At 65.0% G+C, this 51,223-nt stretch carries 48 protein-coding genes and 1 tRNA gene; 21 read left to right on the top strand and 28 right to left on the bottom strand.

Annotated features, from left to right (window positions below; translation table 11 throughout):
- Together IVB41_RS24605 and IVB41_RS24600 are read left to right on the top strand one after the other, a co-directional pair.
- Nucleotides 1-439: DUF2147 domain-containing protein (locus IVB41_RS24605; RefSeq protein WP_247435721.1), on the top strand; the 439-nt coding region annotated here is incomplete at its 5' end.
- Between the two features lie 180 nt (nucleotides 440-619).
- Nucleotides 620-970: a hypothetical protein gene (locus IVB41_RS24600; RefSeq protein ID WP_007590916.1), complete on the top strand. Its 351-nt coding sequence runs from the start codon at nucleotides 620-622 to the stop codon at nucleotides 968-970.
- Nucleotides 971-1,032: 62 nt separating this feature from the next.
- Here IVB41_RS24600 and IVB41_RS24595 read toward each other — a convergent pair whose 3' ends face one another.
- Both IVB41_RS24595 and IVB41_RS24590 read right to left on the bottom strand, forming a co-directional pair.
- A complete protein-coding gene (locus IVB41_RS24595; RefSeq protein ID WP_247289948.1) occupies nucleotides 1,033-1,437 on the bottom strand; it encodes a cupin domain-containing protein in 405 nt (134 codons plus the stop codon).
- A gap of 25 nt (nucleotides 1,438-1,462) precedes the next feature.
- Entirely contained in the window at nucleotides 1,463-2,161 is a 699-nt protein-coding gene (locus IVB41_RS24590; protein ID WP_007590912.1) for a ribonuclease activity regulator RraA, read from the bottom strand.
- A 247-nt stretch (nucleotides 2,162-2,408) separates the two neighbouring features.
- On the opposite strand from IVB41_RS24590, the gene pxpB reads away from it, so the two are divergent.
- Genes pxpB through IVB41_RS24575 form a run of 3 tightly spaced genes read left to right on the top strand, consistent with a single transcriptional unit; the run spans nucleotide 2,409 to nucleotide 4,977 of the window.
- A complete protein-coding gene (gene pxpB, locus IVB41_RS24585; RefSeq protein ID WP_247408769.1) occupies nucleotides 2,409-3,140 on the top strand; it encodes a 5-oxoprolinase subunit PxpB in 732 nt (243 codons plus the stop codon).
- The gene (locus tag IVB41_RS24580; RefSeq protein ID WP_247435718.1) at nucleotides 3,137-4,174 is read left to right on the top strand and encodes a biotin-dependent carboxyltransferase family protein; all 1,038 of its coding nucleotides are present in this window, start codon (nucleotides 3,137-3,139) and stop codon (nucleotides 4,172-4,174) included. The genes pxpB and IVB41_RS24580 overlap by 4 nt, the downstream gene beginning before the upstream one ends.
- A gap of 32 nt (nucleotides 4,175-4,206) precedes the next feature.
- Nucleotides 4,207-4,977 carry a LamB/YcsF family protein gene (locus IVB41_RS24575; RefSeq protein ID WP_018457913.1) on the top strand — a complete coding sequence of 257 codons (771 nt, stop codon included), beginning with the start codon at nucleotides 4,207-4,209 and terminating at the stop codon, nucleotides 4,975-4,977.
- A gap of 126 nt (nucleotides 4,978-5,103) precedes the next feature.
- Here IVB41_RS24575 and IVB41_RS24570 read toward each other — a convergent pair whose 3' ends face one another.
- The 5 genes from IVB41_RS24570 to IVB41_RS24550 all read right to left on the bottom strand — a co-directional run bounded on the left by IVB41_RS24570 (nucleotide 5,104) and on the right by IVB41_RS24550 (nucleotide 10,915).
- Nucleotides 5,104-5,256 carry a hypothetical protein gene (locus IVB41_RS24570; RefSeq protein WP_247435714.1) on the bottom strand — a complete coding sequence of 51 codons (153 nt, stop codon included), beginning with the start codon at nucleotides 5,254-5,256 and terminating at the stop codon, nucleotides 5,104-5,106.
- A 200-nt stretch (nucleotides 5,257-5,456) separates the two neighbouring features.
- The gene (locus IVB41_RS24565; protein WP_247435711.1) at nucleotides 5,457-7,064 is read right to left on the bottom strand and encodes a sulfite reductase subunit alpha; all 1,608 of its coding nucleotides are present in this window, start codon (nucleotides 7,062-7,064) and stop codon (nucleotides 5,457-5,459) included.
- The gene (locus tag IVB41_RS24560; RefSeq protein ID WP_247435708.1) at nucleotides 7,061-8,833 is read right to left on the bottom strand and encodes a NirA family protein; all 1,773 of its coding nucleotides are present in this window, start codon (nucleotides 8,831-8,833) and stop codon (nucleotides 7,061-7,063) included. The genes IVB41_RS24565 and IVB41_RS24560 overlap by 4 nt, the downstream gene beginning before the upstream one ends.
- Before the next feature lie 331 nt (nucleotides 8,834-9,164).
- On the bottom strand, nucleotides 9,165-10,328 hold the full coding sequence (locus IVB41_RS24555; RefSeq protein ID WP_247435705.1) for a CmpA/NrtA family ABC transporter substrate-binding protein: 1,164 nt from the start codon (nucleotides 10,326-10,328) through the stop codon (nucleotides 9,165-9,167).
- The gene (locus tag IVB41_RS24550) at nucleotides 10,325-10,915 is read right to left on the bottom strand and encodes an ANTAR domain-containing response regulator (protein WP_007590901.1); all 591 of its coding nucleotides are present in this window, start codon (nucleotides 10,913-10,915) and stop codon (nucleotides 10,325-10,327) included. Before IVB41_RS24550 ends, IVB41_RS24555 begins: the two co-directional genes overlap by 4 nt.
- A 111-nt stretch (nucleotides 10,916-11,026) precedes the next feature.
- Here IVB41_RS24550 and rimO point away from each other — a divergent pair, with 111 nt between their 5' ends.
- A complete protein-coding gene (gene rimO, locus IVB41_RS24545; RefSeq protein WP_027566990.1) occupies nucleotides 11,027-12,352 on the top strand; it encodes a 30S ribosomal protein S12 methylthiotransferase RimO in 1,326 nt (441 codons plus the stop codon).
- Nucleotides 12,353-12,429: 77 nt separating this feature from the next.
- Here the strand turns inward: rimO and IVB41_RS24540 are convergent, their stop codons facing one another.
- The 3 genes from IVB41_RS24540 to IVB41_RS24530 all read right to left on the bottom strand — a co-directional run bounded on the left by IVB41_RS24540 (nucleotide 12,430) and on the right by IVB41_RS24530 (nucleotide 14,310).
- The gene (locus tag IVB41_RS24540; RefSeq protein WP_027566991.1) at nucleotides 12,430-12,873 is read right to left on the bottom strand and encodes a carboxymuconolactone decarboxylase family protein; all 444 of its coding nucleotides are present in this window, start codon (nucleotides 12,871-12,873) and stop codon (nucleotides 12,430-12,432) included.
- Entirely contained in the window at nucleotides 12,806-13,237 is a 432-nt protein-coding gene (locus IVB41_RS24535; RefSeq protein ID WP_027566992.1) for a MerR family transcriptional regulator, read from the bottom strand. Before IVB41_RS24535 ends, IVB41_RS24540 begins: the two co-directional genes overlap by 68 nt.
- Nucleotides 13,238-13,362: 125 nt before the next feature.
- On the bottom strand, nucleotides 13,363-14,310 hold the full coding sequence (locus IVB41_RS24530; RefSeq protein WP_247435703.1) for a hypothetical protein: 948 nt from the start codon (nucleotides 14,308-14,310) through the stop codon (nucleotides 13,363-13,365).
- Nucleotides 14,311-14,713: 403 nt separating this feature from the next.
- Here IVB41_RS24530 and IVB41_RS24525 point away from each other — a divergent pair, with 403 nt between their 5' ends.
- Complete coding sequence (locus IVB41_RS24525; RefSeq protein ID WP_247435700.1) at nucleotides 14,714-15,910, top strand: acetylornithine transaminase; 1,197 nt, start codon at nucleotides 14,714-14,716, stop codon at nucleotides 15,908-15,910.
- Between the two features lie 93 nt (nucleotides 15,911-16,003).
- Here the strand turns inward: IVB41_RS24525 and IVB41_RS24520 are convergent, their stop codons facing one another.
- The 3 genes from IVB41_RS24520 to pcsA form a co-directional block, all read right to left on the bottom strand.
- Nucleotides 16,004-16,978, bottom strand: a complete 975-nt coding sequence (locus IVB41_RS24520; protein WP_027566995.1) for a quinone oxidoreductase — start codon at nucleotides 16,976-16,978, stop codon at nucleotides 16,004-16,006.
- Nucleotides 16,979-17,054: 76 nt separating this feature from the next.
- Nucleotides 17,055-17,792 (bottom strand): TerC family protein, encoded by a 738-nt coding sequence (locus IVB41_RS24515; RefSeq protein WP_247289929.1) that lies wholly within the window; start codon nucleotides 17,790-17,792, stop codon nucleotides 17,055-17,057.
- Nucleotides 17,789-18,556, bottom strand: coding sequence for a phosphatidylcholine synthase (gene pcsA, locus IVB41_RS24510; protein WP_247435696.1), 768 nt, complete (start codon nucleotides 18,554-18,556; stop codon nucleotides 17,789-17,791). Before pcsA ends, IVB41_RS24515 begins: the two co-directional genes overlap by 4 nt.
- 87 nt (nucleotides 18,557-18,643) lie before the next feature.
- On the opposite strand from pcsA, the gene IVB41_RS24505 reads away from it, so the two are divergent.
- Complete coding sequence (locus tag IVB41_RS24505) at nucleotides 18,644-19,828, top strand: UbiH/UbiF family hydroxylase (RefSeq protein ID WP_247435693.1); 1,185 nt, start codon at nucleotides 18,644-18,646, stop codon at nucleotides 19,826-19,828.
- Between the two features lie 7 nt (nucleotides 19,829-19,835).
- Here the strand turns inward: IVB41_RS24505 and IVB41_RS24500 are convergent, their stop codons facing one another.
- Nucleotides 19,836-20,789, bottom strand: coding sequence for an AEC family transporter (locus IVB41_RS24500; protein WP_247435690.1), 954 nt, complete (start codon nucleotides 20,787-20,789; stop codon nucleotides 19,836-19,838).
- A 106-nt stretch (nucleotides 20,790-20,895) separates the two neighbouring features.
- Between IVB41_RS24500 and hspQ the strand changes: the two genes are divergently transcribed.
- The gene (gene hspQ, locus IVB41_RS24495) at nucleotides 20,896-21,228 is read left to right on the top strand and encodes a heat shock protein HspQ (protein ID WP_027518019.1); all 333 of its coding nucleotides are present in this window, start codon (nucleotides 20,896-20,898) and stop codon (nucleotides 21,226-21,228) included.
- A gap of 76 nt (nucleotides 21,229-21,304) precedes the next feature.
- Here the strand turns inward: hspQ and IVB41_RS24490 are convergent, their stop codons facing one another.
- Entirely contained in the window at nucleotides 21,305-22,117 is an 813-nt protein-coding gene (locus IVB41_RS24490) for an invasion associated locus B family protein (protein ID WP_027567000.1), read from the bottom strand.
- Between the two features lie 259 nt (nucleotides 22,118-22,376).
- Here IVB41_RS24490 and IVB41_RS24485 point away from each other — a divergent pair, with 259 nt between their 5' ends.
- The 3 genes from IVB41_RS24485 (at nucleotide 22,377) to IVB41_RS24475 (ending at nucleotide 27,046) form a co-directional block, all read left to right on the top strand.
- A complete protein-coding gene (locus IVB41_RS24485; RefSeq protein ID WP_247435752.1) occupies nucleotides 22,377-24,227 on the top strand; it encodes an extracellular solute-binding protein in 1,851 nt (616 codons plus the stop codon).
- A 4-nt stretch (nucleotides 24,228-24,231) separates the two neighbouring features.
- Nucleotides 24,232-25,734, top strand: coding sequence for a class I adenylate-forming enzyme family protein (locus tag IVB41_RS24480; RefSeq protein WP_247435687.1), 1,503 nt, complete (start codon nucleotides 24,232-24,234; stop codon nucleotides 25,732-25,734).
- An 85-nt stretch (nucleotides 25,735-25,819) separates the two neighbouring features.
- Nucleotides 25,820-27,046, top strand: coding sequence for a GGDEF domain-containing protein (locus IVB41_RS24475; protein WP_247408754.1), 1,227 nt, complete (start codon nucleotides 25,820-25,822; stop codon nucleotides 27,044-27,046).
- 199 nt (nucleotides 27,047-27,245) lie between these two features.
- Here IVB41_RS24475 and IVB41_RS24470 read toward each other — a convergent pair whose 3' ends face one another.
- From IVB41_RS24470 to IVB41_RS24460, 3 genes are all read right to left on the bottom strand, one after another.
- Nucleotides 27,246-27,455 (bottom strand): cold-shock protein, encoded by a 210-nt coding sequence (locus IVB41_RS24470; RefSeq protein ID WP_007610535.1) that lies wholly within the window; start codon nucleotides 27,453-27,455, stop codon nucleotides 27,246-27,248.
- 242 nt (nucleotides 27,456-27,697) lie between these two features.
- Nucleotides 27,698-31,216 carry a transcription-repair coupling factor gene (gene mfd / locus IVB41_RS24465; protein WP_247435684.1) on the bottom strand — a complete coding sequence of 1,173 codons (3,519 nt, stop codon included), beginning with the start codon at nucleotides 31,214-31,216 and terminating at the stop codon, nucleotides 27,698-27,700.
- Nucleotides 31,213-31,503: a succinate dehydrogenase assembly factor 2 gene (locus IVB41_RS24460; protein WP_247289919.1), complete on the bottom strand. Its 291-nt coding sequence runs from the start codon at nucleotides 31,501-31,503 to the stop codon at nucleotides 31,213-31,215. The genes mfd and IVB41_RS24460 overlap by 4 nt, the downstream gene beginning before the upstream one ends.
- Nucleotides 31,504-31,687: 184 nt before the next feature.
- Between IVB41_RS24460 and recG the strand changes: the two genes are divergently transcribed.
- The gene (gene recG, locus IVB41_RS24455) at nucleotides 31,688-33,796 is read left to right on the top strand and encodes an ATP-dependent DNA helicase RecG (RefSeq protein ID WP_247435681.1); all 2,109 of its coding nucleotides are present in this window, start codon (nucleotides 31,688-31,690) and stop codon (nucleotides 33,794-33,796) included.
- On the opposite strand, the gene panE is transcribed toward recG, so the two are convergent.
- From panE to IVB41_RS24440, 3 genes are all read right to left on the bottom strand, one after another.
- The gene (gene panE, locus IVB41_RS24450) at nucleotides 33,793-34,722 is read right to left on the bottom strand and encodes a 2-dehydropantoate 2-reductase (RefSeq protein WP_247435678.1); all 930 of its coding nucleotides are present in this window, start codon (nucleotides 34,720-34,722) and stop codon (nucleotides 33,793-33,795) included. The genes recG and panE overlap by 4 nt on opposite strands.
- A 194-nt stretch (nucleotides 34,723-34,916) precedes the next feature.
- Complete coding sequence (locus tag IVB41_RS24445) at nucleotides 34,917-35,747, bottom strand: helix-turn-helix domain-containing protein (RefSeq protein WP_247435675.1); 831 nt, start codon at nucleotides 35,745-35,747, stop codon at nucleotides 34,917-34,919.
- 106 nt (nucleotides 35,748-35,853) lie between these two features.
- Entirely contained in the window at nucleotides 35,854-36,243 is a 390-nt protein-coding gene (locus IVB41_RS24440) for a nuclear transport factor 2 family protein (RefSeq protein WP_247289912.1), read from the bottom strand.
- Between the two features lie 178 nt (nucleotides 36,244-36,421).
- Here IVB41_RS24440 and IVB41_RS24435 point away from each other — a divergent pair, with 178 nt between their 5' ends.
- Nucleotides 36,422-36,937 (top strand): AAA family ATPase, encoded by a 516-nt coding sequence (locus tag IVB41_RS24435; protein WP_247435672.1) that lies wholly within the window; start codon nucleotides 36,422-36,424, stop codon nucleotides 36,935-36,937.
- Nucleotides 36,938-36,965: 28 nt separating this feature from the next.
- Here the strand turns inward: IVB41_RS24435 and IVB41_RS24430 are convergent, their stop codons facing one another.
- From IVB41_RS24430 to glmS, 3 genes are all read right to left on the bottom strand, one after another.
- A complete protein-coding gene (locus IVB41_RS24430; RefSeq protein ID WP_247435669.1) occupies nucleotides 36,966-37,823 on the bottom strand; it encodes an NAD(P)-dependent oxidoreductase in 858 nt (285 codons plus the stop codon).
- Nucleotides 37,824-37,927: 104 nt separating this feature from the next.
- Nucleotides 37,928-38,698, bottom strand: coding sequence for a DUF502 domain-containing protein (locus IVB41_RS24425; RefSeq protein WP_247435666.1), 771 nt, complete (start codon nucleotides 38,696-38,698; stop codon nucleotides 37,928-37,930).
- 88 nt (nucleotides 38,699-38,786) lie between these two features.
- Nucleotides 38,787-40,613 (bottom strand): glutamine--fructose-6-phosphate transaminase (isomerizing), encoded by a 1,827-nt coding sequence (gene glmS, locus IVB41_RS24420; RefSeq protein ID WP_027567013.1) that lies wholly within the window; start codon nucleotides 40,611-40,613, stop codon nucleotides 38,787-38,789.
- A 219-nt stretch (nucleotides 40,614-40,832) separates the two neighbouring features.
- Here glmS and IVB41_RS24415 point away from each other — a divergent pair, with 219 nt between their 5' ends.
- On the top strand, nucleotides 40,833-41,051 hold the full coding sequence (locus IVB41_RS24415; RefSeq protein ID WP_247435662.1) for a hypothetical protein: 219 nt from the start codon (nucleotides 40,833-40,835) through the stop codon (nucleotides 41,049-41,051).
- Between the two features lie 6 nt (nucleotides 41,052-41,057).
- Here the strand turns inward: IVB41_RS24415 and glmU are convergent, their stop codons facing one another.
- Complete coding sequence (gene glmU / locus IVB41_RS24410; protein WP_247435659.1) at nucleotides 41,058-42,425, bottom strand: bifunctional UDP-N-acetylglucosamine diphosphorylase/glucosamine-1-phosphate N-acetyltransferase GlmU; 1,368 nt, start codon at nucleotides 42,423-42,425, stop codon at nucleotides 41,058-41,060.
- 173 nt (nucleotides 42,426-42,598) lie between these two features.
- Between glmU and IVB41_RS24405 the strand changes: the two genes are divergently transcribed.
- The gene (locus IVB41_RS24405; protein ID WP_247435656.1) at nucleotides 42,599-43,948 is read left to right on the top strand and encodes a hypothetical protein; all 1,350 of its coding nucleotides are present in this window, start codon (nucleotides 42,599-42,601) and stop codon (nucleotides 43,946-43,948) included.
- Nucleotides 43,949-44,052: 104 nt separating this feature from the next.
- Nucleotides 44,053-44,208: a hypothetical protein gene (locus IVB41_RS24400; RefSeq protein ID WP_247359387.1), complete on the top strand. Its 156-nt coding sequence runs from the start codon at nucleotides 44,053-44,055 to the stop codon at nucleotides 44,206-44,208.
- A 24-nt stretch (nucleotides 44,209-44,232) separates the two neighbouring features.
- Here IVB41_RS24400 and IVB41_RS24395 read toward each other — a convergent pair whose 3' ends face one another.
- Nucleotides 44,233-44,379: a hypothetical protein gene (locus IVB41_RS24395; RefSeq protein ID WP_155809610.1), complete on the bottom strand. Its 147-nt coding sequence runs from the start codon at nucleotides 44,377-44,379 to the stop codon at nucleotides 44,233-44,235.
- Between the two features lie 184 nt (nucleotides 44,380-44,563).
- On the opposite strand from IVB41_RS24395, the gene IVB41_RS24390 reads away from it, so the two are divergent.
- Nucleotides 44,564-44,944: a hypothetical protein gene (locus IVB41_RS24390; protein WP_027567016.1), complete on the top strand. Its 381-nt coding sequence runs from the start codon at nucleotides 44,564-44,566 to the stop codon at nucleotides 44,942-44,944.
- Here IVB41_RS24390 and IVB41_RS24385 read toward each other — a convergent pair.
- The gene (locus IVB41_RS24385) at nucleotides 44,904-46,463 is read right to left on the bottom strand and encodes a beta-(1-6) glucans synthase (protein WP_247435653.1); all 1,560 of its coding nucleotides are present in this window, start codon (nucleotides 46,461-46,463) and stop codon (nucleotides 44,904-44,906) included. The two genes, IVB41_RS24390 and IVB41_RS24385, sit on opposite strands and share 41 nt — an antisense overlap.
- Nucleotides 46,464-46,793: 330 nt before the next feature.
- Between IVB41_RS24385 and IVB41_RS24380 the strand changes: the two genes are divergently transcribed.
- Nucleotides 46,794-47,384 (top strand): hypothetical protein, encoded by a 591-nt coding sequence (locus tag IVB41_RS24380; RefSeq protein WP_027567018.1) that lies wholly within the window; start codon nucleotides 46,794-46,796, stop codon nucleotides 47,382-47,384.
- Nucleotides 47,385-47,598: 214 nt separating this feature from the next.
- Nucleotides 47,599-50,274, top strand: a complete 2,676-nt coding sequence (locus IVB41_RS24375; RefSeq protein ID WP_247435650.1) for a glycosyltransferase — start codon at nucleotides 47,599-47,601, stop codon at nucleotides 50,272-50,274.
- Nucleotides 50,275-50,452: 178 nt separating this feature from the next.
- Here the strand turns inward: IVB41_RS24375 and IVB41_RS35665 are convergent, their stop codons facing one another.
- Nucleotides 50,453-50,587 carry a hypothetical protein gene (locus tag IVB41_RS35665; RefSeq protein ID WP_256464252.1) on the bottom strand — a complete coding sequence of 45 codons (135 nt, stop codon included), beginning with the start codon at nucleotides 50,585-50,587 and terminating at the stop codon, nucleotides 50,453-50,455.
- A 2-nt stretch (nucleotides 50,588-50,589) separates the two neighbouring features.
- Here IVB41_RS35665 and IVB41_RS24370 point away from each other — a divergent pair.
- Nucleotides 50,590-50,665, top strand: a tRNA-Lys gene (locus IVB41_RS24370).
- Nucleotides 50,666-51,223: the final 558 nt, after the last annotated feature.

Below are 51,223 nucleotides of genomic sequence, written 5' to 3'. Positions count from 1 at the left end.
CGCCCCGACCGTCGCAGCCGCGCCTCCGGCGCCATCTCCGCCTCCCGTCCCGGCGCCTGCGCCCGCCCCCGTTCAATCGGCTGCCGTCGCGCCGCCGGCTCCCGCAGCCGCACCCACGCGCGACCTCAATTCACCGCTCGGCGTCTGGCTCACCGAGGAGAAGGAAGGCAAGGTCCGGATCGAGCAATGCGGCAGCAATCTCTGCGGCTACTCGGTCGATTCGAAATCGAACCAGAATGGCGAGCAGGTTCTGATCAACATGAAGCCCGGCAAGGATCAGAACAAGGACCAGAAATGGTCCGGTCGCATCCTCGATCCGAACTCCGGCTCGACCTACGATTCAACCATCGCGCTGAAGGGCACCGATCGCCTGCGCGTGCAGGGCTGCGCCTTCGGCGGCATGTTCTGCGGCGGCCAGACCTGGACGCGTGTGAACTGACTTCGGGGCGACACTCTGACCGACACAAGGGGACCCGCAGCGCGGGTCCCTTTGCTTTTGCCGCCAAATCGATTGCGACGTGCGCGACATCACAGAGCCCGTCGCGCGCGTGACAGCCCTCACATCGCCGGTTCCGAGGCCGTGACACGATGCCCGCATGATCAACCCCAGGGGCGTGTCATGAACGGATTTCGCAAGGCTCTCTTCGCCACAATCATTGTCATCGCATTGCCGGCCGCGCAGGCCAGCGCCAGCACTTTCGACGGCGCATGGAATGTCCGCATCTCGTCGTCGAGCGAGACCTGCGGTAACGGCTCGACCGTCGCAATCGGCATCAACAACGGTCAGATCGCCTCGAGCAGCGCCATGGTGACGGCGTCAGGCCGCGTTGCGGATGCCGGCAGCATCAATGTCACCTTGAGCACCGGCATCAAGCGCGCCGTCGGCTTCGGCCGGCTCAGCGGCACCTCTGGCTCAGGTACCTGGCGCGGCAGCATGTGCACGGGCACCTGGACGGCGGAGCGGATGTAGGGTGCCGTGTCCCGGACGAACAGCGACGCAAAGCGTCGCTGCGCAAAGCCGGGTCACGCAAACTAGCCGACCGCCGCGCCGTATTCCGCGTCGGTCACCGGATCCAACCAGGTCGAGAACACACCGTCGAGCGCTTCCTGCATGGCGATGTGGGTCATGCCGTTGGTCGGCGAACCGCCGTGCCAGTGCAGCTCGCCCGGTGGAATCCAGACGGTGTCGCCGGGACGGATTTCGATGACAGGGCCGCCCTTGGTCTGGACCCGGCCGACCCCCGAAATCACATAGAGCGTCTGCCCGAGCGGATGGTGATGCCAGTTGGTGCGCGCGCCCGGCTCGAACGAGACGCGCGAGCAGTTCAGCCGCGCCGGCGCGGGCGCCATGATCACGGGGTCCTGCCACACGGTGCCGGTGAAGTGTTCCCCGGGCGCACGGCGTGTCGGCCGCGTGCCTGCTACAGTGATCTCCATTGGATTTACCTCGTTTCCTTCCCGATTACTTCTTGCTTGCGGCGTAGCGCGCCTTGGTCTCGGCGTTCATGGGATAGAGGCCCGGAAGCACCGCGCCGTTGTTCACCTCGTTGACGATCCAGGCTTCCATCCGCTCCTGCTCGACACCCTCGTTGAGCACGTGCTCGAGCATCGCCTGCGGGATCAGCACGCAGCCGTCCTGGTCGGCGACAACGATGTCGTTCGGGAACACCGCAACGCCGCCGCAGCCGATCGGCTCGCCCCAGCCGACGAAGGTCAGGCCGGCAACCGACGGCGGCGCGGCATAGCCGTCGCACCAGACCGGCAAGTTGGTGCCGAGCACGCCCTCGACGTCACGCACGACACCGTCGGTGACGAGTGCGGTGACGCCGCGCTTCATCATGCGCGCGCACAGGATGTCGCCGAAGATGCCGGCGTCGGTGATGCCCATGGCATCGACCACGGCGATGCAGCCCTCCGGCATCGCCTCGATCGCGGTGCGGGTCGAGATCGGCGACGACCAGGATTCCGGCGTCGCCAGATCCTCCCGCGCGGGCACGAAGCGCAGCGTGAAGGCCGGTCCCACCAGGCGCGGCAGACCCGGGCGCAGCGGACGCGCGCCGCGCATCCAGATGTTGCGCAGGCCCTTCTTCAGCAGGACCGTGGTGATGGTGGCAGTGGTGATGCCGGCGAGGGTCTTGCGGGCTTCGGGGGACAGCGACATGGAAACAGACGAGCTCCGGATGGGCGGGAAAGAACGCGCGCATCTTGCGGGGTGCGGGCCTTGCGTCAAGGGCCAAGAGGATACCAACCATGCAGGGCCGCAGCGCAGTTATGCGTCGCGATAACAAGGCTTTATCCTCTCCCCCTGCATTAATTTATTGGACTTGCGGGCGCATTTACGCGAAGCAGGAACGAGCGGAGCTCAAGGCCGAGCCCGCGTATCTCCAGAAGCCCGATTTCGACAGCCCATGTCCGCGACGCTTCCCCCGCCCCGCCTTCTGCCCAGTGGCGACAGCGCCGTCACGGTCGAGTTCAGCCGTACCATCGACGACGACGCCAACCAGCGCGTGCTGGCGCTCGACAAGGCGCTCGCAGCAAGCTCGATCGATGCCATCACCGAGTCCGTGCCGACCTATCGCTCGCTGCTGGTGCATTACGATCCCGGCAAGATCGACTTCGACGCACTTGGCGAAAAGCTGCTCGCGCTCGCCAGCCAGCCGCTGCCGCCAGCCACTAAGGCGCGCCGCTGGCGTATTCCCGTCGCCTATGGCGGCGAGCACGGCATCGACCTCGAGGACGTCGCGAAGGCGCTGAACACCACACCCGACGACATCGTCGCGCGCCACGTCGCCGGCGACTACAAGGTTGCCATGATCGGCTTTACACCGGGCTGGTCCTATCTCAGCGGCCTCGACAAATCCCTGCAGATGTCGCGGCGGCAGAATCCGCGGCTGCTGACGCCTGCCGGCACGATCTCGATCGGCGGCATCCAGGCCGGAATCCAGTGCCTGGCAGCGCCGAGCGGCTGGCACCTGCTCGGCCGCACACCGGTACGGACCTATCAGCTCCACCGCAATCCGACCTTCCTCACCGAACCCGGCGATCGCGTGACGTTTTTCGCCATCGACCACAAGACGTTCGAGGAACAGGACCGCGCCGCCGAGGCCGGTGAGATCATCGCCGAGCAGGTGGTCGCATGAGCCGGCTCGTGATCGCCAGCATCGGGCCCGCAAGCTCGGTCCAGGACGGCGGACGCCATGGCGCGCAACGCTATGGCCTGACGGTCAGCGGAGCGATGGACCGCCTGTCGCTCGCGGCGGCGAACAAGCTCGTCGGCAACGAACCGTTCGCAGCCGTTGTCGAGATCGGCCCGTTCGGCGCCTCGTTCACCGCGCGAGACGGTGCCGTGCGCGTCGCGGTTTCAGGCGCGCCGCGCAATGCGGACGTCGCGGGAAATCCCGTCGCCATGGACACGTCGGTGACGCTGAAGGACGGCGAGACGCTGACGCTGGGTTTTGCTCGCGGCGGCGCGTTTACTTATCTGGCGATCGAAGGCGGGATCAAGGGCGAGCCGGTGTTCGGCAGTCTCGCGGTCAACGCCCGTGCCGGTCTCGGGAGCCCCTACCCGCGCCCGTTGCAGGCCGGCGACGAGTTCACCGTCGATGCCGCAAGCGGTGCACCGGAATTGCGCATCGAATTGCCGAAGCCATCGAACGGTCCGATCCGCGTCCTGCTCGGACCACAGGACGACGAGTTCGACGACGCCAACAAGGCGCTATTCCTCGACAGCGAGTGGAAAGTTTCGGCGACTTCCGACCGCATGGGCTATCGGCTCGAAGGCCCCGCGATCAAGCATTTGCATGGCCACAACATCGTCTCCGATGGCACGGTCAACGGCAGCATCCAGGTGCCCGGCAACGGCGCGCCGATCGCGCTGATGATGGATCGCGGCACCTCCGGCGGCTATCCGAAGATCGCGACCGTGATCACGGCCGATGTCGGCCGTCTCGCGCAGACCTCGGCAGGAACGGCGTTCCGCTTCAAGGCGGTCAGCATGGCCGAGGCGCAGGATGCGGCAAGGAAATTTGCGCAACTGATCCGTAACCTGCCCGATCGCCTGCGCTCCGCCGACACCGTCGCGCTCAACATCGAAGCGCTCAGCGATGCCAATGTCGCGGGCTATGCTGTCAGTGCCGTCGACGCCGGGACCTGGCAGGTTGCGGACGAGCCGTAAACGACAAGACGACCAGAGACGGAGAGCACCCCATGAAGACGATCGATCTCAATTGCGATCTCGGCGAAGGTTTTGGCGCGTGGGAGATGGGCAACGATGCCGCCATGATCGAGCTGGCGAGCTCGGTCAACGTCGCCTGCGGCTTCCACGCCGGCGACCCCGATATCATGCGCCGGACGGTGGAGCTGGCGAAAGCGCGCGGCGTCTCCGTCGGCGCGCATCCCGGCTATCGCGACCTGCACGGCTTCGGCCGCCATCCGATCGCGGGCCTGAAGGCCTCCGAGATCGAGAATCTCGTCGCCTACCAGATCGGCGCGTTGCAGGCGATCGCGACGGCGGCCGGCCACAAGGTCACGCATGTGAAGGCGCATGGCGCGCTCTCCAACGTCGCCTGCGAGGATGACATGACCGCGAAGGCGATCGCCGCCGGCATCAAGGCGGTCGATCCGAGCCTAATATTCGTCGTGCTCGCCAATTCGAAGCTGGTGAAGGCTGGCGAAGCCGCCAATCTGCCGATGGTGCACGAGGTGTTCGCCGACCGCGCCTATGAGGACGACGGCAATCTCGTCTCGCGCAAGAAGCCCGGTGCAGTGCTGCATGACGCCAAGGCGATCGCCGACCGCGTGGTGCGCATGGTGCAGGACGGCGCGGTGGTCTCGGTCACGGGCAAGGTCATCAAGATGCGCACCGACACGGTCTGCATCCACGGCGATACGCCCGGCGCCGTCGACATCGCGCGCGGCCTGCGGCAGGCGTTGAAAGATGCAGGGATCGAGGTCGCGCCGTTCAAGCGCGGGGCGTGAGGCTTGCTCGGTAACGTAGGGTGGGCAAAGCGAAGCGTGCCCACCAAAATCCATCCTGCTTGCTGAGAGATGATGGGCACGGCGCAAGCGCGCCTTTGCCCACCCTACGAGAGCTGCGAAGACTCGTTAAAACGGGTGCACCGAGAGCGTGCCGAACACGATGGCGGCGATGACCGCGAAGGCGCTGTACATCGCAGCATGATGCACGCTCGCACCGGTCCGCCGCGAGAGCGAGCGCGCGCAGAAGTGCAGCCTGGCTTCCGCCGATAGTTCGCGCATGGTCGATCTCCAATGCCCCATTTGCGGGATTATGAGGGATCAACGGGGGTGGCGGGCAAGAGACCCGCGGAAATAGCGATGCCGGTTCTCTAAAAACCCTGCATTGCAGGAGCAAATTCTCCCCACCCCCAAGTTCCGAGAATCTTATTCGTTCAAATCCGAGCCAGTTGGAACCGGCCCGGATGACGGCAGGATGACAGCTAGTAGACGTCAGCCTGGAAGCGGCCGGTCTTCTTGAGTTCGGCGACAAAACTGACGGCTTCGTCAGTCGAACGCGCCCCGAACTGGGCGACGATATCGACCAGTGCACGTTCGACGTCCTTGGCCATGCGCTTGGCATCGCCGCAGATGTAGAGATGCGCCCCCTCGGCGAGCCACGTCCACAATTCGCGGCCGACCTCGCGCATGCGGTCCTGCACGTAGAACTTCTTCTCGCCGTCGCGCGACCAGGCCAGCGACATGCGCGTGAGCAGGCCCGAGGTCTTCATCGCGTTGAGCTCCTCCTGGTAGAAGAAGTCGCAATCGCTGCGCTGATGGCCGAAGAACAGCCAATTCTTGCCGGGCGCGCCGGTCGCCTTGCGGTCGAACAGGAAGGCGCGGAACGGCGCAATGCCGGTGCCGGGGCCGATCATGATGATCGGCGTCTTCGGATCCTGCGGCAGGCCGAAATTGTGCGCCTTCTGGACATAGACCTTGAGCTTGTCGCCCTCGGCGATGCGCTCGCCGAGGAAGGTCGAGGCGACGCCGATGCGCTTTCGCTTGCCGATCATGTAGCGCACGGAATCGACCGTCAGCGACAGCCTTCCAGGCGTCGCATTGTGCGACGACGAGATCGAATAGAGCCGCGGCTGCAGCGGCTCCAGCGCCTCGACGAAGGCTTCCGGATGCGGCCGCGTGCCCGAGAACTTCTGCAGCGCCGCCATGACGTCGAGCGTGGCGGCATCGCCATCGGGATCCTCGCCCTGCGCCAGTGCCCGCGCCCTCTCGCGCTGCGCGCCGCCAGTGATGAAGGAGAGCAGTTCGAACAGCGTGTCGGGCGCCGGCGACAGCGAGACGTCGTCGATCAGCACCTCGCGCAGCGTCTTGCCATTGACCTTGGTGGTGTGGGACGCGCCAAGCAAGGCGATGACCTGGTCGACGAGACCGAGCTCGTTGCGCGCGAACACGCCAAAACTGTCACCGACGACATAGTCGAGCTTACTCTCGGAAAGGTCGAACTCGACGTGATAGGTTTCCTTCTCCGACTTTCCCTTGTTGAGAAGACGGCGCGACAGGAAGGCCGCCGCAACGGGGTTGTCGCGCGAGCGGCCGGGCTCGGCGATCGTCACGGTCACGGCGGGGGCCGCCACCGCGTCGACCTTGTCGGACGCCTTGGCCCCCGGCGCCTTGTCCAGTTCTTCGTGGAGCGACTTCAGCATCCGCGCGGTTTCCTTGCCGCCGGGGACGCAGAGGTTGAGCCGCGCTTCACTGCGGCTCGCGATGGCCTCCGAATAGTCGTGGCAATTGTAGCCGCATTGCCCGCAATCCTGCTGCGCCATGGCCGCCATCATCTTGCGCCGTACGGGACGGCCTTCGGCGAGCTTCATCCGATCGGCGATCGGCATGGTCTGGTCGTGCCACGGCGCTTCACCGTCGTCACCGTCACCGGCCTGCATGACAGCGGCGCCCTGCTCGGCCGACAGCGGCGTGGCCGCCTCAGGCGACAGCAACCCGGCAAAGAAGCCGTTCAGCCAGGAGCGTTGCGCGTCGGAGAACGGAGCGCTCGTGGGAATGATGTCGAGTTTGGGCGGAGGGCTGATCTGGTTCATGAGGACACCTCGGCATCGGCAAGCTTGCGCAGCGTCTCGCCGTCGTGGCGACGCGCAAAGGACAGGAAGGTTTCGTCGGGAGACGAGCGATGGGCGATATAGGCCTTGAGCAGTCCTTCGACCGTCTTCGGCGCGTCCTCTGCCTTGAGGTCGTGGTAGACCTCCTGCCCGACGTCGGCGTCGGGACCGAACCCGCCGCCGGTGAAGAGATGATAACCCTCCACCGTGTCCTCCTCGTTGACAGGCACGCGCGCCCCGATCAGGCCGATGTCGCTGATGTAATGCTGGGCACAGGAATGGTGGCAGCCGGTAACGTGGATGTTGACCGGCTTGTCCATCTCGACGCGCGGCTCGCACCAGTCGCCGATCTCGGCAGCGTGGCGCTTGGTGTTGGAGGCGGCAAAGCGGCAACCGGCATTGCCAGTGCAGGCGATCAGGCCGGCGCGGATATGCGACGCCTCGACCGCGAGCCCGATCTGCTTGATCGCCGCGATGGCAAGCTCGACATTCTCGTCACGCACCCCTGATATCAGCAGGTTCTGCCAGACGGTCAGACGGATCTCGCCGTCGCCGAGGTCCCGCGCCACCTTGGCGAGGCCCCTCATCTGATCGCAGCTGATCTTGCCGAGCGTCAGCGACACGCCGATCCAGTTCAGGCCGTCCTGCTTCTGCCTGTGCACGCCGATATGCGCCATGCGGTCCGCGGCCGGCCGCGGCGCAAACGCCTCTTCCGGCACGCGCGCGAACGGCGTCTTCAGCCGTTCCTCGACCAGCTTGATAAAGCCGTCATGACCCATGGCGTCGAGCACGTATTTCAGCCGTGCCTTGTTGCGGTTGGTGCGGTCGCCGTGCTCGATGAAGACGCGCACGATGGCGTCGGCAACAGCGGTCGCCTGCTCCGGCTTGACGATGATGCCGGAGTACCTTGCGAACTCCTTGTGACCGGTGATGCCGCCGAGGCCGAGGCGGAACCAGATCCCGGGCTCGACGCCGAAGCCGTCCGTCACCTCATACGCCGTGAAAGCGATGTCGTTGGTCTCTTCGAGCACGGCGATCCTGCCGGCACCGTCGAAGGCGACGTTGAACTTGCGCGGCAGGCCATACAGCGAGCGATCATTCAGGATGTGGTAGTGCCACTCGCGCGCATAAGGGCGCGTGTCGATCAGCTCCTGCGGATCGATGCCCGCCGTCGGCGTTCCCGTCACGTTGCGGATGTTGTCGGCGCCGGAGCCGCGCGAGCACAGGCCGAGGTCCTGAATGCCCTCGATCAGCTTCACGGCGTTCTTCGGCGGGATCTCGCGAAGCTGCAGGTTGGCGCGCGTCGTGACGTGGCTATAAGGCCCGCACGTTTCATCGGCGAGATCGGCAAGGCCGGACAGCTGCCAGTGCTTCATGATGCCGTTCGGAATGCGCAGACGGCACATGTAGGAGTCCTGCGTCGGCGCGACGTAGAAGATGCCGTAATAGCGCCAGCGAAAATTATCCGCCGGGCTCGGCGGCGTATTGTCGAGGGCCTGCTGGCGGAGACGCGGATACGCATCGAAGGGATGCTCGTCGCGCTTGACCTTCTCCTGGTCGGCGAGCTTCTTGCCTGCGGCGATGACCTTGTCCTGCGCCTTGATGTGCACGGCATCGGGACCGGTCGGCTCCGCGTTCGCCTTGCCGGCGCCGCCGAGACCGACGCGACTGATCTGCAGACCGGTCGTGAAGCCTTCGAGGTAGCGTTTCTGGTCGTCGGTAAAGTCGACTGAGACGGTGTCGATTTTCATGGTCAGTAACGAAGCTCCTGCGGCCACCGGGGTGGTATCGACGGAAAGTGCACGACCCGCGAGGAGCTCGGCTGGCTCGATAGCCGGCTGTGCGCCCAACGGTCCGATCAGCTTCGTTGCTGGGGACTTGGCTCAGCAGGCATCTGTGACAGGCTGGCCGCACTGCAACATTCAAGTTGCGTGCCAGCTTCGGCGAAATGAAAATGTGTGGGGTATCAGGCGGTTAAGGGCGCCCGTGGGAACTCCGGCCTCTGGAACTCTTATGAAATTCGAGCAGTCGGCCTAAAATTTAGACTCGGATCTCCACGCTCAAAAACGATGCAGACCCGAATCACGCCCTCCAGCGGCCCACCTCGAAGGCTTCAAGATGCCCCCGAATATTGGCGGGATCGAAGGCGGGACCGGCGAATGCGCCGAATGCCGCGGGGGCCTGGGCGGGCGGCCGGCGGCCGAGGGCGCCGTCGTAGAGATCGGGCCTGAACACGGCCATGGCCGTCTTGACCCCGTCGGGCGTCAGCGTCGTCTGCCCCCAGCGCACCATCTGCGCATAGAGCCAAGCAGCCTGGACCGGATCGGGGCGCCCTGCTTCCTCGCGTCCCACCAGAAGGTAGCTGCCGCTCTCGCGAAAGGTGCCGTCCGGCGAAATCTTGAGGCGTCCCGTGAGGGTGCGCTGGATGACTTCGGCATCGACGCCGATCCGCTCGGGCTGCGCCAGGATCTGCGCCGCTTCGGTGCGGTTTTCCGGATGCTCGATGAACTCGGCGGCTTTCACCGCCGCACGCACCAGGCTGGCGACCACGTCCGGATTCTTGTCGGCCCAGACCTGGCGGAGCGCCAGCACCTTCTCCGCCGCATGGGCCAGGATGTCGGAGACGAAATGCAGGATGTGGCCGATCCCGAGATCGACCGCGATCGAATTCCAGGGCGCGCCGACGCAGAACGCATCGACATGACCATTGGCGAGGCTGTCGACCATATAGGGCGGCGGCAGCACCACCAGCCGCACGTCCTCGTCGGGATCGACGCCGGCCGCCGCCATCCAGAATCGCAATTGATAATTGTGGGTCGAGAACGGGAAGGTCATGCCGAAGGTTAACGGATCGGCTCCCGCCTTGCGCCTCTTGGCGACCACACGCGCCAACGCTTTTGCCGTGGCGAGCGGATCGAAGCGGTCGCCGTCGATCTCCTCCATCAGCGCGGCATGAAGCGCCGGCGACACCGTGATCGCATTGCCGTTGATGCCGAGATTGAACGGCGCCGCGATCGGCACCTTGACGTGACCGAGACCGAGCGAGGACGCGATCGCGACGGGCGCGAGCAGATGCGCGGCGTCGAACAAGCCGATATTGAGCTTGTCGCGGACGTTCGACCAGGAGACCTCGCGGACCAGTTCGACCTCGAGCCCTTCGGCCGCGGCAAATCCCTTGTCGACAGCAACGATCAGCGCTGCGGCATCGACCAGCGGAATGAACCCGATGCGGAGGGGAGCGGTCATTTCAGCATCTCCGACGCGGTGATGATCGACTGGGCGATCTCGCCGATTTTCTTCTTCTCGCGCATCGCAGTGGAGCGCAGCAGCACATAGGCCTCGTCCTCGGTGAGGCCTTTCACCTTCATCAGGATGCCCTTGGCCTTCTCGATGACCTTGCGATCCTCGAGCTGCGACTTGGTGCGCTCCAGTTCCTCCTGGAGTTTTGCGAAGGCATTGAAGCGCGACACGCAGAGGTCGAGGATCGGCTTGATGCGCTCCTTCCTCAGCCCGTCGACGATATAGGCGGAGACCCCCGCCTCGACCGACGCCTGGATCGAGGATGAATCGCTCTGGTCGACGAACATCGCGATCGGCCGCTTCACGGCGCGGCTGACCTGGAACATCGCTTCCAGCACGTCGCGGCTGGGGTTTTCCAGATCGATCAGGATGATGTCGGGATCGACCGCATAAATACGGGCGAGCAGGCTCTGCATCTCGCGGATATGGACGATCTGCGTGAATCCGGCCTCCCGCAACCCTTCCTCGAGGATCGCAGCCCGGATCGGGCTTTCGTCGACGATCACGATTTTGGGCGACTGTTCGGCGCTCATTGCTCACTCACCACCAGTGATTCATCCATAGCATGCCCGCAGGCCATGCAAAGGGTTGTAATTATGGGCAATTGGGACTAGCTCAACCCTGTCAATCAGGCAGATTTGGATATGGATCAGACGGCTGCGCCCAAGGTCAGCTTCGTGTCGCTCGGGTGCCCCAAGGCTTTGGTGGATTCCGAGCGCATCATCACGCGCCTGCGCGCCGAGGGCTACGAGCTCGCCCGCAAGCATGACGGGGCCGACATCGTCATCGTCAACACCTGCGGCTTCCTCGACAGCGCCAAGCAGGAATCGCTCTCGGCGATCGGCGAGGCCATGGCCGAGAACGGCAAGGTGATCGTGACCGGTTGCATGGGCGCGGAACCCGAGCAGATCGAGCAGGCCTATCCCGGCGTGCTCTCGATCACCGGCCCGCAGCAATATGAGAGCGTGCTGGACGCCGTGCATCGCGCGCTGCCGCCCGCCCACAATCCGCATCTCGATCTGGTGCCGCCGCAGGGCATCAAGCTGACGCCGCGGCACTACGCCTATTTGAAAATCTCCGAGGGTTGCAACAACCGCTGCACCTTCTGCATCATTCCAAAACTGCGTGGCGACCTCGTCTCACGTCCGGCCAACGACGTGCTGCGCGAGGCCGAGCGCCTGGTCGCTGCCGGCGTCAAGGAGCTGCTGGTGATCTCGCAAGACACCTCGGCCTACGGCGTCGATCTCAAATACGCCGAAAGCCCGTGGAAGGATCGCCAGGTCCGCGCCAAGTTCATCGACCTTGCGCGCGAGCTCGGCGAGCTCGGCGCCTGGGTGCGGCTGCAATATGTCTACCCCTACCCGCATGTCGACGAGGTCATCGCGCTGATGAACGAGGGCAAGGTGCTGCCCTATCTCGACATCCCGTTCCAGCATGCGAGCCCCGAGGTGCTGAAGGCGATGAAGCGCCCGGCCGCGCAGGACAAGACGCTGGCGCGCATCAAGCGCTGGCGCGAGCAATGTCCCGATCTTGCTTTGCGCTCGACCTTCATCGTCGGCTTTCCCGGCGAAACCGATGCCGACTTCGCCTATCTGCTCGACTGGCTGGACGAAGCCGAGATCGATCGGCTCGGCTGCTTCAAATACGAGCCCGTCGCCGGCGCGACCGCGAACGCGATCGAGAACCCCGTGCCGGAAGAGATCAAGCAGGAGCGCTATAATGCGCTGATGGCGCGCCAGCAGAAGATCTCTGCGCGCAGGCTGAAGCGCAAGGTCGGCACCCGCCAGCAGATCATCATCGACGAGGTCGGCCCGACCGTCTCGAAAGGCCGCTCCAAGGCCGATGCGCCGGAGATCGACGGCGCCGTCTACCTGTCGAGCCGCCGCCCCTTGCGCGTTGGCGAGATCGTCACCGCGAAGATCGAGCGCGCCGACCAATACGACCTGCACGGCAGCGTCACGGGATTCTGATCTTCGGCTGTCACGGCCGGTGCAGCCACGATCTCGCTGCAAGCTCTCCCGCAAGCGGGAGAGGTCGCGAGCCGTCGCTAAGCTACGGCAACATCACGCCCGCCGTTCGCTTCTCCCGACGCCTGCTGTTCGTCGCGTGCGGCGAACACTTCCTTGGCTGCGAACAGCCCGTTCAGCGCCGCCGGGAAGCCCGCATAGACGGCCATCTGCATGATGATCTCCACGATCTCGTCGCGAGAGAGCCCGACGTTCAGACCTGCCTCGAGATGGACTTTGAGCTGAGGCGCGGCATTTCCGAGCGCCGTCAGCGCGGCGATGGTCGCGATCTCTCGATCGCGCAGGCCAAGGTCCGGGCGGCAGTAAATGTCGCCGAACGGAAACTCGATCACGTATCGTGCGAAATCCGGAGCGATGTCTGCGAGTGAAGCGACGACCGCTTCACCAGCTCTGCCGTCAATGCGTGACAGGGCCCGCTGGCCGCGATCGAAGCGGCTTTCGTCTTGTGTTTGGGCGTGCGTCATTTTCCTTCGTCCTCTGTTCGTCGCTGGCATAGCCGGCGATCTTGGTATCAAGGACGAGCAGGCATTCCTGGAGTTCGGCAATCTGCGTGCGTACCTGTTCCCGGTGGACTTCCAGAATCTGCCGCCGGCTTGTGCCGGTAGCGTCGCCTTCATCCCGAAGCGCCGCGTAACGCAACATGTCCCGGATCGGCATTCCCGTGGTCTTGAGCCGCCCAAGGAATGCGATCCATGTGAGGATCGATGCGTCAAAGTCGCGCTGGCCGGAGCGATCCCGGTCGGCGTATGGAAGCAGCCCGATGCGCTCATAGTAACGCAGCGTGTGCGTCGACAGGCCGGTCCGTTTTGCGAGGTCGCCGATCTTCATGTGTGCCCGTTCTCGTACTGACGCACGTACAGATACCCCTTCGAGCGCGCTCTAAGTCAAGGGGGATCGAAGGTGCAAAGATTTCGGCGCGCCGGCTGGGCGGCAGCGTCGCGGCATTCCGAGCTTCAAGATCCCGCCAGCCATTTCGGCACCCAGCGCTCCGGCCGAGGCGCGCGGGCAAGATCAGCTTGCGCCTCGGACAGCTTCGCCAACTCGCCGTCGATGCTCGGGCGCACATCGTATTCGAAGTTGGGCATGACGCGGCCGTCGGCATAGAGGCCGAATTTCATCGCGTACCACAGCCCGAGCTCGGGCTGCGCCTTCCGCATCTCCTCGCGCAGATCGCGCAGCAGGGATTCGATCGCGGCGGCTTCCTCGAACGGCTGCGGTCCGCGCGACAGGACGCGCGCTTGGTATTGCCTGCCGACGATCGCGATCTCGAAGCTCGTCTTGTCCCGGGGCTTCTTGCCCTTCGGCAGATGCGCGGCGAGGCGCCAGCCGAGTTCGGCCATCAAGCGATGATTGGCCCAATAGTCTTCGCGATCCCGGCTCCATTTTTCCATGAAGCCGCGAAAGTCGGGCAGCTCCGACGGATCGTCATCGGGCGCCACCATCTCCCCGCTCAGGCGTCCGGTGAGCCACTGCGCGAGCTCGACCGTCTGGCATTCGATCCCGTCGTGCGGCTTCAGATCGCTCCAAGCCTTGTCGAATTGTTGCGACGTCAGTTTTGCGAGCAGGCCATCGAGGCTCGGCGCCAGCAGTTCGTAATCACCCTCGGAGCCAAGCCCCACGATCGGCGGATTGTCGCGGTCGAGACCCGCGCCATACCAGCCGCCGACAGCCGAGCCATCCGGCAGCCGCATGAACAGCGAAAACCTGTCGCGCAAGGGACTGCCGTCGACAATCGGCGCCTGATCGGAAAACTGGCCTTGCAGCGAGAAGCAGCCGACGCTGCCCCAGGGCCGTCCCTTCAGCCAGCCGGCGAAGTCCAGCAACAACGGCGGCGCCTCGATACCCGGCGGAAACGCGCCGCGAATGCTGTCGAGGTCGATCGGATAAGGCGTCTCGGACAAGGCTTAAAACTATCTGGCTGGTCCCGCCCCTCTTGGTCCGAACCGTCATGCGTTCGGTTCGAACCAATTCGCGTCCTGTGATCACAAACGCGCTAGAGACGTAATGGTTTCCAGGCGCGCATCTTTCACCTGCCCATGCACGCTGCGCGTGTGGTCTGGAAAGCGCCCGCTTGACAAGCCCTGCCATTCGCATGTATTGCCGCGCCCCATGATCAACGCTCGGACCCATCAGCGCACCGAAATGCTCCGCCGTCGCTTCCGCGACGATGAGAGGGTGCGCCATGTCCGACGACGCCGCTGAACCACTGAATTCAGCGTAAGTTTTCGAAAAGGCCGCACCCGCAAGGTGCGGCCTTTTTGCTTTTCGCGCGCCCTTTTCCACCCGCCTCCAGAGGAGTTCGACATGACCAACGCCACCCATCCGTATGACGCGTTGATGGACATCACCGCTCGGCCCAAGGCCGTGTTCGTCCGCGGCGCGGGCTCCTACCTCTGGGACGACAGCCGCAAGCGCTATCTCGATTTCGTGCAGGGCTGGGCCGTCAACTGCCTCGGCCACTCCCCGCCCGCGATCGCCGACGCGCTTGCCGCGCAGGCCAAGCGGCTGCTGACGCCAAGCCCGGCCTTCTACAACGAGCCCAGCCTGAAGCTCGCGCAGGCACTCGTCGCAAACAGCGCGTTCGATCAGGTGTTCTTTGCCAACTCGGGTGCGGAAGCCAATGAGGGCGCGATCAAGCTCGCGCGCAAATATGGCGGAATCCATAGAGGTGGCGCGTTCGAGATCATCAGCTTCGAAGGTGGCTTTCACGGCCGCACGCTGGCGACGATGTCGGCCTCGGGCAAGAAGGCCTTTGAACCGCTGTTCGAGCCGAAGGTCGCCGGCTTCAAGAAGGCGAAGCTCAACGACATCGTGTCGGTCGAAAAGCTGATCAACGACAACACCGTCGCTGTGATGCTCGAGCCGATCCAGGGTGAATCAGGCGTGTGGCCGGCATCCGATCAGTTCCTGCAGGAATTGCGTGCCCTCACCGACGCTCACGGCCTCCTCTTGATCTTCGACGAGATCCAGACCGGCATGGGCCGGACCGGCAAGCTCTTCCACTACGAGCACACCGGCATCGCGCCCGACATCATGACGCTCGGCAAGGGCATCGGCGGCGGCGTGCCGCTCGCAGCCCTGCTCGCGAGCGAACGCGCGGCCTGCTTCGAGCACGGCGACCAGGGCGGCACGTTCAACGGCAACCCGATCATGTGCGCGGCGGGGCTTGCGGTGCTCGACGAGGTCAGCAAGCCGGACTTCCTGAAGACGGCGACCGAAACCGGGCTGCTGCTCGAAAGCGAATTGCAGAAGGTCTCGGCGCGGCATGGGCTCGGCGAAGTGCGTGGCCGCGGGCTCCTGCTCGCGCTCGACCTCAAGCTGCCGATCGCGCCCGGCATCGTCGCGCAGGCGTTCGAGGCCGGCGTTCTCCTCAACGCGCCGCAGGTCGATACGCTGCGCTTCATGCCGGCGCTGAACGTCACGCGGGCCGAGATCGGCGAGATGATCGATTGTCTCGACGGGATCTTGACCAGGGCCGGCGCGGCACGGCGGGTGGCCTAAGCTCGTCATTGCGAGAAGCGCAGCGACGAAGCAATCCAGACTGCCTCCACGGAAAGATTCTGGATTGCTTCGCTTCGCTCGCAACGACCTGAGTTACGGCTTCAAGATCGACGCGCCCGTGGTCTTGCGGCTTTCGAGATCGATATGCGCCTTGGCGGCGTCCTTGAGCGCGTAGGCATGGTTGATCGGCACGTGCAGCTTGCCGTTGATGACGGCAGCGAACAGCGTGTCGGCGCCTTCCAGCAACTCCTTGCGCGTGCCGATATAGTCGTTGAGCTTGGGCCGGGTCGCAAACAGCGAGCCGTGGGTATTGAGCTCGGCGATCGAGAACGGCGGCACCGGCCCTGAGGCATTGCCGAAGGAGACGAACATTCCGCGCGGCTTCAGGCAGGACAGCGAGCCCGGGAACGTCGCCTTGCCGACGCCGTCATAGACCACGTCGCAACCCTCGTTGCGGCTGATCTGTTTGACGCGCGCGACGAAGTCTTCCTCATTGTAGAGGATGACATGGTCGCAGCCATTGGCCTCGGCAAGCGCAGCCTTTTCGCGCGAGCCAACGGTGCCGATGACATGGGCGCCCATGGCCCTCGCCCATTGGCAGGCGAGCAGGCCGATGCCGCCGGCCGCGGCATGGATCAGCACGCGATGATGCGGCTCGACCTTGAAGGTCTTGTGCAGGAGATACCAGACCGTCAGCCCCTTCAGCATCAGCACGGCGCCCTGCTCGTGGGTGATGTGGTCGGGCAGCTTGACCAGCCGCTCCCAGGGGATGTTGCGCTCCCCGGTATAGGCGCCGAGATTGTGGTAGTAGGCGACGCGGTCGCCCGGATGGAAATTCGTCACGCCTGGCCCGACTGCGAGGACCTCGCCCGAGGCCTCGTTGCCGGCGATGAAGGGCAGCCCCGGCGCCTTGTAGAGGCCGGTGCGGTAATAGACATCGATGAAGTTCAGGCCGACGGCATGCTGGAGGATGCGCACCTCGCCGGGGCCGGGCGCCGGAACATCGACGCTCTCATAGACCAGGGCTTCGGGGCCTCCGACCTTGTGCACACGGACGGCTTTGGTCATCGCCTGACCTCCTCTTCTCGCGGGGCCAGCGAAAGACATCGCGCCCGCCTTGTCAACTCGACGCCGGCTGGAACGCCTAGACCGACGGTTTTTTGCGGGTGTTCCTGCGGTTGCGCTTGGCCAGCACATTGAAGAACTCGACCGCCGCCGAGAACGCAATCGCGAAATAGATGTAGCCGCGCGGGATGTGGAATTGGAATCCGTCCGCAACCAACGCGACGCCGATCAGCACCAGGAAGGCCAGCGCCAGCATTTTCGTGGTCGGATGCTCCGCGACGAATCGCGACACCGGTCCGGCCGAAATGTACATGATGAGACAGGCGATCACGACGGCCGCGATCATGATCTCGATGTCCTGCGCCATGCCGATCGCCGTGATGATCGAGTCCAGCGAGAACACGATGTCGATGATCACGATCTGGACGATGACCCAGAAGAAAGCGCTACGAGGGGACTTCGCGTCGCCTTCGCCGTCATCGGCTTCGACCTCACCATGGATCTCGTGCGTCGCCTTCGCGATCAGGAACAGGCCGCCGCCGATCAGGATGAGGTCGCGCCACGAGAAGCCATAGCCCGAAAACGAAAACACCGGCGCGGTCAGGCCGATCAGCCAGACCAGCAGGCTGAGCAGGATGATGCGGAAGATCAGCGCCAGTGCGAGCCCGATCTGGCGGGCGCGGTGCGCCTGCTTCTCGGGAATGCGCGAGACGATCACCGACAGGAAGATGACGTTGTCGATGCCGAGCACGATCTCGAGCGCGGTCAAAGTGAGGAGCGCGGCCCAGGCTTCTGGGCTGGTCAACAGGTGCATCATGCGAAGGATCTTGTCAGCCGTATTAATGCGTCGCTGAAGCTGATCCAGAGTGCGATCGCGCAGAGCACGACAGTCACGCCGGTGCCGACGCGGAAGTCCATCTGCAGCGTGTAGAAGGAAAGCAGAGCCCAGATCGCGATCAGCGACATCGTCAGCCAGCGCAGCCGCACGACGCGCACCGGATGCAGCACGTGGAACGGCACGAAGGTCAGCACCACCAGGCTTCCGACCAACAGCGTCGACAGCAGCGGCGGCCAGTGCAGCAGGAACAGATAGAACGCCGCCGCATTCCACAGCGCCGGAAAACCGCGGAAATGATTGTCGTCCGCCTTCATGCGCAGATCGGCGAAATATAATGCGCTGGTGACGATGATGGCGACGCCGAGCAAGGGTGCTGCGACCGGCAGCAGCAAGCCGCTGGCCACGATCGCATAGGCCGGAACGAAGACGTAGGTGACGAAATCGACCACGAGATCGAGCACGTCGCCCGACCAGTTCGGCTGCACGTCCTTGACGTTGAGCCGGCGCGCGATCGGCCCGTCGATCGCGTCGATGATGAGGGCGACGCCCAGCCATTGAAACATCGCCGCCCAGTGCTCGCGCACGGCCTCAAGCATCGCCAGTAGCGCGATCGCCGCACCGAACGCGGTGAAGATGTGCACCGAGAAGGCAGCGGCGCGGATCGCGGGCCTGGGCTTCAGGGAATCCTCTTGGCTGTCCATGGCTTCTGCTATCAGAATGACGCCGGTTTGCACATAAGCCATTGCGACGCCCGGTCGCACAATTCGTCATAAAATCAGGGCAATATGACTGGGCTTGAATTTGCCGCGGGGCGTGTCCAATGTCGTTCCATGACAGATGCACCGACACTCTTTGACGCGGCCGTGATCGGCGGCGGACCGGCGGGACTTAGCGCGGCCATCGCACTGGCGCAGGCGGGCGCACGGACCGCGCTGGTGGCGCGTCGCGTGCCCTATGCCGACAATCGCACCACGGCGCTGCTCGGTGCCTCCGTCGATCTGCTGGAGAGCCTCGACGTCTGGCCCCGCTGCAAGGACAAGGCGGCCGCGCTCGAAATCATGCGGCTCGTCGACGACACCGGTCGGCTGTTTCGCGCGCCTGAGGTCCGGTTCTCCTGCCATGAAATCGGCCGCGATGCCTTCGGCTACAACATCGACAACCGCTCGCTGATGCTGGCGCTGGAAGCGCGTGCGGCCGAGCTGCCTGGTCTCGTCCGTTCCGACGACGAGGCCGAAACTGTCGTCATCGAAGCCGATGACGTCGCGATCCGCACTGCCGCGGCGCAATTTCTCTCGGCCCGCCTCGTGGTCGGAGCCGACGGCCGGCATTCGCTTTGCCGCGAAGCCTCCGGCATCCCGGTGACGCGGCGCGAGCTGACCCAGACGGCGCTGACTTTCAACGTCGGCCACGCGCGGCCCCATCGCAACGTCTCGACCGAGTTCCACACGCCGCACGGTCCTTGCGTGTTCGTGCCCCTGCCCGGCGATCGCTCCAGCGTCGTCTGGGTCTCGGCGCCTGCGGAGGCCGAACGGCTTCGCGGATCGAGCGACGAGGAATTGTCCGCCGCGATCGAGAAGCAGTCGCATTCGATCCTCGGACGCATGACGGTCGAGCCGGGCCGCCATCTGTTTCCGCTGGCGATCGAACGTCCCAAATCCTTCGGCCGCGATCGCATCGCGCTAGTCGGCGAAGCCGCCCATGTGGTTCCGCCGATCGGCGCCCAAGGCCTCAATCTCGGCCTCCGCGATGCCGCCGACATTGCGCGGCTTGCGGGCGAGGCCATCGCGTCCGGTCAGGATCCTGGCGCAGCAGACGTGCTCAAGCGTTACGACCGGGCCCGGCGTCCCGACATCCTGAGCCGGACCTTTGCGATCGACATCGCCAACCGCTCGCTGCTCAACGATTTCCTGCCGCTCCAGCCGGTCCGCGCGGTCGGCATGCACCTGCTCGGCGCCATCGGCCCGCTCCGGCGTTTTGCGATGCGCGAGGGGGTGACGCCGACCTGGCGGAAGTAACGACCGCTCAAGGAAACGCCAGCCGGCCGGTCTGAATCGCCCACATCACGCTGCTCAGGGTGACCACGGACGCAAACGTCCCGAGCAGCACCGCGACGGAGGCGGACTCGATCCAGGCGTCGTTCTGCCGGGCGATGACGAACACGTTCAACGCCGGCGGCAGCGAGGCCATCAGCACGGCGGTCGCCGCCCAGGGCTGCGCGAACGGGCCGAACGCCAGCATCAGGCCGAACGCTGCGAGCGGGTGGATCAGGAGCTTGACCGCGATCACGCCCGGCACTTCCCATGGGACCCGATCGAACGGGCGGAGTGCGACGGTGACGCCGAGCACGAACAGTGCGGTCGGGGCGGCTGCGTTCTGGAGGAATGTGATGGTGCGATCAAGCGCGACAGGCATCTCGATATGCAGCGATGCGAAGGCCGCGCCAAAACAGGCCGACATGATCAGCGGGTTGAGCACGATCTGCTTCAGCACGACGCCGAAGGCATGCACGATCGAGGGATGATCGCGGTCGGAAAGCTCGATCAGCAGCGGCACGATGGTGAACAGGAAGATGCTGTCACAGCAGAAGATCAGCGCAGTGGGCGCCGAGGCCTTGGGCCCGAGCACGGCGAGCGCCAGGCCGGGTCCCATGTAGCCGATGTTTCCGTAGCCGCCGGAGAGCCCGGCGAGCGTCGCCTCGCGCAATGTCAGCCCGCCGAGAACCTTGCCGACGACCAGCGCGAGTGTGAACGCCGCAACGGTCGACAGCGTGGTCGCGACCAGGAATGGCGGGTTGTTCAATTCGGAGAACGGCGTCTTCGACATGATCGCAAACAGCAACGCCGGGAGCGACACATAGAGCAGGAAGAAGTTCATCCAGGCGAGGCCCGATTCCGGCAGGGATTTGACCTTGCCGCAGGCGAATCCAACGAAGATCAAGCCGAAATAAGGTAGAGCCAGATTGAGGATATCGACCATTGATGAAGTGTTTTCTGAAGATTTGGGGGCTATCTGCCCCGCACCCGCGGGTTAATTCCAGATCAGGGCACTAGCATCGGCCACAATCCTGGTCTATCGACGGGGAATGATTAAAGCGCGGACCGCCAAATTCCAGATCGGACAGGTCGTGCGCCACCGGATCTTCTCGTTCCGGGGCGTGATCTTCGACATCGATCCGGAATTCAACAACACCGAGGAGTGGTGGCTGTCGATCCCCGAGGAGGTGCGGCCCCACAAGGACCAGCCGTTCTATCACCTGCTCGCGGAGAACGCGGAGTCGGAATACGTCGCCTACGTCTCCGAACAGAACCTGGTGCCGGACGATTCCGGCGAACCGGTCCGGCATTCCCAGGTCGCCGAGATCTTCGTCAAGGACAAGACCGGCGGTTACCGCCCGCGCAATCCGTCGCTGAACTGAGTTCGCAGCCATCAACTGGCCAGCAAAAAAGGCGCTCGAACCGAGCGCCTTTTTCATGTCCGGGATCGGGTCCCGATTACTTCTGTCCAGCCGGAGGGGCGCCAGGCGCTTGCTGCTGCTTCTTCTGCAGCTCTTCAGCCTTCTTCTGGAGCTCTTCCTGCAGCTTCCTCTGGGTTTCCTCGAACACCTTCGGGTCGGTCGGCGGACCGTCATAGGCCTTCTGGAATTCGCCGGCGAGCGGCAGCGGCAGCGTCAGCGGCGCACCGTTGGCATTGATCGCCTGAACAACGAGGTTCTGGCCCTTCTTCATGCTGTTGATGAACTCGGGCGTGGCCTCGTAGTCGGACATGCAGCCGTTCTGGAAGCAGATCACGTACGGGCTCTGCAACGGCGCATTGTTGTCCACGATGATGCGGGTGCCGTGCACCAGCTGCATGCCGAGCGGCAGCGTCACACGCAGGATCTTCTTCGGCTCGCCTTCCGGCTCGATGATGACGGCCGCGATGACCGGCTGGCCCGACTCGATACGGCCGTCCTTGCCGGTGAAGCAGACCTGCTTGGCATTGGCGTCTTGGCCCTTGAGGCAGAACTTGGTCCAGGGGGCATAGATCAGCTGAATCTGCTGATCCGCGGGCTGAGCCGCGCCCTGCTGAGCCGGAGCGCCTTGGGCGGGAGCCGGCTGGGCGGGTGCCTGAGCGGCCGGCGCCGGCGCCTTGGGGGCAGCCTTCGGAGCCGCCTTCGGCGGAGCCGCCTTGGGCGCGGGCGCGCCCGGAGCTGGCGCGGGAGCCTGAGCCTCGGCGGCAAACGGGACGGCCAACGCTGTCGCCGTCAACAAGGCGAGAAGTCGCCCGCGCGGCCGGACGGACGCGGCCAAGTAACGGAAATTCATTGCGGAAAACCCTTTCTAAACGGGAAGTGCCCGAACCGCTTCGACGCACCGAACCTGGCCGCGTTGGGCGCGGCTCTCTCCCCGTCAAATGAGGCGGATAAGTGACGGCTCGGCGCTCGTGCGCGATTGCGTGCCTTCTTAACGTGGCCGACGAAAAGATCAATGCCGACAAGCGTCTTTGGCCGCTCGCCGGCGTGCGCCCCCGGGAAAATCCCTGTGATAGCATTCAGGCCCGCAGTCCTCGAATCAACGTGTGCAGATGTTCATGTTCCAGCGCCTTCTCGAGGGCCGCCCTGAGGGTCTTTGCGTCCGCCTCTGCATCCTGGCTTTCGCCTTGGGGCTCCCGGCAAGCGGCGCAAGGGCCGCGGAAGCCCACGCCATCGCCATGCACGGCAAGCCGGCGATGCCTGCCGATTTCACCCACATGCCTTACGTCAACCCTGAAGCCCCGAAAGGCGGCCGGCTGACCTGGGGCGTTCTCGGCACCTTCGACAGCCTCAATCCCTTCATCGTCAAGGGACTGGCCGTGCAGCCGGTCCGGAACTACGTGGTCGAGAGCCTGCTCGCGCGCGGCAATGACGAGCCGTTTACGCTCTACGGCCTGCTCGCCAGATCGGTCGAGACCGATGACGAGCGCAGCTTTGTCACGTTCCACATCGATCCCCGCGCCCGCTTCTCCGACGGCAAGCCGGTCCGCGCCGAGGACGTGCTGTTCTCCTGGCAGTTGCTGCGCGACCACGGCCGCCCCAATCACCGGCAATATTACGGCAAGGTCGCAAGGGCCGAGGCGCTGGATCCCCTCACCGTCCGCTTCGACCTTGCGGGAGCCAATGACCGCGAACTGCCGCTGATCCTCGGCCTGATGCCGATCCTGCCGAAACACGCGGTCGACGTCGCGGCTTTCGAGGAGACGACGCTGACGGGCCCGGTCGGCTCCGGCCCCTATCGCGTCACCGCCGTGAGGCCCGGCGCCAACGTGACGCTGACCCGCAATCCCGACTATTGGGGCCGCGACCTCCCAATCAATCGCGGGCTCTACAATTTCGACGAGATCAGGCTCGACTATTTTCGCGAGGCCAACGGCCAGTTCGAAGCTTTCAAGCGCGGCCTCTATGATTTCCGCATCGAGCACGAGCCGCTGCGCTGGCACGACGGCTACGACTTTCCCGCGGCGAAGAATGGCGACGTGATCCGCGACACCTTCAAGCCGGGCGTGCCGCAACCTTCCGAATTTCTGGTGTTCAACACGCGGCGTTCCATCTTCACCGACATCCGCGTGCGCCAGGCCTTGACGCTGCTGTTCGATTTCGAGCTGGTCAACCGCAACTACTTCTTCAACCTCTACTCACGCGTCGCCGGCTATTTTGCCGGCTCGGATCTGTCAGCGTATGGCCATCCCGCCGATGCGCGCGAGCGCGAGCTGCTCAAGCCGTTCGCCGCGCAGATCCCGCCTGACATCCTGGACGGCAGCTACCGCTTGCCGGTGACCGACGGTTCGGGCCGCGACCGGACCACGCTCCGCGCGGCCCTGAAGCTGTTGTCGGAGGCCGGCTACGATCTCGACGGCACCGTGCTGCGCAACCGCGCGACCAAGGCGCCCTTCACCTTCGAGATTTTGGTCACGACCCGCGACCAGGAACGCGTCGCGCTGGCGTTCCAGCGCGACCTCAAGCGTGCCGGCATCGAGCCGAGCGTGCGATCGGTCGATCCCGTGCAATTCGACCAGCGCCGGCTCGCCTACGAATTCGACATGATCCAGAACCGCTGGGACCAGTCGCTGTCGCCCGGCAACGAGCAATATTTCTACTGGGGGAGCGCTGCCGCCGACAATCCGGGCACCCGCAACTACATGGGCGCCCGGAATCCCGCGGTCGATGCGATGATCGCCGCACTGCTGGAAGCCCGTGAACATACGGATTTCGTATCCGCAGTGCGGGCGCTCGATCGCGCTTTGATCTCCGGTTTCTACACAATCCCCCTGTTTAACGTATCGGAGCAATGGATCGCGCGCTGGAATCGGATAGAACGGCCAGAGGCCACCTCGCTGTCCGGCTATTTGCCGGAGGCCTGGTGGTCGAGGGGGCCGCCGCAAGCTCATCAAGCAAAGTGACGCCGTGAACCAGCCAGCCGTATCGCCGACGCTCGACACGCTGTTTCAGCGCACGCTGATGCGGCAGCCGCACGCGACCGCTCTGCTCGACCCCCTGAACAAGTTCCGCGTGACCGGTCACCAGCCGCGGCGGATGAGCTATGCCGAGGCTGACACGGCCATCGAGGCGCTGTCGGCCTATTTCGTCGAATCGGGCCTGCCGGCCAATTCCGTCATCGCCATCCAACTGCCGAACACGGTCGAGTTCGTGCTCACCGTGCTCGCCGCCCATCGCGCCGGCCTCGTCGTCGCCGTACTGCCGCTGCTCTGGCGCCATGCCGAACTGGCCGCCGCTCTCAACCGCACCGCGGCGCGCGCCATCGTCACCATGAGCACGGTCGACGGCGTCAACTATTCCGATCTCGCGATGCACGCGGCCGCGGAAGCCTTCTCCATCCGCCATGTCTGCGGCTTCGGCACCAACCTGCCCGAAGGTATGGCCTCGCTCGACGACGTCTTGGCCCGTCCGCCCGGCACCGCGCGCGCCGTGATTCAGGATGGCCGCAAGGCGGCGATGATCTCCTTCGACGTCACCGCGGAAGGCTTTCGGCCGGTGCCGCGGCCGCATTTCAGCCTGATCGCCGGTGGGCTCGCGATGTCGCTGGAAGCCGACATCAGGCAGGGGGCGACCGTGATGGCGGCGTTCACGCCGATGTCGTTCGCAGGACTCGCCTCCTCGCTCGCGGTGTGGCTGCTGTGCGGCGGCACGCTGGCGCTGCATCATCCGTTCGAGAACGACGTGTTGGAGCAGCAGATCAACGCGCACGAATGCGACGTGCTGATCGCACCGGCGCAGTATGCCCAGCGGCTCGGCGATTCCGATCTGGCGGCGCGGATGCCGACCTTGCGCAACGTCATCGGCCTGTGGCGTGCCCCCGAGCAGGTGGCGGCGAGCGAGGCATGGATCGCGCCGCATGCGCCGTTCACGGACGTCTATCTGTTCGGCGAGGCCGGATTGTTCGGCGCCCGGCGTGACGAGGACGGCATGCCGGTGCCGGTGATGCCGGGACCGCACGGCGCGCCGCGCGAGCAGTCGGGTTCGTCGATCGCCGGCGAGATTCTGCTGACGCCGAAGGGCACGCTCGGGCTGCGCGGCCCGATGGTGCCGATCGCGGCCTACGCCCCGCCGCCGCCGGTCGGCGACAGCCTGATCGCGCAGCCGCCACGCGACTATGTCGACACCGGCTATGCCGCGCGGCTCGATCGTCCCAGCGGCGCGATCTGCATCACCGCGCCGCCCTCCGGGATCATGGCGGTCGGCGGCTACCGCTTCCTGTCCAACGACCTCCAGGAATGGGCGCGCCGGCTCGGCCAGGGCGCCTTGCTGACCGCGCTGCCCGACCGGCTCTCCGGTCACCGGCTCGCGGGCCGGGCCCAGGACAACGCCCGCGCCCGCGAGGCGCTCAGCGAACTCGGGCTTAACCCCCTGATGGTCGAAGCTTTTCGCGACCGTTCCGGGGCGGTCTAAGCGTAGTTTCGACCGTTCCATTGACGCTGCATTAAGGCGGCCGGACTAGATTGCGCGGCACCTGTCGCGTGATCAGAGTCTCTCGATGTCCCAGGCCGGCCCGATCCTGTTTGTGTCCAATGGCGAGCGGCCGGCCTTCATCGCGGCGCTGGACGAGGCGCGATTCTTCCCCGTGATCGACACCGCCTGGGCCGGCGCGGTGCGCGCGGTCGAAGAGGTACAGCCGGCCGTGGTTCTCGCCGCGATGGATGCCGGGCACGAGCCGCATCTGGCGCCGCTCGCCAGAAAGATCGCGGAGCAATCGCCCTACCTTCCCTTCGTGGCGCTGGATGCGGCAGGCGCACTCCCGCACAACGCCCTGCCCTTCTCTTCCTCGCGCGCCGGCCATTCCGAACGCCTGATCGCGCGGCTTCGCGCCGCACTACGGATTCGCACGCTCCATGCCACGGTGCTGCGCCGGCTGCCCGAGGTGAAAGTCGCGCTGCCGGAGGCTGATCCCGTTCGCGATGCCACGGTGCTTCTGATCGGTCGCGGCGCTGCTTACCCCGCGCTTTCCGTCGCGCTCGGCGAGCGCGTCGGCGTCATCGGGGCGCTGTCGATCGAGGCGGCGGCCAAGCATCTCAACACCCGCGACCTCGACGGCGTCGTGCTCGCCGAAGGTTTTACCCCCCGCGTGACCGATGCCTTCCTCACGGTGCTCGCCGAGGACACCCGCTTCCGCAGCCTGCCCGTGATCGTCACTGCGCATCAGCTCACGCAGACTTACGACCTGCCCAATCTCGAGCTGATCCCGGGCGAGCCGGCCAAGGTCGCCGCCAACGCGCTGCCCCTGATCCGCCAGCACGCGATGGAAGCCCAGCTGAGCCGCACCCTGCGCTCGATCGATGCCGGCGGCTGGCTCGACCCGCGCAGCGGCCTGCTCACGGTGGAAGCCTTTGCACGCGATTTTGCCAAGGCGGTCGAGCAGACACTGGCCCGCGGTGGCGGCCTCTCGGTCGCGCGTTTCGCTTTCGACCCCGGCAATTCCCGCGCCCAGCTCGATGCCGCGCGTATTCTCAGCCGCCTGATGCGGCAGATGGATTTCGGCGTGGCGCAAAAGGACGGCTCGGTCATCGTCGTGTTCGCCGAGACCGACTTCCGCACCGCGCACATGATCGCCCGCCGCCTCTCCGCGGTGATGCGGCATACCTCGAACGGCAAGCACGAGATGCGCAGCGATCCCGTCGTCTCGGTGGATTCGCTGTCGCCGTCGGATACGGCACGGTCGCTGCTTGGGCGGCTGTCGGCCGATGCGTCGCGGGCAGCGTCGTAATCATCCGCCAACGCTCGCTGCCGTCGGACTCGACTGCTCTTATGTGGAATCTTTACGCGAAACACCATTCGCATTCTCATTCGCGACGGGCGGCAGCCGGCGCAAAAAACCCGCGGCCGGTGAACGGTCGCGGGTCCAAAGATCCGAAGCTCTGCCAGTACATCCGTGGTCAAAGCAACGTCAATGAGATTGCGGCAGCCTATGCGGCGCGCAGATCTTCAGCAGCAGACTTGCCGGTCCGGCGATCTGCAACGATTTCAAAAGAAACCTTCTGCCCTTCGTTGAGGGTATTCATGCCGGCGCGTTCAACGGCGCTGATATGAACGAAGACATCCTGGCTGCCTTCGTCCGGCTGAATGAATCCGAAGCCCTTTTGGCTGTTAAACCACTTCACAGTTCCCGTCGTCATGGGGATCGTCCTTTAAGATAGATAAACGTTTAGCCGCGCTCAGAAGCGCGGTGGGTGTCGTCGAGATCTGGAGGGAGGGTCGTCAGTCAGGCGCGCTTTTCAGCGGCGAGGCCAAGTCGTTCGGCCGAAACTCGATAGATTGAAGGTAGCAACTGTTCGATCATTCCGCAAGTGATCATATGTCGCTGTTCCGGAATCCGGGTGCGGCGCGTCGTTTCGCGCCGCACCGCCTCCGGAAACTTCTACGCCGCCTTCTTGCTCTGCGCGAGCTGGGCCAGCTGGCGCATGATCTCGGTGGTGCCGGCCAGACGCTCTTCCGGCGTCTCCCAGTCCTGCAGGAACACCACCTTCATGTCGGGCCGCACCTTCGCGGCCTGGCCGTGGCTGCGGATGAACGACACCAGGCGGTCGGGATGGGCGAATGAATTATCACGGAAGGCGATCACGGCGCCCTTCGGACCGGCATCGATCTTGCCAACATTGGCCTGACGGCAGAACGCCTTGATCGCGGCGACCTTGAACAAATAGCGCACCTCGTCCGGCAGCACACCGAAACGATCGCGCATCTCGGCGCTGAAGTTCTCGATCTCCTCCTCGCTGTCGAGGTCGGCGAGCCGTCGGTACAACGACAGCCGCACCGAGAGATCGCCGACATAGTCCTCCGGAATGAGCACGGGCATGCCGATGGTGATGGTCGGCGACCAGCGATCGGCGGCGGGCTCGGACACGCCGGCCTTGAGGTTGACGATCGCCTCCTCCAGCATCGACTGGTAGAGCTCGAAACCGACCTCCTTGATGTGGCCGGACTGCTGCTCGCCCAGGATGTTGCCGGCGCCGCGGATGTCGAGGTCGTGCGAGGCGAGCTGGAAGCCCGCGCCCAGCGTCTCCAGCGATTGCAGCACGGTGAGCCGGCGCTCGGCCTGCGCCGTGATCTTCTGCTGCGCCGGCAGCGTGAACAGCGCATAGGCCCGCAGCTTGGAACGGCCGACGCGGCCGCGGAGCTGATAGAGCTGGGCGAGGCCGAACATGTCGGCGCGATGCACGATCAGCGTGTTGGCATTGGGAATGTCGAGGCCGGATTCCACGATCGTGGTCGACAGCAGGATGTCGAACTTGCCGTCGTAGAACGCGGTCATGATGTCCTCGATCACGGCGGGCGGCATCTGCCCGTGCGCGACCGCGACCTTCATCTCCGGCACGTTCTTGTCGAGGAAGTCCTTGACCTCGGCGAGGTCGTCGATGCGCGGCACCACGTAGAACGCCTGGCCGCCGCGATAGCGCTCGCGCAGCAGCGCCTCGCGGATCATCAGGGGATCGTGCGGAGCGACGAAGGTGCGGACCGCGAGACGGTCGACCGGGGGCGATGCGATGATCGAGAGCTCGCGCACGCCGGTGAGCGCGAGCTGGAGCGTGCGCGGGATCGGCGTGGCCGACAGTGTCAGCACGTGCACCTCGGCGCGGAGCTGCTTCAGCCGCTCCTTGTGGGTGACGCCGAAATGCTGCTCCTCGTCCACGATCAGCAGGCCGAGGTCGCGGAACTTGATCGACTTGCTGAGCAGCGCATGGGTGCCGACGACGATATCGACCGAGCCGTCGGTGAGGCCCTTCTTGACCAGATTGAGCTGCTTGGCCGGAACCAGGCGCGAGGCCTGCGCCACCTGGACCGGGAAACCCTTGAAACGGTCGGTGAACGTCTTGTGGTGCTGGCGGGCGAGCAGCGTGGTCGGCACCACGACCGCGACCTGCTTGCCTTCCAGCGCCACCGCGAATGCGGCGCGCAGCGCCACCTCGGTCTTGCCGAAGCCGACGTCGCCACAGATCAGCCGGTCCATGGGACGGCCAAGCTCGAGGTCCTTCAGCGTGGACTCGATCGCGCCAAGCTGATCCTCAGTCTCGTCATAGGGGAAGCGCGCGCAGAACTCGTCGTAAAGGCCCGGCTGCACCGGCAGCTTCGGCGCCTCGTGCAGGTGGCGCTCGGCGGCGATCTTGATCAGCTCGCCCGCGATCTCGCGGATGCGGTTCTTGAGCTTGGCCTTGCGGGTCTGCCAGCCCGAGCCGCCGAGACGATCGAGTTCGACCGAGGTCTGGTCGGAGCCGTAGCGCGACAGCAGCTCGATGTTCTCGACCGGCAGGAACAGTTTTGTCTCGGCGGCATAATGCAGCTCGAGGCAGTCATGCGGCGCACCGGCGACGTCCAGCGTCTGCAGACCGATGAAGCGGCCGATGCCGTGATCGACGTGGACCACGATGTCGCCGGCGGCGAGGCTCGTCACCTCCGAGATGAAATTGTCGAGCTTGCGGCTCGCCTTGCGCGGCCGGACCAGCCGATCGCCAAGGATATCCTGCTCGCTGATGACAGCGATCTCGTCGGTCTCGAAACCGCTTTCGAGGCCGAGCACGGCGAGCATGGTCTCGTTGCGCGGGGTCGCCTGCACCGTGCGCCAGCTGTTGACGCTGGTCACGGGGGTGAGCTTGTGATCGCGCAACATCGAGGTCATGCGGTCGCGCGAGCCCTCTGTCCAGAGCGCGATGACCACCTTCTTCCGGCTTGTCAGCAGCCCATGCACATGTGCGACGACGGCCTCGAAGACGTTGACCTTGTTGTCGTTGCGCTCCGGCGCAAAGTCGCGGCCTTTGCGTGCTCCGGCATCGACCACGCTGGTACCATCGGCAGGCACCGAAAACTGCGTCAGCCGCACCAGCGGCATCCCGCTCTCGCGCTTGCCCCACTCCTCCTCGCTCAGATAGAGCCTGTCAGGCGGCAGCGGCTTGTAGATGGCGCCGCCGCCCGGATGCTCCATCGCGTCGCGGCGCGCCTGGTAATAATCGAGGATCTGCTTGAAGCGCTCGCGGATGGCATCCTCGGCCTGCGGCTCGATCGCGACGGCTGCTCCTTGCAGATAGTCGAACAGCGTGTCCATCCGGTCCTGGAACAGCGGCAGCCAGTGCTCCATGCCGGGATGACGGCGGCCCTCGCTGACGGCTTCGTAGAGCGCATCGTCGCGCTCGGGCGCGCCGAACTCGGCGACATAGCCCATGCGAAAGCGGCGGATGGTGTCGGTGACGAGCTGGAATTCGGAGATCGGCACGAGATCGAGCGCGCGCATGTCGAGCAGCGTGCGCTGGGTCTCGGCATCGAAGGTGCGGATCGATTCCAGGCTGTCGCCGAAGAAGTCGAAGCGGACGGGCTGGTCGAGGCCGGCCGGAAACAGGTCCAGAATGCCGCCGCGCACCGCGTATTCGCCGGGCTCGCGCACGGTCGAGGAGCGGTTGTAGCCGTTGTGCTCGAGCCAGGCGACGATGGTGTCCATCGGCACGACGTTGCCCGGCGCGACCGACAGCGCCTGCGCCGCTACGCGGTCGCGCGCCGGCACGCGCTGCACGACGGCGTTCACCGTGGTCAGCACGATCAGCGGCTTGTCGCTACCGGTCAGGGACGCCAGCCGGGCCAGCGTCGTCAGCCGCTGCGCGAGGACGCCGCCATGCGGCGAGACGCGGTCATAGGGTTGGCAATCCCAGGCCGGAAATGTCAGCACGGGCAAATCGGGCGCGAAAAATTGCAGGGCACGTTCGAGCTGCTGCATCCGCGGCCCGTCGCGGCAGATCACCGCGAGGCTGACAGCCGGCTTCTTCGGCCGCGCCGCGATGGCGCGCGCGAGATCGGAAACGACGAGGCCCTCGGCACCCTCGGCGACATTGGCAAGCGTGAGCGCGCGGCCGGGCGTGAGCAGCTCGGCCGGCGATTTCATCCCCTGCTTCATACGTCGCGGTCCGCGATCGGAAACGCCTTGATGCGCGCAAACAGCGGGCCGACGACGTCGGCGGCAAGCACCTTGTCGCCGGTGATGGCGGCATAGAGGTCGGGATCGGCCTCTTCGAGCAAGGTCTCGAGCTGCGTCAGCTCGTCATCGGACAGGTTGCCGATCTCGGCATCCGCGAAGCGGCCGAGGATCAGGTCCATCTCGCGCGTGCCGCGGTGCCAGCAGCGGAACAGAAGCCGCTTGCGGCGGTCGTCCAGCCCGTTGCTCGATCGTGTCGTTCCCGTCATGTCTCAATTCCAGTCAAACGCCAAAAGCCCGGACGTGCCGGGCCGGGGTGATATAGCCACTCGGGCGGGCCCTGTCAGCCCTCGATTTGTCATGGCCCGCTGCCGCCGCAGGGACACGAAAAAACACGTGGATGCCGGCCATAAAGCCGGGCATGACCAGCGAAAACGATCCTAGGTTCGCCTGATGCGCCCCAGCCTGCTCAATCCGCTGTTTGCCCCCGTGACCAGCCTGCCCGGCGTCGGTCCGAAGCAGGACAAGCTGCTGCAATATCTGCTCAGCCGCAATGAGACGCCGCGGCTGGTCGATCTGTTGCTGCATTTGCCGAGCCAGGTCATCGACCGCCGCGCGCGGCCGAAGATCCGCGATGCCGTGCAGGGAACCATGGTCACGCTGGAGGTCACCGTCGACCGCCACCGCCCGCCCCCGCCGCGCAATGCGCGTGCGCCCTACCTCGTCTACGCCAGCGACGATACCGGCGACGTCGTGCTGACTTTCTTCCGCGCAAAGCCCGGCTATGTCGAGAAGCTGCTGCCGATCGGCGAGAAGCGCTTCGTCTCCGGCACGCTGCAGATGTACGACGGCATTCCGCAGATCGTGCATCCCGACCGGGTGCTGGACGAGGAGGCGATTTCAAAACTATCCGGCATCGATCCCGTCTATCCCTTGACCGAAGGCCTTGCGCTCGGCTCGCTGCGCCGCGCGGTCGCGCAGGCGCTGCAAAAGCTGCCGGCGCTGCCGGAATGGATCAGCCCCGAGGTGCTGCGCCGCTGCGGCTTCCCGCCGATCGCCGAGGCGCTCAGCCGCGTGCACCAGCCGGTCGAGCTCACCGACATTCTGCCCGACCAGCCGTTCTGGTCGCGCCTCGCCTTCGACGAACTCCTGGCCGGGCAACTCGCCCTTGCCCTGATTCGCGCGCAATTGCGTCGCCCGGCCGGTGTGCGCAACGCCGGCGACGGGCACCTCCGCAACAAGATCATCGATGCCCTGCCCTATGCGCTGACAATCTCCCAACGCGATGCCGCCGCGGCCATTGCCGACGATCTGCAACAACCGGTGCGCATGCTGCGCCTGCTGCAGGGCGACGTCGGCTCCGGCAAGACCGTGGTCGCGCTGCTGGCCGCCGCCGCCGTCACTGAGGTCGGCAAGCAGGCGGCGCTGATGGCGCCGACCGAAATTTTGGCCCGTCAGCACATCAAGACCATCGCGCCGCTCGCCGAGCGCGCGGGCATGCGGGTCGCGATCCTCACCGGCCGCGAAAAAGGCAAGGAGCGGCGGGACCTGCTGGCACACCTCGAAGCCGGCGAGATCGACCTCCTCGTCGGCACCCATGCGCTGATCCAGGACGACGTGATCTTCAGCGATCTCGCCCTCGCCGTCGTCGACGAGCAGCATCGATTTGGCGTGCGCGAGCGGCTGGCGCTGACGTCAAAGGGCGAGGCCGTCGACGTGCTGGTGCTGAGCGCCACGCCGATCCCGCGCACGCTGGTGCTGACCTATTTCGGCGACATGGATATCAGCGAGCTCAGGGAGAAGCCGGCCGGCCGCCAGCCGATCGAAACTCGCACCATATCGATGAGCCGTCTCGGCGAGGTCACCGATAGCATCGGCCGCGCGCTCGAATCCGGCAAGCTGGTCTACTGGATCTGCCCACTGGTCGAGGAATCCGAGGCCGAGGGTACCGAGCACCTGACCAATGCGACCAAGCGCTTCGAAACTCTGCAAAAGCGTTTCGGCGACCGTGTCGGCCTCGTCCACGGTCAGATGAAGGGCACCGAGAAGGACCGCGTCATGGGCCAGTTCGCCGCTCACGAGATCGGCCTGCTGGTCGCGACCACCGTCGTCGAGGTCGGTGTCGACGTGCCGGCGGCGACCATCATGGTGATCGAGAACGCCGAACGTTTTGGCCTCGCTCAGCTTCATCAATTGCGCGGCCGCATCGGACGCGGCTCGGAGGCCTCGACCTGTCTGCTGCTCTACTCCGAGCCGCTCGGCGAGATGTCGAAGGCGCGGCTGAAGGTGATCCGCGAGACCACCGACGGCTTTCGCATCGCCGAGGAAGATCTGAAACTGCGCGGCGAAGGCGATGTGCTCGGCGTGCGCCAGAGCGGCTTGCCCGGCTACCGCATCGCCCGCTCGGAGGTGCACGGTCAGCTCATCACGCAGGCCCGCGACGAGGCGCTGCGCATCCTGAAGGACGATCCAAAGCTGAAGGGCGAGCGCGGCGAGGCGTTGCGATGCCTGCTGTATCTGTATGAGCGGGACGAGGCGATCCCGCTGATCGGAGCGGGTTAGCTGGCCGCTCGTTGCCGTCCAATTTCATAGGCCGCCACATGCGCGCGGGCGAGATCCAGCAGCGGCGTGTCGATGCCGAGTGCACGCGCCCGGTTGGCCATATCGCCGAGGATGTGCTCCGCCTCGGTGATCGAGCCGCGCTCGATATCACGCAACATCGAGGCCTTGAGCGGGGAGTCCGGGGTCGTGAACAGCTTCCGGTCAAACTCGATGAAAGGCGCTCGCGGCTCAAAACCCGAGGCCGTCGCCACGGCACAGCATTCCGCGAACAGGCGAAAAATGGACTCCTCGCCCTTCGGTACGGTCAGAATGTCTCCGATGCTTGCACGCATCAGGCAGGTGATGCCGGCGAGCGTGCTCAGCTGGACGAATTTCTCCCACATGTCCTGCATGATCGATTCGCTGGCGCGCACGTCGATACCGGGCACGTGCAGCAGCGTCTCCAGGGCGAGCACGCGCTCGCTCAACGCCCCCTCGATCTCGCCGAAGACGATGGTTTGATTGGCCATGAACTGAACGACTCGGCCATCCGCATCGAGTCCGGCACTGACGTTTGCGAACCCGCCGAGGACGGAGCTCGCGCCGAACCGCGCAGTCAGGGCGTCGACATGTTTCAAGCCGTTGAGGATCGGCAAAATCACCGTGTTGGCGCCAACGGCCGGGGCAAACTGGGCCATCGCGTCGTCGAGCGAGTAGGATTTCACGCCGACGAGCACGACGTCGAACGCTTCCTTGAGATCGTTGGCGAGGATGACCTTCGGCTGCACGGCGAAATCGCCGTGCGGGCTCACGACCTGCAATCCATTCCGCTGCAACTGCTCCGCCCGCCCGGCCCGCACCAGAAAGGTCACGTCGCCGCCGGCTCGGACCAGGCGCGCGCCGTAATAGCCTCCAAGCGCTCCCGCGCCGATCACAAGGACTCTCATTCGAACTCCCAATGCGGAGTGACCGCTTCCGCAGAAACAATAACAGATGAGCCTCGCGACGTCTCCTCCCCGTCATTGCGAGCCCAGCGACTTGTCCGCCGAAGCTTTAGCGAAGGCGGAAGTCGCTGCGTTCGCAATGACTGTGTGGGTCGAGCCTGCCACATAGCGACCGGTGGAATCGCAGCGACGCCCCCTCACCCCGAATGCGCTTGCAAAAATTTGCCGTGCTCCGCTTCGGTCGCATCGTTGGCGGGGAACATGCACTCGAGCCGCAGTTCCTCCGCCGTCACCGTCTGCGGCGTTCCGACCGTCGTGATCAGAGAGAAGTAGTCCAGCGTCACGCCGTCCTTGACGAAGGACAGCGGGATCATCGGCATCACATCGGAGGCCGACGGCGCACGCCAGTCCGGCTTCACCCCGGGGTATTGCGACAATTCCTCCAGCAGCGCCTTCGTCCTGATGTCAACGACGTGTCCGACCGCCTCGCGATACACCCGCGCCAGCAGCCCGCGTGCGGTCTGCGGCCAGTTCGCGATGAAGGGGCGCATGCCCTCCGGATCGAACATAAGATGCAGCAGGTTTCGTGGCGCCGGCCGTGCGGACATGTCGATGAAGCAATTGAACAGAAGCGGCGCAGCCTCGTTGGTCATCAGCACGTTCCAATAGCGGTCCATGACGATGGCGGGAAACGGCTCGTGCTGACGCAGCATGCGTTGCAGGGCACGCTTGATGCTCGTCATGGCGGGCGCCTCGAGCGCGGGATCGGAATAAGACGGCGCATAGCCGGCGGCCAGCAGCAGCTCGTTGCGTTCGCGCAAGGGCACGTCGAGGGCTTGCGCAAGATCGAGCAGCATCTGGCGGCTCGGAACGCTGCGGCCGCTCTCGACGAAGCTGATGTGTTTCTGCGAGACGCCGGCGTCGAAGGACAGATCGAGCTGCGTCTTGCCGCGAATGTCCCGCCATTGACGCAGCAGCGCGCCCGCGGAACTGGCGCGCGTCTTGAGGGCACTGGCCGTCGCTTTCATGGCCGACTGATCCTTCCTGTCAATGTGCGGCATCGTCAACGCGCATCGGCGGCGGTGCGTCGGCTTATCCGAGACACCGCCGCCGATGGTAGCAGGTTCGAAGCGATCAACCGAAGGCGACCGGTCCCACGGCGCCGACCCAGTGCCGTACCTTGGTAGCGTCCCTCTCGTCCATGTAGAAGAAGTGCGTCATCGTCGGATGAACCGTCTTCATCGAGGGATCATCGGGTGTCATGTCCACGATACCGCGAAACACCTTCAGGGCGCCGGCGTCCCAGTATTCGGTGACGTGATGCAGCGCGGTGAAGCCGGTGTCGATGAAGGCTTTGAGGTTGGCGCGGATCGCCTCGCGCCCCTTCCAATCGGCGACGCCGAGGTTGCAGACGGCATCCTCCGCAAAACAATCAAAACCTCGTCCAAAGGTCTTGTCGTCGATCTCCCGCCACATGTCGAGCAGCCATCGCGGCGGCTCCTTCTTCGTAAACATGACTTGCATAGCTCTCTCCTGATGCACCGACACACGCGCGACAGGAGGCTTGATTGAATGCGTCCTGTCGGGTGGATGACCGGGACAGTAGCCAGGCTGCGGATGGGCTCAATTACATGCCAGGTAATAAAGCGCGTTCGGGAAGCCTCCTCTTTCCCTGGCCCCGACTTTATGGAACCCTACGACGATGCGCCGGATCATCGTCGTGGGCTGTCAGGGCAGCGGAAAGACGAGCCTCTCCCGGAATCTCGGGCGAAAGCTCGGGCTGCCGGTGGTGCATCTCGACGTGCTCTATTGGCGGCCGGGCTGGAAGCCATCCGACAAGCCGGGCTTCCGGGAACGCGTGACTGATGCGATCGCGGGCGACGCATGGGTTGTCGACGGCAGCTTCTCGGGACTCGCCTTCGATCTGACGCTGGCGCGCGCCGACACGCTGGTCGTCATCGACCGCCCGCGCTGGCTCTGCCAGTGGCGCATTCTGCTGCGCTCCGCCTTCGATCGCGACAAGGCCCGGCCTGACCTCCCGGAGAGGTGTCCCGAACAGTTCGACTGGAAATTGATGCGGGAAGCATGGCGCTACGACACCGAGCGCGCGCCTGTCATCGAGGCCGAGCGCGTGCAGTATGGTGCTGACGTCCCGGTCGTGCGCTTGAGGCGCGATCGGGACATCCAGGGGTTTCTGGATTCGGTGCACGGCACATGATCGATGATCGCGACGTGAGACCGGACGATCAGGATTTCTTCTGCGCGATACGTGCGGCGAATGCCTTCATCAGGTCGGTATCCGCCGCGTCGCCTTTGGCGTCCTCGGCGAGATGCTCGAACCAGCGCGCAAAGCCTTCGTAAACCTGGCTCGCCGGATGATCGGGGCCGAGAAAGCCGGAAATCTCCCGCATCTCCGCAACCCAGCGATAGGCTTTCGGAATCATGTCCGGCAGCGCGACTTCGAGCCGGGCCAGAACCGCGGGCTGGCTGAGTGCGAGTTCGTCGCGCAGCGCATCAGCAGCCCCCGCCTTCGTTGCCGCGACCACCATCGCCGAGCCGATGCCGGCGAGGCCCTTGACGATACCGGCATAGGACATTTTCAGCGCGGACGCGGCACCGACGGGCCCTTCGACGATCCGCACGTCGAGCCCGAAATCCTTCAGCACGGCGACATCCTTGGCGTGCTCGCCCGACATGTAGAAGGCCGGGCTCTTGCCGCCGGGCTGGGGCGGGAACCCGATGACGCCGGCATCGACGAACGGCGCCTGTGCCGAGCCGATGATCTGCTCGATCCTCATCACGGTATCGACGTTGACGGCATTGCAATCGACCACGACCGGCTTCTTCTCGCGCCGGACGATCAGCCCGGCAAGCCACTCGGCGAGCGCCACGGCTTCGCCCGGCGGCACTATCGAGAGGATGATGTCGGCGTCCGCGATCGCGTCGTCCTCGGCGCCGATCATGCCGGTATCCGCCGCGCGTTTGCGCGTCGCCTCGCTCCGCCCATTCAACGACGTCAGCACGCGCGCACCGTGCTCGCCGAGACGGCGGGCCAAGGCACTGCCCATGGCACCGGGCGCAAGGATCGCAATGGTTTTGGACATCGTGCACTCCAGATCGAATTTCGAGCAACGCGCTCGGTTCAACCGGAGACTAGCAGAGGACGGGACGCCAGCGTGAGCGCCGGCCATCCCGCAGAGGAATGGCCCTACTCCACCTTCGCAGGCTGAGGCTGGAGCGCCGAGGCGTTGGCAATACGCGCGGCATTCGCCATGCCAGCGAGGGCCGCCGCCTTCTTCGAATCGGGCGCCGAGCCCGGCTGCACCACGCCGGCCGACATAATCAGCGTCGCGGCGTCTTCGGTGCTCATGTCGACCTCGACGATCTTGCTCTTGGGCACGTAGAAGAAGAAGCCGGTGGTCGGGTTCGGCGAGCAAGGCAGAAACACCGAGACGTGCTCCTCCTGACCCGGCAGGCTGCGGGAGACATCCTCGTTCGGCGATTGCGAGATCAGCACGATCGACCACATGCCCGGCGAGGGAAACTCGACCAGGCCGACCTTGCGGAAGCTCGAGCCCTTGCCCGAGAACAGCGTCTCGAACACCTGCTTCAGGCCGCGGTAGATGGCGCGCACCGCCGGGATCCGGCCGAGGAAGGTCTCGCCGACATCGACCAGTGTCCGGCCGATCAAATTGGCCGCGAGGAAGCCGACCAGCGTCAACGTGAAAAATGCGACGATCAGTCCCCAGCCGGGGATGACGTACGGCATGTAGGTTTCAGGCCGATAGGCCAGCGGCACGAACGGCCGCACCACGCCATCAACCCAGGTGACGAACCACCAAACCAGATAAAAGGTGATCGCAACCGGTCCCGTCACCACGAGCCCGGTGAGAAAATAATTGCGGAAGCGGCCCATCAGGCCGGTATGCGGCTCCGGCACGGGATCAAGAGGCGCAGGCGCGTCGTCACGGGGGTTCATTCGGGTTCCAGGTCGGTCGCTTCGTTCAAGCTAGGGTCTTCTAGCAGGTTTTGGAAGACCACGAAGCGTTCCGGCCCGACCCTTCCGCCTATTCCACCGTCACGGATTTCGCGAGATTGCGCGGCTGGTCGACGTCGGTCCCCATGATCACCGCCGTATGATAGGCGAGCAGCTGAACGGGGACGGCATAGACCATCGGCGTGAACGCCGCCGCCATATCAGGCATGACGATGGTGACGAGGGATTCGACGGTCGCCTCCGCCGCGCCTTTGGCGTCGGTCATCAGGATGATCTTGCCGCCGCGGGCAGCGACCTCCTGCATGTTAGAGACGGTCTTTTCGAACACCCGGTCGTAGGGCGCGATGACGACGACGGGCATGGTCTCGTCGATCAACGCGATCGGACCGTGCTTGAGCTCGCCGGCGGCATAGCCCTCGGCGTGGATGTAGGAGATCTCCTTCAGCTTCAACGCGCCTTCGAGGGCGAGCGGGAAGCTGGTGCCGCGACCGAGATAGAGCACGTCGCGCGACTTGGCGATCTCGCGGGCGAGCTTCTCGATCTGGAGCTCGGTGGTGAGCGCATCCGACATCAAACGCGGGATCTCGACGAGCCCGTGGACGAGCTTGGTCTCGTCCTCGTCGGACAGTTCGCCGCGGGCCTTGCCGGCTGCGATCGCAAGATTTGCCAGCACCATGAGCTGGCAGGTGAAGGCCTTGGTCGAGGCGACGCCGATCTCTGGGCCGGCCAGCGTTGGCAGCACAGTCTCGCTTTCGCGCGCGATCGTCGAGGTCGGCACGTTGACGACGGCGATCGTATGCACGCCCTGGTCCTTGGCGTAACGCAGCGCGGCCAGGGTGTCGGCGGTCTCGCCCGATTGCGAGATGAAGATGGCGAGATCGCCCTTGCGCAAGGGCGCCTCGCGGTAGCGAAATTCGGAGGCGACATCGACTTCGACCGGCACGCGCGCGAAACGCTCGAACCAGTATTTTGCGACGAACCCGGCGTAGCTCGCAGTGCCGCAGGCCGTGATGTTGATGCGCTGGATATTCTTGAAGTCGAACGGCAGCTTGACCGGCAGCGAGACCCGCTCGGTCGCCATGTCGACATAGCGTGCCAGCGTATGGCCGACCACTTCAGGCTGCTCGTGGATCTCCTTGGCCATGAAGTGGCGATAGTTGGCCTTGTCGACCAGCGAGGTCGAGGCGGCGTGCTTGGTCTTCTCGCGCTGGACGGCGTGGCCGTCCTTGTCGAAGACCGAAGCGCTCGTATGGGTCAGCACGACCCAGTCGCCGTCCTCGAGATAGCTGATCGTGTCGGTGAACGGCCCCAGCGCAATGGCGTCGGAGCCGAGATACATCTCGCCGTCACCATAGCCGATCGCGAGCGGCGGACCGTTGCGGGCGCCGATCATCAAATCGTCCTCGCCGGCGAAGATGAAGCCGAGCGCGAACGCGCCGCGCAGCCGCGCCAATGTCAATTTCACCGCTTCCACCGGCTTGTTGCCGCGCGTGAGCAGATCGTCGACGAGATGCAGCACGATCTCGGTGTCGGTCTGGGTGTGGAACACCGTGCCTTTCTTCTCGAGTTCCTCGCGCAGCTCGCGGAAATTCTCGATGATGCCGTTGTGAACCACGGCGACACGCTCGGTCGCGTGCGGATGCGCATTGTTCACGGTCGGCTTGCCGTGGGTGGCCCAGCGGGTGTGACCGATTCCGGTCGAGCCCTTGAGCGGCTCGGCTTCCAGCCGCTTCTCCAGATTCTTCAGCTTGCCCTCGGCGCGGCGGCGCTCGAGATGCTTGCCCTCGAGCGTGGCGACGCCCGCGGAATCATAACCGCGATATTCAAGACGTTTGAGCGAATCCACCAATTGCTCTGCAACCGGCTCGCGCCCGAGAATGCCGACAATCCCGCACATGCGGATCAATATCCCCCAAATCGTCGAAAAATCGCCTAAACGACGCGCTCGGTTTTTAGCGAAGTTCCTAAGGAACCAGATACTCAATAATTATTGCTGATTGAGACAGCACCGACAGCGACGAGCCTCGCCTGCGTCGAACTGGCTGGGCCTTAAACCGCGCGCGTTAACTTGTTGTCAACAAATTTGGCCAACCCTTGCGTACCAAGGAGAGAGGCCATGAAAGGCTCATCCAACCGCAAAGATCTGTCATCGATGCCAGTGCGCGCCAGCGAGACCACCGGCACGCACCTTGCGCATTGGCCGCCGCCCCAACGCGGCAAGGAAAGCAAGCCCGTCTTCATCAAGCACGTCGCCGGCGAGCCGGCAAAGCGTGCCAAGCCGCGCGGCTGGCGCCTGACGCGCGCGATCTTCTCGGAATTCGCCGACGACGAATAGCGGCGCTCATTTCTCCGGCTTCTTTTCAAGCTTCTTGCCACCCGTCTTCATCTCGCGATAGCGCGCCGCGCCACCTTCGCGGATGGTCTGCGGGCTGCGCTCCAGCGCCATGGCGTCATCAGGCACGTCGCGCGTGATCACCGAGCCCGAGCCGATATAGGCGCCGTTGCCGATCGTCACCGGCGCGACCAGCGAGGAGTTGGTGCCGACGAAGGCGCCCTGCCCGATGATCGTCTTGTGCTTCTTGAAGCCGTCGTAGTTGCAGGTGATGGTGCCGGCGCCGATGTTGGAATTGGCGCCGATCGTGGCGTCGCCGATGTAGGAGAGATGATTGACCTTGACGCCGGCCTCCAGCGTCGCGGCCTTGGTCTCCACGAAATTGCCGATGCGCGCGCCGTCGCCGAGCGAGGTGCCGGGCCGCAGCCGCGCGTAGGGGCCGATGGAGACCTTCTTGCCGAGCTTGGTCTCGACGATATGCGAGAAGGAATGGACCACCGTGCCGTCGCCGATCGAAACGCCGGGGCCGATCACCACGAACGGCTCGATCGTCACGTCCTTGCCGAACACGGTATCGGCGGCGAGATAGACGGTTTCGGGCGCGATCAGCGTGACGCCAGCCTCCATCGCCACTTTCCGCAGCCGCGCCTGCATCACGCTTTCGGCCTCGGCGAGCTGCGCCTTGGTATTGATGCCGCGCACTTCGTCCTCGCTGGTTTCGATCACCACGGCATCCCATCCCTGTTCGCTGACAATGCCGACCGCGTCGGTCAGATAATATTCGCTCTTGGAATTCGCATTGCCGATCTTGTCGAGGATCGCGAGCGCGCGGCGCCCGTCGATCGCCATGACCCCGGCATTGCACAGGTCGATCTTGCGCTCCTCGGTGCTGGCATCGGCCTGCTCGCGGATCGCGACCAGCCGGTCGCCCTCGACGATGAAGCGGCCATAGCCGGTGGGATCGGCGGCCCGGAAGCCGAGCGCCGCAATCGCGGCGCCTTTGGCGAGCGGCGCGCGCAGCCGCGCAAAGGTCTCGGCCGAGATCAGCGGCGTGTCGCCGAACGCAATCAGCAGGTCGTCCACGCCCCGCGCAATGGCATCGCGCGCCGCCAGCACCGCATGCGCGGTGCCGAGCCGGTCCTGTTGCACGAAGGTGAGCGCGTCGGGGCGGATGCGCTTTGCCTCGTCCGCCACCGCCTGATGGTCGGGTCCGATCACGACCGCGAGCGAGGTGCCGGTTCCCTTGGGCGCCGCGGCGAGCACGTGGGCGAGCAGGCTCTGGTGCGCGACCGAATGCAGCACTTTCGGCAGGTGTGAGCGCATACGCGTGCCTTCGCCGGCGGCGAGCACGATCGTGAGGCTGGAACGGGCGGTCATCGAAATCCTGTCCATCGGCCGAATCAAGTGGCGCCAGCGGGCGACGGCCGCCCTGATGAGCTATCGCCTTGCTACCCCCGCAAACGCCCGGAGTTCAAGTGCGACACGCTTTTCCTGTTAATGTTCCCTGATTGATTCGGGGAAGCCGGACAGGGGTTGGGCACTTAACGTTCATGGCAAAGGATTCCGACCCACTGGCGGATGCCTTCGGCGCCAAGGAGACCGGCGGGCTGTTCTCCGGACTTGTGGCCGAGGAGAGTTCGTTCGATCGCGGCATGATGTGGCGGCTGGGCTCATGGGGCGTGGCGGCCGTCGGCGCCGTGGTGCTTGCCGTGTTCGCCAACCAGGCCCAGCTCGGCTGGCGGCGCGATCAGGTTGCGTCCGCCGATCTCGCGCGGCAGGCCGACCGGCTCCAGATCCTGACCAAGGAGAGCCAGAACGAGGCCCGCCGGCTCGCCTCAGCGATCGAGACGCTGAACACGGATCGCGACCGGCTCTATTCGCGCGTCACCGTGCTGGAGCAAGGGCTCGATTCCGTCACCGGCGCCATCGCCAAGCAGACGACAACGCCGCCGCAGGCGTCCGTTGCGAAGCCGCAGGACGCGCCGGCTTTGATCGGGCCGCCGACGCCCGGCATCGGGCCGGTCGCCTCGACACCAGCTCCGGCCAACGACAAGCCGCGCACTGAGGCCGCAAAGGAGCCGTCGAGCCCGCCGCCGCAGAGCGCAGCGGCGGCCTCGCTGGTCGCGCAGTCGCCGGCGACGAATTCGGCACTGCCGATGCTTCCGTTGGTCCCATCCAAATCGATCATGGCGCCGCCCGATCCGGCCGCCCCGAAACTGGTTCAGCCCGAGGCCGCTGAGAAGACCACTGAGAAGGCTGCCGAGAAGAAGCCCGATCCAGTGCCCGCCCCGATCGAAGTCGCCGCTGCACCAGCCAAGCCGCCGGAGGCCGCCGAAAGCGAGGCTCCCGCGATCGCGGTCCAGCAGACGCGCTTTGCGATTGATCTCGGTGGCGCCAACTCGCTCGAAGGCCTGCGTGCACTGTGGCGCGGGGTGACCAAATCCAATCCCGAGATCGCGGCGCTGCGGCCGATCATCATGATCAAGGAAGGCAACACCGGCCTCGGCATGCAGCTCCGCCTCGGCGCCGGCCCGCTCATCAACGCAGCAGCTGCGGCAAAACTCTGCGCCGGCCTCGCCGAGAACGACCGCCACTGCGAGACCACCGTGTTCGACGGTCAGCGGCTGTCGATGCGCGGCGGCCAGGAAAAGCAAGAGAAGACTCAGGATCGAGTTCAAGAGAAGAACTCAGACAAGAACCAGGACTCGGTGCCACAAGCCGAGACCGCCCCGGCGCCCGCGCCCGCCGCCAAGCCCGACAAGCATCGTCGCAGCTATTCCTCGAAACGCTCGTCGAAGCGCGAGGAGCCCGCGCCTGCTCCTGCGGCGCAGCCGGCCGCACAGCCGAAGCCGGAGACGGCGTCGGCGGGATCGACGCTGTCGTCGTTCTTCAGGCGGTAGACGCTCTGCGGCGGGAAGACCATCTCGCGGCTAACGTATCAAACGATACGGAGGTGCCCGACATAAAACGGCAGGATCCGCGACGAAGATGATTCGGAGCGGAGATGGCGGACGAGATGTTTCTGCGCGAGCACCTCGCGCTCATCCGCGAGTTGGCCGAACAGGCCGACCCCCATATCAGGAAGCGATTGCTGGCCTTGGCCGAAAAATACGAACGTCGGCTGAGAGACCAGAACCGGACGATACAAACTCGCCCTTGAGAGCTCATCGGCGCACGCAACCACCTACTCGATGCGCGCTTTTTCCTTCAGGTCACGAATGCGGTTGTCAGCCTCATCCTTCGACTGAACCAGTTCCGACCAATCCTCGACCCGAGCTTGCTTGCTCAGCCGCTTGAGTTCGTCCAGTTGCTCCTGAGTTGGCTTTTCCATGCTCGCTCCTTGTATGCAGCATGCGTTGCGCGGTCACACCGTTTCAAAACCTGCGCAGCCCCAGCCTGTTCCTGGATATCTTCGGGCCAGGCGCGGCCGCCTTGCTCCTCCCTTAACTGGCCGCGATCGACATAAATTCACCTTCCCTGTTGCCCGCTCGCGCCATCCCGACCATATTGCCGCCATGACAAAAAAGCCCTTCCGCCTCACGCCCTACCAGGTGCAGTTCCTGATCGTCGTCGGCTTCGCCAGCGTCGGCTATGCGCTCTATCTGCGCTACCTCGGAATCGAAAACTCGCAGGTCGGTCTCGCCTGCGACGCCGGGCTTCAGACCCTGGTCTGCAAGGCGCGCTCGGTCTCGACCGTGCTGTTCAAGAATTCGGTGTTCGGCATCGTCGCGCTGGTGGTGGCGACGCTCAACCTGATGCGGCCGTCGATCGTGCTGCTCACCGTCGGCATCATCGCCGCCGGCCTCGGCATCGTGCTCTACAATATCGTGCTGTCGGGCCTGGCGATCGGCCTGTTCATTCTTGGATTTGCTCGGCCCGCGCCCGCCACAGCGTGAGCGCGAACAAGAGATAAATCGCGCAGGTCCACAGCGACTGCCAATTGTCGCGGCCTTCGTTGAACAGCACATAGGCCGCCGACAGCGTCAGCACACCGGCGAACACCGACTCCGCGATGGGACGCTGGCCGATCTGCGGCCGGTTCAGCATCAACAGCGCGAACGGCACCACCGCCATCGTCAGCGAGGCGTAGGGGAAGTCGTGGTAGCGTGGGTCGAACACGAAGGCGAGCGCGGTCTGCGCCGCGATCACCGCCGTCACCGCCAGCGTCAGACCCAGCACGGCGGTGAGCTTCGACCATTTCCGGCCCTCGCGCGGACCGAGCAGATCGAGGAAGGTCGGAAGGCTGCGGCCAATCACCATCGCCTGCGCGCAGAAGATCGGCGACAGGATGCCGGCCGCGAGCAGCGTGCCCCAGAGCAGCCAGCCGCCGATGCCGTAGCTCTCGTAGTACATCTTGTCGGCGCCGATCCCGAGCAGGATGCCGGCCGAGGTCGCCGAGATCGCCACACCGAGCCATGCCGAGAAGCGCGGCGTCCAGGGCCTGCGCCGCAACGTCAGGCCGGCCACCGCGAACACCAGCACGCAGAGGCCCATGCCGGCGCCCATGTACCATTGCCAGTAAGGGAAATTGCTGATCGGCTGGCCCGGCGGATATTTCAGGCTCCGGCGCACCGAATCATAGAGGCCCCAATAGCCGCCGACGGTACCTTCCAACTTGCGCTTCCACGGCTGGTCGTAGGACTCGATCAGATTGACGCGGAATTTCTGCGCTTTCGCGAGACTCAGGATCTCCGAGACCACGCGCGCCTGGTTGGTGCGCGACGGCAGCGCGCCCTCGCGCATGCGGCCTTCGCTCGGCCAGCCGGTTTCGCCGATCAGGATCTCCTTGCCGGGAAATGCGACCGCCATGCGCTCGCGGATCTGTTCGACATGGGAAGCGGCAAACTTCGCCTTGACCGGGAAGTCCTCCCAATAGGGCAGGATGTGGATCGTGACGAAGTCGACGACGTCATAGATCTCGCGATTCCTGAGCCAGAACTCCCAGACATCGGCATAGGTGACGGGCACGCTGACCTGGGCCTTCACCGAGCGGATGATGGAGACGAGGTCTGCGGTCGTCATCTCGCCGCGCAGCAGCACCTCGTTGCCGACGATGATGCTGGTGATGATTCCGGGGAAATCCTTGGAAAGACGAATGGCGAGCGCGGCCTGCTCGAAATTCTTGGTGCGATTGCTGGAGAGCCAGATGCCCTGGAGCACTTTCAGCCCCCCGATCCGGGCCGCGATCGCCGGCACCTGGTCGAGCCCGTTCTCCATCGAATAGGTGCGGACGCAGTCGGTGATCTCCTTGAGCTGGCGCAGGTCCTGCTCGATCTGGTCGGCCTCGATATGGGTCCATGCGTTCAGCGGCGACTGCTCGCCGCGGAACGGCGCGTAGGAGACGCACTGGACCTTGTCGGCGGGATCGATCGGGGCGCGCGCGAGCGAGATCGGCGTGGCAAGCCACCACCACACGGCAGCGATCGCACCCAGTGAAACGAGCAGAAGCGCCAGTGGCGTACGAAGAGAAATCGGTTCCGTCCTCCGCGAAGGGCCGTCGATTACCTGCTAGCACGCCGTCTGCCAAGGGGGTGACTCCGTTATGGATCCATCCCTCCCCTGAGGAATTTACCTGCGGCCGTTCGACCGAGGCCTAGGATCGTGACTTTGCTGGACAAAATTCCAGATTCAGGCCATGGACTCGGGAGGACTTTTCCGCCGCATTGGAGACCCATTTGGACGCCATCACGCTGGCGCGTCCGCGAAGGTCCTGACGCGGACGGTCAGTGATATATTGGGGAATTCATGCGGCAACGGGTGTTCGAGTTACGAAATGCGGTCCTGCGGCAGTTCGCCGCCACCTTGGCCGTTTCTTCCCTTGTCATCCTGATGGGTATCGGCGCGGCCTCCGCCCAGAGCGGCACGCCCGCCCCGGACCAGAGCAAGGCAGCAGCCCAGCCCGCCGACGCGGCCAAGGATGCCGCCCAGAACCAGCGCCGCACCGACGAATTCGCCGAAGCAGCCCAGGTCATCAGCGGCCCCGCCGGCAACCCCGAATGCGTCTGGCTCGGCCGCCGCGTGGTGCGGCTGATGTGGCGGGATGACCTCGATACCGCATTCCGCCATCTCGACCTCTACGACCGCTTCGGCTGCCCCGGCGGCCACATCCAGGCTGCGTTCCGCTGCCTGACCCGCTTCGGCGGCCAGATCGATCCCAAGGTCGCCGAGACCCTGGATAGCCGTGTGCACGCTTGCTGGATCAACCCGGCGTCGCAGCCGCAGCAGGCGGCGGCCGCGGCCTCGCAGCCGGCCGCGCCGGCAGCGGGCAATGCGCAGCCGCAGCCGGCCGCGAGCCCCTCGCCGGCGGCAAGCCCGTCACCGACGCCCCCGAAATAGCCGCGATTGTTTCAGCCTCCGTTCAGGAACGATAGGCGATAGAGGCAATTGGCACTGCTGCGAATTCCGAAATGTGCATGCCCTCATATGGTCATGAGGCGATGACAGTTGTGAAACCGCGCGGCAGAGGTATGCTCCATTTGCCGCGGACTTGGTCGGATCTCGGGGTCGGATCCGCTTCCCTGCCCCCTCAGCCCCTTTTGGTTTAGCCGCGATGCGGGTTGTCGCCGCCGTTTTGTTGCTTGTGTCCGCGCTCCACGCCGGCCTCTGGGGAGTCTTGCGCGACAAGGAACCCGCGCCCGACTTCAAGGGCTTGCTGCCCAGTGTCTCCTACGCCCCGTTCGAGGGCTCGGCTCACCCCGACATCGACAACATCCCGTCGGTGGAGAAAATCCGCGCCGACCTGAAGACGCTGTCGACGATGACGCGCGCGATCCGGCTCTATTCGTCCACCGGCGGCGTGGAACTGGTGCCGCCGATCGCGGCCGAGTTCGGCCTCAAGGTTACCGTCGGCGCCTGGATCGACAAGGACAAGGATCGCAACGAGCGCGAGATCAAGGCCGCCATCGAACTCGCCCGCAAGAACAGCAACGTCAACGGCGTCGTCGTCGGCAACGAGGTGATCTACCGCGGCGAGCAGAAGGTCGAAGACCTCATCGAGATGATCAAGAAGGTCAAGGGCGCGGTCCGCGTCCCCGTGACCACCGGTGAAATCTGGAACATCTGGCGCGACAATCCCGACCTCGGCTCCAACGTCGACTTCATCGCCGCCCACGTGCTGCCTTATTGGGAAAATTTCCGCTCGGACCAGGCGGTCGATCAGGCCGTCGACCGCTACAATCTGCTGCGCAACCTGTTCCCCGGCAAGCGCATCGTGATTGCCGAGTTCGGCTGGCCGAGCGCGGGTTACAATTTGCGCAACGCCGACCCCGGTCCGTTCCAGCAGGCCCTGACCCTGCGCAACTTCGTCAGCCGCGCCGACGCCATCGGCATGGAATACAACATCGTCGAGGCCATCGATCAGCCCTGGAAATACTTCGAAGGCGGCGTCGGTCCGTACTGGGGCATCCTCGACGCCAGCCGCGAGCCGAAATTCGCCTGGACCGGCCCGGTGCAAAATCCCGACTATTGGAAGCTGATGGGTGTAGCCCTCCTGGTCGGAATCCTGCTGTCGCTGCCGATCCTGCGGCTGCAGCAGCCGACGGCGAAGCAGGCGTTCCTGCTGTCGGCCACCGCCAATGGCGTCGGCGCCTGGGCCGCCACCGTGTTCGCGTTCTGGAACGGGCACTATTTCATCTTCGGCTCCGCCTTCGCGCTCACGCTCGGCATGATCCTGCTTGTTCCCCTTGTGCTGATCGCGATGGCGCGCATCGACGAGATCGCCGCGGTCGCGTTCGGCCGGCCGCCGCAGCGGCTGCTCACGAAAGACAAGCCGCTCGAGGACGTGCCCGAGAATTATTGCCCGAAGGTCTCGATCCACATCCCCGCTTATTTCGAGCCGGTCGAGATGCTCAAACAGACGCTCGATGCGCTGTCGCGGCTGAACTATCCGAACTACGAATGCGTCGTCATCATCAACAACACGCCGGACCCTGCCTTCTGGCAGCCGATCCAGGATCATTGCCGCGCGCTCGGTGAACGCTTCAAGTTCATCAACGCCGAGAAGGTGCAGGGCTTCAAGGCCGGCGCGCTGCGCATCGCGATGGACCGCACTGCCGTCGACGCCGAGATCATCGGCATCCTCGATGCCGACTACGTCGTCGATCCCGACTGGCTGAAGGACCTCGTGCCGGCGTTCGCCGATCCCAGTGTCGGCCTGGTGCAGGCGCCGCAGGAACATCGCGACGGCGACCTCTCGATCATGCACTACATCATGAACGGCGAATATGCCGGGTTCTTCGACATCGGCATGGTCCAGCGCAACGAGACCAACGCCATCATCGTGCACGGCACGATGTGCCTGATCCGCCGCGCCGCGATGGACATGGCCGGCGGCTGGTCGTCCGACACGATCTGCGAGGACTCGGATCTCGGCCTTTCGATCCAGCAGCTCGGCTGGACCACGCACTACACCAACCACCGCTACGGCCAGGGCCTGCTCCCCGACACCTACGAGGCCTTCAAGAAGCAGCGTCACCGCTGGGCCTATGGCGGCCTTCAGATCGTCAAGAAGCACTGGCGGAACTTCCTGCCGGGACGAAGCCGGCTGACGCCCGACCAGAAGCGCGAATATGGCCTCGGCTGGCTGAACTGGCTGGGTGCCGAAAGCCTCGGCGTGGTCGTGGCGCTGCTCAACCTCGTCTGGGTGCCGATCGTCGCCTTCGCCGACATCGCCATCCCCGACAAGATTTTGACGTTGCCGATCATCGGCGCCTTCATCGTCTCGCTCGCGCATTTTTTGTCGATGTACCGCGCGCGCGTCGCCATCAAGCCCGGCCAGATGCTGGGCGCGATGATCGCGGCGATGAGCGTGCAGTGGACGGTGTCGCGCGCGGTGGCGCAAGGATTGATCACCGAGCACATCGCGTTCGCGCGCACGTCCAAGGGCGGCCTGTCCAGGATGTCGATCGAGTTCCAGGCGTTCTGGGAGGCCGTGATCGGCGCCCTGCTCCTGATCGGCGCCGGCGTGCTGGTGGCCTCCAACAGCTATCGCCAGATCACCGAGATCTACATCTTCGCCGGCGTGCTGGTGCTCCAAAGCCTGCCGTTCCTGGCTGCGGTCGCCATCGCCATCCTCGAGCTCAGCCGCATCAACTCGTTCCAATTCTGGCGCGACAGCGCGATCCGCACCGCCGAGCTGATCGGCCTGCGCCCGGTCGCGCTGCCGACCCCCGCCGGCACGCCGCAGCAATTGCCGGTGCCCAGCGAAGTGCGGCGGGAAGCGAACTGACAGGGCCCCGAACGCGGCATCCGGCCCATGGGCGGATGTCGCGGCTTCTTCGGCGTGGATGACGGCCGCCATTCCGGTTGAGAATCCCGGCTCAAGCATTGGAAACGGCGAGCGAATTCCCGCCGTTGCCTTCAAGTTCGGCACCCTCGCCTGCTATTGACCTCCGCGCCCCATCCCCCTACACAGCGCGGGCCGAAAGCATGATCCGGAAAAAGCCGGTTTTTCCGCAACGCTTGCGTCGATGTGGCGGCAAGACATGCTTTTCCAAATGTCCGAAGACGATGGCGATCTCTTTGAAGCCATCAGCGGCCATGGGAGCGCGTAGCTCAGCCGGTAGAGCACGTGACTTTTAATCACGGGGTCCTGGGTTCGAGCCCCAGCGCGCTCACCACATTAAGCAATTACTTACGCCGAGACGACGCGCTCCGATAAGACTGTCTGTCGGCAGTTCGGTTGCCGGTGTAGCACGCGCGGCGCTTCGATGCCCCCTCTGCACCGCGCGCGGCGGGCGCGCCGCGGACATGAGGCCCGACTGGACGGCAAAAGTCCTGCATCGGTGATCGCTGCCCCGTCGCTCTGTGACTATCGCCGGAATGAATGCTCGATCTCGCGCAGCATTGCCAAGACCCGGTCAGTATACCGCCCGTAGGACAACTGCTGGTCTGCGAGACTCGCCGCCGCCAGGACGAGAGCAGCTATGGCCACGCCCTTGATCATGGGCCTTTCCGCTTTTGCGTCACCAGTCGCAATGGAATGTTGTGCAAATTCGCGCGGCCTCGCACCGCTGGTTCTGTTCTGCCCAACGCCTGCGCGATCTCGTCGGGTCGGTGCCCAGCCGCCGCCATCGCCAGCAGTTGTTGATGCTCCTCCGGTGTCCACCTCCGGATCAACGGATAGCGTGACTGTGCCATCGCCCGGCGTCCCCAGCCTGTTGCCAGTTTATCCTCGG

Source organism: Bradyrhizobium sp. 44, from assembly GCF_023073095.1.
GTDB lineage: Bacteria > Pseudomonadota > Alphaproteobacteria > Rhizobiales > Xanthobacteraceae > Bradyrhizobium.
The sequence above is the reverse complement of the archived record's forward strand: the minus strand, read 5'-3'. Positions and strand labels throughout refer to the sequence as shown.

What these genes read in the sequence shown, in the direction of transcription:
- IVB41_RS24600 (WP_007590916.1), top strand. Translation starts at nt 620, where the DNA reads ATGAACGGATTTCGCAAGGCTCTCTTCGCCACAATCATTGTCATCGCA.
- IVB41_RS24595 (WP_247289948.1), bottom strand. Translation starts at nt 1,437, where the DNA reads ATGGAGATCACTGTAGCAGGCACGCGGCCGACACGCCGTGCGCCCGGG.
- IVB41_RS24590 (WP_007590912.1), bottom strand. Translation starts at nt 2,161, where the DNA reads ATGTCGCTGTCCCCCGAAGCCCGCAAGACCCTCGCCGGCATCACCACT.
- pxpB (WP_247408769.1), top strand. Translation starts at nt 2,409, where the DNA reads ATGTCCGCGACGCTTCCCCCGCCCCGCCTTCTGCCCAGTGGCGACAGC.
- IVB41_RS24580 (WP_247435718.1), top strand. Translation starts at nt 3,137, where the DNA reads ATGAGCCGGCTCGTGATCGCCAGCATCGGGCCCGCAAGCTCGGTCCAG.
- IVB41_RS24575 (WP_018457913.1), top strand. Translation starts at nt 4,207, where the DNA reads ATGAAGACGATCGATCTCAATTGCGATCTCGGCGAAGGTTTTGGCGCG.
- IVB41_RS24570 (WP_247435714.1), bottom strand. Translation starts at nt 5,256, where the DNA reads ATGCGCGAACTATCGGCGGAAGCCAGGCTGCACTTCTGCGCGCGCTCG.
- IVB41_RS24565 (WP_247435711.1), bottom strand. Translation starts at nt 7,064, where the DNA reads ATGAACCAGATCAGCCCTCCGCCCAAACTCGACATCATTCCCACGAGC.
- IVB41_RS24560 (WP_247435708.1), bottom strand. Translation starts at nt 8,833, where the DNA reads ATGAAAATCGACACCGTCTCAGTCGACTTTACCGACGACCAGAAACGC.
- IVB41_RS24555 (WP_247435705.1), bottom strand. Translation starts at nt 10,328, where the DNA reads ATGACCGCTCCCCTCCGCATCGGGTTCATTCCGCTGGTCGATGCCGCA.
- IVB41_RS24550 (WP_007590901.1), bottom strand. Translation starts at nt 10,915, where the DNA reads ATGAGCGCCGAACAGTCGCCCAAAATCGTGATCGTCGACGAAAGCCCG.
- rimO (WP_027566990.1), top strand. Translation starts at nt 11,027, where the DNA reads ATGGATCAGACGGCTGCGCCCAAGGTCAGCTTCGTGTCGCTCGGGTGC.
- IVB41_RS24540 (WP_027566991.1), bottom strand. Translation starts at nt 12,873, where the DNA reads ATGACGCACGCCCAAACACAAGACGAAAGCCGCTTCGATCGCGGCCAG.
- IVB41_RS24535 (WP_027566992.1), bottom strand. Translation starts at nt 13,237, where the DNA reads ATGAAGATCGGCGACCTCGCAAAACGGACCGGCCTGTCGACGCACACG.
- IVB41_RS24525 (WP_247435700.1), top strand. Translation starts at nt 14,714, where the DNA reads ATGACCAACGCCACCCATCCGTATGACGCGTTGATGGACATCACCGCT.
- IVB41_RS24520 (WP_027566995.1), bottom strand. Translation starts at nt 16,978, where the DNA reads ATGACCAAAGCCGTCCGTGTGCACAAGGTCGGAGGCCCCGAAGCCCTG.
- IVB41_RS24515 (WP_247289929.1), bottom strand. Translation starts at nt 17,792, where the DNA reads ATGATGCACCTGTTGACCAGCCCAGAAGCCTGGGCCGCGCTCCTCACT.
- pcsA (WP_247435696.1), bottom strand. Translation starts at nt 18,556, where the DNA reads ATGGCTTATGTGCAAACCGGCGTCATTCTGATAGCAGAAGCCATGGAC.
- IVB41_RS24505 (WP_247435693.1), top strand. Translation starts at nt 18,644, where the DNA reads ATGACAGATGCACCGACACTCTTTGACGCGGCCGTGATCGGCGGCGGA.
- IVB41_RS24500 (WP_247435690.1), bottom strand. Translation starts at nt 20,789, where the DNA reads ATGGTCGATATCCTCAATCTGGCTCTACCTTATTTCGGCTTGATCTTC.
- hspQ (WP_027518019.1), top strand. Translation starts at nt 20,896, where the DNA reads ATGATTAAAGCGCGGACCGCCAAATTCCAGATCGGACAGGTCGTGCGC.
- IVB41_RS24490 (WP_027567000.1), bottom strand. Translation starts at nt 22,117, where the DNA reads ATGAATTTCCGTTACTTGGCCGCGTCCGTCCGGCCGCGCGGGCGACTT.
- IVB41_RS24485 (WP_247435752.1), top strand. Translation starts at nt 22,377, where the DNA reads ATGTTCATGTTCCAGCGCCTTCTCGAGGGCCGCCCTGAGGGTCTTTGC.
- IVB41_RS24475 (WP_247408754.1), top strand. Translation starts at nt 25,820, where the DNA reads ATGTCCCAGGCCGGCCCGATCCTGTTTGTGTCCAATGGCGAGCGGCCG.
- IVB41_RS24470 (WP_007610535.1), bottom strand. Translation starts at nt 27,455, where the DNA reads ATGACGACGGGAACTGTGAAGTGGTTTAACAGCCAAAAGGGCTTCGGA.
- mfd (WP_247435684.1), bottom strand. Translation starts at nt 31,216, where the DNA reads ATGAAGCAGGGGATGAAATCGCCGGCCGAGCTGCTCACGCCCGGCCGC.
- IVB41_RS24460 (WP_247289919.1), bottom strand. Translation starts at nt 31,503, where the DNA reads ATGACGGGAACGACACGATCGAGCAACGGGCTGGACGACCGCCGCAAG.
- recG (WP_247435681.1), top strand. Translation starts at nt 31,688, where the DNA reads ATGCGCCCCAGCCTGCTCAATCCGCTGTTTGCCCCCGTGACCAGCCTG.
- panE (WP_247435678.1), bottom strand. Translation starts at nt 34,722, where the DNA reads ATGAGAGTCCTTGTGATCGGCGCGGGAGCGCTTGGAGGCTATTACGGC.
- IVB41_RS24445 (WP_247435675.1), bottom strand. Translation starts at nt 35,747, where the DNA reads ATGAAAGCGACGGCCAGTGCCCTCAAGACGCGCGCCAGTTCCGCGGGC.
- IVB41_RS24440 (WP_247289912.1), bottom strand. Translation starts at nt 36,243, where the DNA reads ATGCAAGTCATGTTTACGAAGAAGGAGCCGCCGCGATGGCTGCTCGAC.
- IVB41_RS24435 (WP_247435672.1), top strand. Translation starts at nt 36,422, where the DNA reads ATGCGCCGGATCATCGTCGTGGGCTGTCAGGGCAGCGGAAAGACGAGC.
- IVB41_RS24430 (WP_247435669.1), bottom strand. Translation starts at nt 37,823, where the DNA reads ATGTCCAAAACCATTGCGATCCTTGCGCCCGGTGCCATGGGCAGTGCC.
- IVB41_RS24425 (WP_247435666.1), bottom strand. Translation starts at nt 38,698, where the DNA reads ATGAACCCCCGTGACGACGCGCCTGCGCCTCTTGATCCCGTGCCGGAG.
- glmS (WP_027567013.1), bottom strand. Translation starts at nt 40,613, where the DNA reads ATGTGCGGGATTGTCGGCATTCTCGGGCGCGAGCCGGTTGCAGAGCAA.
- IVB41_RS24415 (WP_247435662.1), top strand. Translation starts at nt 40,833, where the DNA reads ATGAAAGGCTCATCCAACCGCAAAGATCTGTCATCGATGCCAGTGCGC.
- glmU (WP_247435659.1), bottom strand. Translation starts at nt 42,425, where the DNA reads ATGACCGCCCGTTCCAGCCTCACGATCGTGCTCGCCGCCGGCGAAGGC.
- IVB41_RS24405 (WP_247435656.1), top strand. Translation starts at nt 42,599, where the DNA reads ATGGCAAAGGATTCCGACCCACTGGCGGATGCCTTCGGCGCCAAGGAG.
- IVB41_RS24400 (WP_247359387.1), top strand. Translation starts at nt 44,053, where the DNA reads ATGGCGGACGAGATGTTTCTGCGCGAGCACCTCGCGCTCATCCGCGAG.
- IVB41_RS24395 (WP_155809610.1), bottom strand. Translation starts at nt 44,379, where the DNA reads ATGGAAAAGCCAACTCAGGAGCAACTGGACGAACTCAAGCGGCTGAGC.
- IVB41_RS24390 (WP_027567016.1), top strand. Translation starts at nt 44,564, where the DNA reads ATGACAAAAAAGCCCTTCCGCCTCACGCCCTACCAGGTGCAGTTCCTG.
- IVB41_RS24380 (WP_027567018.1), top strand. Translation starts at nt 46,794, where the DNA reads ATGCGGCAACGGGTGTTCGAGTTACGAAATGCGGTCCTGCGGCAGTTC.
- IVB41_RS24375 (WP_247435650.1), top strand. Translation starts at nt 47,599, where the DNA reads ATGCGGGTTGTCGCCGCCGTTTTGTTGCTTGTGTCCGCGCTCCACGCC.
- IVB41_RS35665 (WP_256464252.1), bottom strand. Translation starts at nt 50,587, where the DNA reads ATGGCCGCTGATGGCTTCAAAGAGATCGCCATCGTCTTCGGACATTTG.